The organism is Escherichia sp. E10V10 (assembly GCF_004211985.1).
Taxonomy (GTDB): domain Bacteria; phylum Pseudomonadota; class Gammaproteobacteria; order Enterobacterales; family Enterobacteriaceae; genus Escherichia.
The window spans coordinates 57672-98588 of the sequence record NZ_RHJO01000021.1 but is presented as its reverse complement, the minus strand read 5'-3'; the positions used below and the strand labels follow the sequence as shown (position 1 = coordinate 98588).

Sequence of the window (40917 nt, the reverse complement as noted above, 5' to 3'; positions counted from 1 at the left end):
TGGGTCATTTTGACAACAACAGATCCTCTTCTTGTGCACCTGTATTGCGCGTTACTCAGCACTGATAACCCGACACATGCGGCAACAGATGTCTGTTGTCATTATTGGGGGGAGGGATGTCAGTGCTTCTTAATTCATATTTCTGACGGAGAGATATTCAGGTGGCGGGTATGCCTGAGAGACGCAGACGAATAAAGAGACATTTTTTCTGTCCTGAGTGTGTTCAGGACATGCAGGCTCGACCACTGTATATCATCGTGACCTTCTGGGGGATGCGAACCGGCAGGTTACTGACAGTTGAGGCGGTCAGCCGGGAGTTTCATATACCCCAGAGAACAGCAAAAAATATTCTGTATTACATTGAGCACGAGGGACGAAACCATATCCGCAGCAGGCGCTTCATACAGAACGAACCGACAACGGGACGAAGACGCGCCCTGCGGATCCTGGATATACAGGATCCGCAGGAAATCCCGGCCAGTTCAGGAGCAAAACTGGATGTTCAGTTGGAACCTGTTGCCCCCGCAGCAAAGCAGTCACTCAGGCCACAGACAAAATTTCAGAAACTACGTCAGTGGATGGTATCGAGAAAACAGAATGAACAGGCTCCTCAGGAGCTGACAGAATACGGATGAAACAGATATTTTTGATGAGTCAGTGTCAGTACACCCGCCTCGGGCTTTTTGCAGTGATGGAAAGTGCCGGGCAACATGCTGTTCAGGTTATTTCCGTGGAAACACCGGACCAGATTATGTCGCATATTCTGTCTGACAGACACCTCCCCGGGAAACAGCGTGTCATTGTGGTAGATCTCACCTGCCATGAGTCATCAGTGACTGTGAGGGCGCTGTGGTTTTTGTGGAATCTGTCAGTCCTTTATTCTGAACGCCACGAACTGAGAGGGACTCCATGCATTTTAATTGGCCATCAGGGAGGGCTGAATAATATCAGATATCCTTTTACCTGGATTTCTCCGTCACAAAGCTTTCATCAATTGAAAAATATTTTTCTGCGCATTCTGGCCGTGCCTTCTCGCTATATAATTAGTGGGTATAGATTTCAGCGTTTAAGTGCTAATGAGCAACATGTGATAAATGCACTTCTTGGCGGTGAAACTGTAAGTGATATTGCAAAGCGTATGCAGATACATTACAGCAATGTGTGTTACTACCGACAAAAGGCGATATTTAAAATCGGTCTGAGAAACCGGAATGATATTGCATGGATTATGAACAGGAAGTTTTTGTAAGCGCTGTAACGGTACGTACTGACCGGATACACTTCCGAAATTGATAAGTCTTTCTGCACGTAAACTGTAAACTAACTCCTGCGCGTAGCCGGAAGTAATGCAGGGTGCATTTCATCTGCAACGACTAAAGTCGTTGGATAAATATAATGAAATGCGCGAGGCGTGACCTCGTGAGAATGTCATATGTGAACTCATCTCTGTTATTACAGAAGAATATCAAAACCGTGCGATGGGTGTTACTCATCATAAGAAAGACACTTCATTTATATTTTTAGCGTACTCATCGTGCTTTTCAACGCTTATATATTTTTGAAGGTGAAAATATGTCAACGCTGAAGAATACATTTTTTATCCCTCCGCCTGATACGCCAACGCAGGCAGGGCCTGAAAATATTTTTTATGACTTTAATGATGGTGCACGTGTATTGCTTCCTGAAGGGAAATGGCACGTGCGTCTGCTGGATGCGGATTCAGAAAATATTCTTTTCTGCTGCGATGTGGATAAAGGCTGGGTAACCAGCAGTAAGAAATATTTCGTGCGCTTTCGCATTCAGGTATTCCGTCAGGGGGAAGAAACGCCTCTGCTGGATGAAACCCTGAAATTAAAAGACCGGCCTGTACTGATTTCATTCCCGACCGGTACGCTGGGCGATTTGCTCGGCTGGTTTCCTTATGCGGAACGCTTCAAGTCCCTGCATAAGTGCCGTCTGGAATGCACGATGTCGCAGGACATTATTGATCTGCTGGCGCCTCAGTATCCGCAGATACAGTTTTCCACGCCGGATAAGCCGCGCACGGTGGCGCCTTATGCCACCTATCGCGTGGGGCTTTATTTCGGTGGCGATACAAACAATCAGCCGGTGGATTTTCGCAAGGTCGGTTTCCACCGTTCTGCAGGCTACATTCTGGGCGTTGACCCGCGTGAAGCCCCCGTCCGGCTTGACCTGTCCGCGCCCCGGGTTATCCAGGAGCCTTATGTGTGCATCGCCACACAGTCCACCTGTCAGGCGAAATACTGGAACAACGGCACTGGCTGGAGTGAGGTCATCGCACACCTGAAATCACTGGGTTACCGGGTGCTGTGCATTGACCGGGACGCCCACTATGGCCAGGGCTTTGTCTGGAATCACATCCCGTGGGGCGCAGAGGACTTTACCGGCAAGCTTCCGCTGCAGGAGAGGGTGAACCTGCTGCGGCATGCCAGCTTCTTCATTGGCTTGCCAAGCGGCTTGTCATGGCTGGCCTGGGCTACCCGTATTCCGGTGGTGCTGATAAGTGGCTTCAGCCTGCCCAACAGCGAGTTTTATACCCCATGGCGGGTATTTAACTCCCATGGTTGCTACGGGTGCTGGGACGATACATCGCTGAATTTTGACCACAGGGATTTTCTGTGGTGTCCGAGACATAAAAACACGGACCGGCAATTTGAATGCACCCGACTGATAACAGGCACACAGGTTAATGGCGTTATCAGCAGACTCCATGCCTCCCTGATGAAGCAGGGAGATAAAACCTGTCTTACAAAAGGAACGAATAATGAACAAGGTTTATAACACTGTCTGGAATGAATCCACCGGGATGTGGGTTGTTACCTCAGAACTGACCCGTAAAGGCGGTCGTCGCCCCCGGCAAATCAGGCGTACCGCACTGGCGGGGCTGATTGCTGGCCTGCTTCTGCCATCAGCTCCTGCTCTGGCGGTGGATTATAACAATGAAACACTGGGGAGCGGTGCAACGAGTTCATCTATGTCACTGAATGCCGGTGATACGGCGACAGATACCACTATTAACAGTGGTGGAGGCCAGTATGTTTCCGGTGGCGGTAGTGCCACGAGTACCACTATTAACAGTGGTGGAAGCCAGTATGTTTCCAGTGGCGGTAGTGCCACGAGTACCACCATTAACAGTGGTGGATACCAGGATGTCTACAGCGGCGGCAGTGCCGTCAGCACCACGGTAAACGGCTTCGGGTTTCAGTATATCTACAGCGGCGGCAGTGCGACTGACACCACGCTCAACTCCGGTGGCTATCAGTACATCAACGATGGCGCCAGTGCCACCAGTATTACGGTAAACAGTGGGACTCAGTATATCTACAGCGGCGGTAGTGCGACTGAAACCACGCTCAACTCCGGTGGCTATCAGTATATCTACAGCGGCGGCAGTGCCACCAGTACTACGGTAAACGGCGGGTCTCAGTATATCTACCGCGGCGGTAGTGCGACTGACACCACGCTCAACTCCGGTGGCTATCAGTACATCAACGATGGCGGTAGTGCCACGAGTACCACCATTAACAGTGGTGGAAACCAGTATGTTTCCAGTGGCGGCAGTGCCACCAGTACTACGGTAAACGGCGGGTCTCAGTATATCTACCGCGGCGGTAGTGCGACTGACACCACGCTCAACTCCGGTGGCTATCAGTACATCAACGATGGCGGTAGTGCCACGAGTACCACCATTAACAGTGGTGGAAACCAGTATGTTTCCAGTGGCGGCAGTGCCGTCAGCACCACGGTAAACGGCTTCGGGTTTCAGTATATCTACAGCGGCGGTAGTGCGACTGACACCACGCTCAACTCCGGTGGCTATCAGTACATCAACGATGGCGGTAGTGCTACCAGTACCACGGTAAACAACCTCGGGGTTCAGTATATCTACGGCGGCGCCAGTGTCACGAGCACTACCATTAACAGTGGTGGTAACCTGTCCGTCTCCGGGGGCGGCACTGCCGTTGGCATTACTCAGAACAGTGGTGGGGCTATTTTTACAACCACAGATGCCACTCTGAGTGGTACCAATATTAACGGCAGCTTCAGTATTGCCAACGGAAGTGCCAGTAATATGCTGCTGGAGAATGGTGGAGCTCTGTATGTTAATAGTGGTCACCAGGCAACAAGCACCACGCTCAACGTCGGTGGGTCTCAATTTATCAACTATGGCGGTAGTGCTACCAGTACCACGGTAAACGGCGGATATCAGACGGTATACAGTGGTGGCAGCGCCATAAACACAACCATTAACACTGGCGGGATTCAGAATATCTCAGGCGGCAGCGTTACTGATACCACTCTTAACGATGGCGGAGAGCAGAATGTTGAGAGTGGGGGCGTGGTGGCAAATACCGTTATTAACAGTGGCGGGACTCAGAAGGTCAACAGTGGCGGCAGTGTTACGGATACCACCATCAACAGTGGCGGAGGACAGTATGTTTACGTCAACGGAAATGTCACAAAAACGACCATCACAGACGGCGGTATACTACAGGTGGATGCCGGTGGTTCAGCCTCTCAGGTGACCCAGAACAGCGGTGGCGCAATTGTTACCAATACCAGTGCTGTCCTGAGCGGCACTAACGATAACGGCAGCTTCAGTATCGCTGGCGGCAGTGCAGCCAATATGCTGCTGGAAAATGGTGGATACCTGACGGTGTTTGACGGTCATCAGGCCAGCGATACGATGGTTGGCAGTGACGGTACGCTGGATGTCCGCAGCGGCGGTGTGCTCTACGGCACCACCACCCTGACTGATAAAGGGACGTTGGTCGGTGACGTAGTCACAAACGAAGGCAACCTGTATTACCTCAACAACAGTGCTGCGACCTTCGCAGGCACCCTGACGGGTACCGGCACCCTGACGCAGGAAGGCGGTAGCACCCGTTTCAGCGGCCTGTTGTCTCAGGACGGTGGGATTGTCCTTCAGAGTGGCGGGGCCATGACGATGGATGCCCTTAAGGCGAACGCTAATGTGACGACACAGTCAGGCACCACCCTGACGCTGGATAACGGGACCATCCTGACGGGGAATGTTGCGGGGGACAACACCGGTGCAGGTGATATGGCGGTTAAAGGTGCTTCTGTCTGGCATCTCGATGGTGACTCCACTGTTGGCGCATTAACGCTGGATAACGGGACCGTTGATTTCCGTCCGTCAGCAACCACGCGTCTGACGACAGCCTTCCAGTCGGTGTCGCTGGCGCTTCGGAGCCTGTCTGGTAGCGGGACGTTCCGGATGAACACGGATATCGCATCACATACCGGAGATATGCTGAATGTCGCGGGTAATGCCAGCGGTAACTTTGTGCTGGATATCAAAAACACCGGTCTGGAGCCAGTATCTGCTGGTGCGCCGCTTCAGGTGGTGCAAACAGGTGGCGGTGATGCCGCGTTTACCCTGAAAGGCGGGAAAGTCGATGCCGGTACCTGGGAATACGGCCTGAGCAAGGAAAATACCAACTGGTATCTGAAGGTTGATACTCCGCCTCCGGTTACTCCGCCGACTAACCCAGATGCTGGTAACAACCCGGATGCTGGTAACCCAGGCACAGGTAAACCGGATGCAGGTAATCCAGGTACAGGTAAACCGGATGCAGGTGTGTCGTCTCCGGTGCGTCGCACAACGAAATCGGCCGACGCGGTACTGGGCTTGGCGACAGCACCGGCATACGTCTTCAACAGCGAGCTGGACAATCTGCGTTTCCGTCATGGTGATGTGATGCAGAATACCCGTGCACCAGGGGGCGTATGGGGCCGTTATACCGGGTCAGACAACCGCATCAGCGGCGGGGCCAGCTCGGGCTATACCCTGACTCAGAACGGTTTCGAAACCGGCGCCGATATGGTCTTTGACCTGAGTGACAGCCGTTTAGCTGTGGGTACCTTCTTCTCTTACTCCGACAACAGCATTAAGCATGCCCGTGGTGGAAAGAGTGCGGTAGACAGCACCGGTGGTGGTCTGTACGCGACCTGGTTTGATAATGACGGCTACTACGTGGACGGTGTGCTGAAATACAACCGCTTTAATAATGAGCTGCGTACCTGGATGAGTGACGGCACGGCGGTGAAGGGCGATTACAGCCAGAACGGTTTCGGCGGTAGCCTCGAAGCGGGCAGAACCTTCAGTCTGAATGAGAATGCATGGGCGCAGCCATACGTGCGGACAACTGCATTCAGGGCGGATGAGAAGGATATTCACCTGAATAACGGTATGAAGGCCAAAGTCGGTGCGACCAAATCTCTGCAGGCTGAGGCTGGTGTGAAGCTGGGGATGACCCTTGACGTTGCAGGAAAAGAGGTCAAACCGTACCTGTCGGCGGCGGTGAATCATGAATTTTCGGACAACAACAAAGTCCGTATCAATGACACCTACGACTTCAGGAACGACATCTCCGGGACGACCGGGAAATACGGACTGGGTGTCAGTGCGCAACTGACCCCAAATGCTGGCGTCTGGGCTGAGGCTCGTTATGAAAACGGTAAACATACTGAGTCTCCGGTCACAGGCAGTGTCGGGTTCCGTTTTAATTTCTGAGACGTGTCCTGAACAGAGCAGGGATTAAACCATGCGGTGCGGGCGGAAGTTAAAAGGCTTCCGCCCGCGTTTAAATACTTGCTGCCAGAATTCGTAAAAAAATTTCACGGCCTGTAGCGATGCAAAGTAATATCTGAGGGGATAAAACAAGGGTAAACAGGTTTCCATGTCCATTAGAACTACTGGCTCAAAAAATATTCATCTCTCGATGCAGAATAAATTACCATTTGGGTTGGGTGATACTACGTAAGTGTGAAATTATTTAAAATGTTAATGTTTTTTATCCTTTCGGTGTTTCTATATTTTAATGGTGGTAATTTGTATTTTTTAGAGAAAATCCGAGTAAAAGTCTGTTGTGAATCGAATCCATATTTATAGGCGATGCTCATCACAGACTCATTAGTCTCGACAAGATCTTTAGCTGCAAGACCAAGTTTTTTATCTTTGATATATTTCCCAAGGCTAACTTTTTTATCTGTACAAAAATCCGCTGAAGATGCCACTTAGAGTATCCAGCCCGCGTAGCAACATCGTCTATCTTCAGCGGTTTATGTATGTTTGAATCAATCCATTGAGTTACCTCATCGATAATATCTTCTGTTCTGGAGATAAGACGACGCTAACTATAAGAGGGCTGTGACATATATTGTTCAAAATGCTAATTACTTACTTGTAGATTTCAGCAACCCCGTGCAATCGGTTATTCCCCGCGGTTGACAGAATTTTGAATGATGTTGCTCCTTGATCATCAGCTTTACGAGAAAGCGCATTCGATAATTCATCAAGCGTCAGGGCATTACTGGCTGAGACTACACCAATCTTTTCTTTGCCATCTGCATGACGAATCTCCTCAGCAGCAGATGCAGTATTTACCGAAATGAATCCCATGAATAATGCAGTAATTAGTAGTGCTTTCATATCTGATACCTGTTTTAAACGATGTATTTGGAAGTTGACGAATATCAGAAGGAGCTTCCTCCTTCTTGATCTGTAAATATACAGTTCTAAGCTGTCATAAGACTGACTGTCATATGACAACGTTGTCAGATTTTTGAATTTTTTGAATACAGATTCAGGTCGTTAATAACGCACTCAGGTTCTTCAGTAAGGGGCATATTGTCTATATCGAAAACCCCATCATTTTTTTGGGGGTTATCACTCTGCAGCTCTGCAAACAGAGGGGTGAGATCCTGCTGTGCTTCTCCTTGCTCTGCGACCAGTTCGAACGTTTTATTTTTAGCCGCATCATTGCTCAAGGCCGTTACCAGTACCCGGGCGATTTGTTCCCGGGAGATAACACCATCTTCCGGCGTTCCCGCATGGCGTCTATCCCCCTGAAGCATGACGATTCTGTGCTCATCATCATTGTTGTAATCAAACCAGCCGGGTCTGACGATAGTGTAGATATGCCCACTGGCTCTGACCAGGCGTTCAGAGCGTCTCTTCCAGTCATGAACTTCAGTACGTTGATTCCAGCTACTGAGCCGCTCAGTAACGCCAATCGTTGTCATCAGGGCGATGCGAACAGGTGTATCCCTGAATATTCGCAAAATGTTACGTACACCGCCGTAATCTATCGCTCTGGCACCAATACGTCCCTGACCATCGGAGCCGAGTGTAAAAATGATGGCATCAATATCTTTCGGTAAATCGGTGAGTGTTTCAGGTATTGAAACATCGCCATAGAAAATATCTGTTCCACGAGGGAGTAACTTGATTTTCCGCCGATTCCTGACCAGAGCCACGGGCTGATGGCCCATTGCAATAGCAGTATTCACAACATGAATACCAATGCTTCCTGTTGCACCAGCAACGAGTATTTTCATGATAAACCTTCTGATAATTCAGCCTTATATTTGATACAGCCAGAATATCAATTATCATTATTGCCAGTAACGAGGCTAAAATGATTGTGTCTATGAACACCCTTCATGAATGCGCTTTGAAGGGAATGCTTCTACAAGGAAATCGTCAATGCTTAAAGAAAACTTCAACGAACTGCAAATCTTTCTTGTGGTGGCAAGAGAGCGAAGTTTTACCAAAGCAGCGAGCAAACTCGGCGTCTCTCAGTCTGCACTTAGCCATGCAATGAAGGCACTGGAGGAAAGGTTAAATATCCGTCTCTTAACCCGAACTACCCGTAGCGTGGCCCCCACGGAAGCAGGGGAGAGAATAATTGCCTGTCTTGAGCCACGTATAGATGAGCTTGAGCGCGAACTGGAATCACTTATCCAACTGAATGGCACGCCCTCCGGGAATATTCGTTTATCAGCCGGGGAACATGCTGCGCGCAGTCTGGTCTGGCCGAAGCTAAAACCGTTCCTCAGGGAATATCCCGAAATCAATGTCGAACTGGTGGTGGATAACGGTTTTGTCGATATTGTTGAAGGTCGTTTCGATGCCGGGATCCGGCTGGGTGAGAGTGTGGATAAGGATATGATTGCAGTGCGAATTGGGCCGGATATGCGGATGGCCATGGTGGGATCGCCGGCGTATTTTGCTGCAAACCCTGCGCCTGAAACGCCTCACGAACTACAAAATCATCGCTGCATCAATATGCGTCTGCCAACTGCCGGTGGACTTTATCACTGGGAGTTTGAACGCGAAGGGAAACCGTTTCGGGTCAGAGTTGATGGGCAACTGACGTTTAATTTGCTGCCAGAAAGAATTGATGCCGCATTATCAGGATTTGGTATTGCCTGTGTTCCCGAAGACGTGATTCAGGATTATGTAAAGTCAGGCGAGCTTATTCAGGTTTTACAGGAGTGGTGTCCAACTTTTCCCGGATATTACCTTTACTATCCCAGCCGTAAGCAGCATCCGCCTGCTTTTGCGCTGTTGATTGATGCACTTCGCTATTCAGAGTAAAGGGCCCGCTTTTTGCTGTGGGCCCGTTTAGGTATTAACGGCCTACGCATGCCTGGTATGGCTATTGCAGATTTTTCTCTTTCAAAAACCGACTGACCAAATCAGCGATTTGCACATTATTCAGGTCAGAGAACGGGAAGTGGGTATTACCTTTTATCCCTACTTCAGGCAGATGCGTCACCGTGACATCCCCACCATGCTTGTTAACCACATCACGCCACTTACGCGCCATTGCCAGCCGTACTCGCCAGCTGTCCTGTGCGGGCATGGCTACAGGTTTATCCGGTATGTTATCGCCGTAAATAATCAAAATCGGGATTTTAGTCAGCGCCATAAACTGTTCCATTGGCACTGCTTCACCCTTCAGCGTGTCGAACGCACTTGGCATAGGGGCAGGGAGTTCTTTTTCCGGGAACACAAAACCGCTGCCTGGCTCGAAGGCGACAATGGCTTTGACCTTGTTGTTTTTCATCGCGGTATACCAGCCTGGTCCACCCCCCTGAGAGTGAGTAAAGAGGATTGCCGGGCCTGATTTATCCACTACGGCAGACATCGCATCAGAGATGACATTGACATCAAATGGCCCTGTATTCGGAGTCATCTGGCGGAAATACTGATTTAGTGCCTCTTTGTCGTGGGAAAACTGGACGCCTTTAAAATACTCTGGCCACACGCCAACACGGAACTGGTTAAACCACATCTGCTCATCAGGTTTTGGTGTAACCGTACCTTCTACAGTGGTACGTCCGGCATCACCCCGACGCGGCTGATCGACAATATACGTGGAGAATCCTCGGCGCAGGAATATGTTCTGGAACCCTTCTCGACCATCCGGCGTACTTTCCCAGGTACGGGAAGACTGGCCCGCGCCATGTAGCATAACTATGGGATATTTATGCGGATTCTCCGGTATTTGATAGAACACCGACGCATGATCGCCATGATAAGTTTGACCTGCAGAGTCCAGCGGCTTTTTCGCGTCAAATGTTCCCGGGGCGGTGATGATGGTGCCTCCGGCAGAAAAACTTCCTTGCTCCTGAATGACCAATGGTTCGGCGTATACAGACTGCGCCCCCAGGCCTCCTGCCATCATGCAGATGGCCAGCATTTTTAAGACCGTTTTCAAAATTACATCCTCTGTTATGGTTGCCGTTTAATCATATCTGAGTTGCCAGCGTTAATTATTTCGCCCCCTTGATTGCCTTTATTTGGCGGATTCATAAATGCGGAGGATGAATCACGTATGTGCACTGACCAGGGGGAGAGTCTGCATTACGACCGTCTCTATTTGTTCTCAAGCGCTTTTTGCAGTGCCTCTTCAGCTCTTGTGGCTGCATCATTGTCGCCATGTTCACGCAGAACCTGTGCTAACTGTCGTAACTGCGCTGCCGTCAGACCGACTCGCAGACTTGCTCGCGTGTGTGACAGTAACTGGGCTTCAACGCCTGGCGTAGCGGCTAATGCGCCAACTGTTGCCAGTTCACGGCTTTGCCAGTCGAGGTTATCGCGAGCGAAAATATCGCCGAACAGATGTGTTTGCAGGAATTGATTTATTGTTGGCGCAAAATCAAACAGTGGCCCCTGAACAGGCGCGCCTGAGATTTTCGTCTGGTTTGCGGTACCGACACGGCGAAGCTCATCCCCGACGGGAATCGGGGCGATCGGCGCTTTACCTTCAATGTCTTCGATGCCACGTTGTTTACGTGTTTCGACGACTTTCATCAGCTCATATTCTCCGCCGAGCCATACACCGCAGTCTGGCTTCCGGCGGGGGCGATATGGACAGTGGAATTTTGCTCCGCAGCCCATGATGAAGTTGTGAAGAGAGGCAGTAGTAGCCCAAGATAATGTAACTGTCTGATCATACAACGCGTCCTTATCTACGGTGACAGGAGGGGAGACAATGATTCTATTATTACCATCGCCGCCGATGCTGCTTATCAGGGGGCCAGCGGAGGGCTGCCACGTAACGTAGACAAACCTGCGAATCGTATTGAAGATATCCACGGCATGGCTGATTTTATCAGCCAGTATCCCGGTGTTGATAGCACCCGTATTGGTTTGTTGGGGATTTGCGGGGGAGGAGGGTATTCACTTGCTGCCGCCGAGACGGACAAACGATTCAAATCGATTGCAACCATTAGCATGTTTAATTCAGGACTTGTACGGCGCAATGGTATGCAGGATTCACAGCTGGATACTATTCAACAACGTTTTCAGCAGGCTTCTGATGCACGAGCTCAGGAAGTAGCCGGTGGCGAAGTGCTTTACTCCGGTGATGCCAACCTGACTGATGAACAGATCGCTAAATTACCTTTTGCGTTATATCGCCAGGGCTACGAGTACTACTGGAAAACCCACGCGCATCCAAACTCAACGTTTAAATACACCACAAGCAGTCTGTTAGACTTGATGAACTTTGACGTGACGGACCATATCAACCTGATCAATAAACCACTGCTAATGATTGCCGGTTCAAAAGCGGATACGCTCTATATGACTAAAGATGCGTTCGCTAAAGCTACCGGTACGAAGGACAAAGAACTCTTCCTGATCGATGGTGCTACCCACATTGAGACATATTGGGTGCCTGAATACGTTGACCAGGCGACGCAAAAGTTAGACGTTTTCTTCCATAAGAATATCTAGTTACCCTCCAGGGGCTCCCCAGCCGTACAGGCTGGGGGATATCCATCAGCTGTAGCCACTGTCCACTTGGCGAGGTAGTTAAAAAATCGAAAGAAAGCTCCAGCATCCTGGGGAATCAAGATTCCGACAATAGGGTAGTAATTTGCTGACTCTACGAGGCGAGACGTGGGTGTAAGACGTTGCTTATCCAATCCAATTCGCTATTTAACATAATATACATTATGCGAACCAACATAAACAAAGGAAAAATCCAGTCTTTAGCGGTCATGATTGTCCTGCTCATTAGCCACGATCAAAACCCTCATCTCACTTAATTCCGTATTCTCGGCTTAACCGACCGTGCAACCTCAACACATTGGTTTCAATTGCCGTCACCACATTCTCCGAAAAATCTGCCGGTAATGAAGTCTTCACGTTATCCAGTGCTGCGGGAATCATTCTGGCAAAGTCACTCAGGATTTCATGCATCTGCACTTCCGGGAATTTCAGCGCCTTTGCTGTCGCCAAAAAATGTCGCGGATAAATTTTATCGATTGCCGTTTTTCTGCCTTTGGATGCGTTAAGCCCCATTGCCAGTTTGAGATCGCTGATGTGTATTCCCGCGCCACCCAATACCGGAAATGCTGAAATGATGTCGTAAAATGGCGTGAGTCGATAACTGCCACCGGCCTGGATAAAAACCGAAAAATTTTTCGCATGGCCGTCCGTCGCGCCAATCAACCACTGGAATACCTGGAATTTCATAAAATCATAACGATCGCGAAGCGCCTCGCTGGACCCCATTAAAAACGCCATGATCCGCGCGATGCCTGGGCCTCCGTCAGATTCATATTTCACCGATGAAGGTAAACCGAATGTCTGACACATATCCTCCTGTGGCAAGCGAAGTAAAACCGTTCGTTCAGTATTCCAGCGCCTGTCAAAGCGTTCGACCGCTAACGCGCGCACTCTACCCGCTTTTATGATTTCTGCGTCCGGAACATTCAACCCGAGTTCTTTCGCCAGCAGCAGACAGTAATATTCATTATCCACGCTTTGACTGAGATCGAGCGTCGCGTTGGGCTGCCTGATTTCACCAATCGGTAATTTAATGATATGCGTCGTCGGCGTTATTCCTTTCGGAATGCACCAGTCATTGCCCATTCTGAGCAGCGCGGTCTTCTCCTGCGCGCCAGCAACCGAGATACGAAAGTCATTTTCTTCTCTAATCATGCCTAGCGGAATATCTGCTTTATAAGCCGTTAATACTTCTTCAAGTCTGGCGTCAGTAAGCTTTTCCCATGCCATTATCGGGTGCGTTACGGTTTCATCTTCTGGTAATAACGTCACGGCGCCAACGCTGTCTCGCCCTATTTCTGACAATAAATCAAACGGTTGTCTGGATTTAGCATGATAACGTTTTACGATCCGGTCGCGTACAACCGGGCTATCGGGTAACAAGTTATCGAAGAAGTTAAACACGGCATCAGAGGTGATATTCCCCCTCTGCAATGGCATCGATAGCGACAACGGCCTGGCATAACGGTTGGCTAACCACTCCGGCGCATACCTAAAAGTGTGCGCGCCATTGGCCAACTTCGTTAACTCGCCTACCTGCTGGTTGTTCATCCAAGTGACAAGTTTAGGCATTACCACTCCAGATCTTGCTGTTCTGTTGATTCTGGCGCAGCGTTTTTCGTGTCGCATAGCGTCATTGAGAGTTCAAGTGACTGTAATATCTTAAAAAATGTCGTCAGCGTGGTGTTATCGGGATTATTCTCGAAATTCGAAATCGTCGCCTGCTTGATGCCGATTTTTTTCGCCAGCTCGCTCTGCGTCCAGCCATTTTGCTGACGAACCAGTTTCATTGCATTCGCTAATTGCGTTGGGCTATAGATCATCGGAAAGCTTATCATGCCATACGTCCACAGAAAGTTTATCCGCTTAAGGGGATATTGTCCGTTTTATCCCTTAGTGAGGATAAAGTCAATCTGTAAACGCATTTTATCCGCTATACGGGATAAATGCTGCGATATCCGCGATCGCGGATAAAAGGGAGAATTTAAAAAACGGCGCTGATGCGCCGGTTGAAAAGAAATAGGAATACCGATGCTCAAAAATTAACAGCCACGGTTATCAGGATGTGGCTGTCAATAAAACTATAACCCAGGCGCTTTCCATAACGATGTCGTCAGTCCGTGATCAACCAGCCCCAGTTGATCCTGATATACAGCCTGCCACTTATCGCGTGAATCTTGATAAAGTTCATGCTTTTCCGGGTCTGGTGTATGCGTTCGTTCCCAGCGTACAAGACGTTCTCCAGTTTCTGCCATTGATGAATAAATCCCGGCACCGACGCCAGCTGCAATGGCACATCCTAATGCGGTGGCTTCTTTGACCACCGGAATATTAACGGGTAATCCCGCGACATCAGCGAGAATTTGACTCCATAATTTCCCTTTTGAACCTCCGCCTGCAAAGACCAACGATGTAGGATGAATATTCGAAAAATCAGCAATTTGCTGCAAGTTACACGCGGATACAATCGCCGCATTTTCTTCCAGCGCACGGAACAATGTCGCTTTGTTACATTTATCCGGGTCAATGGACAAGTTAATAAAGGAAGGCGCAGCGTGATACCAGGTTTTAAAGCGCATTCTGTCGGAGAATATCGGCATCACGCCCCACGACCCAGGCGGCACCCGACTGGCCATCTCTTCCAGCAGCGTATAGGTGTCGATACCTAAACGTTCGGCAATCAGTTTTTCTTCGGCACAAAAGGCATCGCGGAACCAGCGCATGGTGAGTCCGGTAAAAAAACTAATAGATTCAGCTTGTACCATGCCAGGAACAACATGGGGATTAACGCGCACGTTCATTTCTGGATCGGTTACCGGCGCGGCTAAGTTTACAACTTGCTGCCAGAATGTGCCGCCAAGAACAGCGGTTTGTGCCGGACGCACAACGCCTAACCCAAGGCAACCGAGTTGCACGTCCCCTCCTCCCACGACCACCGGAGTGCCAGCCTTCAGGCCGCAAAGTTCCGCAGCTTGTGAACTTACCACGCCCAGCAATGTGCCGGTTTCTTTGACAGGAGAAAGAATATCAGCCCGCAGTCCGGCCATATCCAGCAATGCAGGTTTCCAGTCACGGGTGGTGAGATCAAGAAGTCCCGTGGTGCCTGCGTTAGACGGATCGACCGCCAGCTCCCCACTTAACATATAGGCCAGCCAGTCGCTGATCATGGTGATGGTCGACGCTTGTCGGTAGATATCAGAACGATGGTGCGCCAGCCAAAGTAATCTGGGAATGGCGCTTAAAGCCAGCGTTTGTCCGGTCGCGCGATACACTTCGTTTTCGAAGGTATTGTTATGCAGTTCTTTAAGTTCGCTGACTTCCCGCGCCGCTCTGGCATCCACATTGGCGCAGGCCCAGATCGGTGTTCCTTCATTGTTATATAAAACAATGCCTTCGCGCATCGAACATGCCGAAACGGCAGCAATATATTCCGGGGCGATACCTGAATTATGTAACGCCTGGCGCATACATTCGCACGCCAGTTGCCAGTTCTTATTCAGATCAAATTCCATTGAACCGGGAACGTCAGGTACTGCCAGATGCCGCCACTCCGCCTGTCCTACCGCGATTTGATTGCCTTCCAGGTCGAAAATCACAGCCCGAATACTTCCGGTGCCTGCGTCCAGCGCCATCAGGTAATGCTTTGATTCTGAAGGGGTAAAGAGTCGAGCCATTAGATTGTCCTCGGCTTAAGCGTTCTGTCTGTTCCTCTATACGTTCTCCATCGTTCCCGGTAATAAGGTGATGCTAAATTAACCACGTAAAATCGCAGCGGCAGTATCCTGGTCGGTAACCAGCGCGTTGATGTAGCCGCCTTTCATCGCAGCGGCGATCGCTTCGGCTTTATTTTCGCCCCCTGCGACACCTACTCTAATTGGAATGGTTGTCATCGCGGTTAAAGGTAAGCCAATCAGTTCGTTATGTATTTTGATATCCGTGACAACGTCACCTTTAGCGTCAAAAAAGTAACCTAAAATATCGCCAATGGCCCCTTTTCGACCAATCATTAACTGTTCGCCCTGGCTGATATAACCGGAGCGAATAATCGTCGCATCCTCTTTTTGATTCACGGCGCCAATGCCGACAATTGCCACATCCGCAGCTTGCGCGGCTAACAGGACATCTTTGACGCAGTTTTCATTTTTCAGCGTTCGGGCAATTTCAGCCGAAGATGCCCGTAATGGCGCCGGAATGATGTTGACGCTGCACGCTGCGTTAAGTTGCCCGATGCCTGTCATATAAGAGCCGACGCCACCGGAGAGCGTGACCAGGCGGATTTGCTGTGACGAAATAAAACCACTTAAGCGTTGCAGCGTGTTCATCGTTGCCTCGCCAAAGCCAATCGCCAGCATTTGCTGTGGCTGGAGCAATCCCATCAACATATGCGCTGCGCCGATTCCTAAGCGCCCGCCGACATCAGCATCTGCGAGTCCAGGGATCACCCGCACATGCTGTAATGAAAACTGGCGACGTAATTGCGTCTCATATTCCAGGCAGCCTTCAAAGCGAGAATTAATCTGCACGCGAATAATGCCGGACTGATGCCCTTTCTCCAGTAACCGCGACACTTTCAAACGCGTTAGCCCTAGGCGATCGCTAATCTCGCTCTGGGTCAGCCCGTCGTGATAGTAAAACCACGCGATCCGCGCGACCTGTTCTTCTTCGCACATTCCCTGTTCTGAAATTGCCGAATCGTTGATTGTCATAATTCATTCTTCACTTTGAACATATTTAAATCTTTAATGCAATTGTTCAGTTCTTGCGCATTTATATCTGTGATAGCAACCACAGTTTGACTAACGAGCATGAACAAACGCAACCATGAAAATCAAAATAGCATAAATTGTGATCTATTCGTCGGAAATATGTGCAATGTCCACCTAAGGTTATGAACAAATTAAAAGTAGAAACACATTTGTTCAAAACTCACCTGCAAAACTGAATGGGGGAAATATGCAAACGAGTGATACCCGCGCGTTACCGCTACTTTGCGCCCGCTCGGTTTATAAACAGTATTCAGGGGTTAATGTCCTGAAAGGCATCGATTTTACGTTGCATCAAGGTGAGGTCCACGCCCTGCTCGGCGGTAACGGCGCGGGTAAATCGACGCTAATGAAAATCATCGCCGGTATTACCCCCGCTGATAGCGGTACGCTGGAGATTGGGGGCAACAACTACACCAGATTAACGCCAGTTCATGCTCATCAGTTGGGTATTTATCTCGTTCCCCAGGAACCGCTGCTTTTCCCAAGCCTGTCGATAAAAGAAAACATCCTGTTTGGGCTGGCAAAAAAACAGCTCTCCATGCAGAAAATGAAGAACTTGCTGGCGGCGCTGGGCTGCCAGTTTGATCTCCATAGTCTGGCGGGCTCACTGGATGTTGCCGACCGCCAAATGGTGGAAATCCTGCGCGGTCTGATGCGCGATTCGCAAATTCTTATTCTCGATGAACCTACAGCGTCGCTTACCCCTGCGGAAACCGAACGCTTGTTTGGCCGTTTGCAGGAACTACTCGCCACTGGCGTGGGTATTGTTTTTATCTCACATAAGCTGCCGGAAATTCGCCAGATTGCCGATCGTATTAGCGTGATGCGCGACGGAACTATTGCGTTAAGTGGCAAAACCAGCGAGCTGTCTACCGACGACATCATTCAGGCCATTACGCCAGCAACGCGGGAAAAATCTCTCTCAGCCAGTCAAAAGTTATGGCTGGAATTGCCCGGTAATTGCCCACAACATGCAGCCGGAACATCGGTACTGGCGCTGGAAAATCTGACTGGCGAAGGTTTTATGAATGTCAGTTTTACGCTGAATGCCGGAGAAATTCTTGGCCTGGCTGGGCTAGTGGGGGCCGGGCGCACTGAACTGGCAGAAACGTTATATGGTCTGCGGCCTTTGCGTGGCGGGGGCATCATGTTGAATGGTAAAGAGATCAATAAATTATCTACCGGAGAACGTTTGCATCGCGGTCTGGTTTATCTACCAGAAGATCGCCAGTCCTCAGGGTTGAATCTCGATACTTCGCTGGCGTGGAACGTTTGCGCCCTCACCCATAATCAACGCGGATTCTGGGCAAAAAACGCGAAAGATAACGCCACACTGGAGCGATATCGTCGCGCGCTGAATATTAAATTTAACCAACCGGAACAAGCTGCACGAACTTTATCCGGTGGCAACCAGCAAAAAATCCTGATTGCCAAATGTCTGGAAGCTTCGCCGCAAGTATTGATTGTCGATGAGCCGACGCGCGGCGTGGATGTCTCGGCGCGTAATGATATCTACCAGCTGTTGCGCAGCATCGCCGCACAAAATGTGGCCGTGCTGCTTATCTCCTCCGATCTGGAAGAGATCGAACTGATGGCTGACCGCGTGTATGTGATGCATCAGGGTGAAATTACCCACTCGGCACTGACCGGACACGATATTAATGTCGAGACCATTATGCGCGTTGCCTTCGGCGATAGTCAGCGTCAGGAGGCGTCATGCTGAAGTTTATTCAGAACAACCGTGAAATCACGGCACTGCTGGCGGTGGTGCTGCTGTTTTTGTTGCCAGGTTTTCTCGACCGTCAGTATTTAAGTCTGCAAACGCTGACCATGGTTTATAGCAGCGCACAAATCTTGATCCTGCTGGCGATGGGCGCGACGCTGGTGATGCTGACGCGCAATATTGATGTTTCGGTAGGCTCAATTACGGGTATGTGCGCGGTGCTATTGGGGATATTACTGAATGCGGGGTATTCACTGCCTGTTGCTTGTGTCGCGACGTTACTGCTCGGCTTGCTCGCGGGATTTTTCAACGGTGTACTGGTCGCGTGGCTAAAGATCCCTGCCATTGTCGCTACGCTCGGTACATTAGGATTGTACAGGGGCATTATGTTGCTGTGGACTGGCGGAAAATGGATTGAAGGATTACCCGCCGAGCTGAAACAGCTCTCCGCCCCGCTACTGTTTGGCGTTTCCGCGATTGGTTGGTTGACGATAATTCTGGTGGCATTTATGGCCTGGCTGCTGGCGAAGACGGCGTTTGGACGCCGTTTTTATGCCACGGGCGATAATTTGCAGGGCGCTCGTCAACTGGGCGTTCGTACGGAAGCCATTCGGATTGTGGCATTTTCGTTGAACGGCTGCATGGCGGCACTGGCGGGGATTGTGTTTGCTTCGCAGATTGGTTTTATCCCCAACCAGACCGGTACCGGGCTGGAGATGAAAGCGATTGCAGCCTGCGTGCTGGGCGGCATTAGTTTGCTCGGCGGTTCCGGTGCGATCATCGGTGCGGTACTCGGTGCCTGGTTCCTGACGCAGATCGATAGCGTACTGGTGCTGTTGCGCATTCCGGCATGGTGGAATGATTTTATCGCGGGCCTCGTGCTGCTGGCGGTGCTGGTGTTTGATGGACGCCTGCGTTGCGCGCTGGAACGTAATCTGCGGCGGCAAAAATATGCCCGCTTTATGACGCCACCGCCATCCGTTAAACCCGCTCCGTCAGGTAAAAAACGGGAGGCCGCGTAATGCGTATTCGCTACGGTTGGGAACTGGCTCTTGCCGCACTGCTCGTTATTGAGATTGTCGCATTTGGTGCAATTAACCCACGGATGTTAGATCTCAATATGTTGCTGTTCAGCACCAGTGACTTTATCTGCATTGGCATTGTCGCCCTACCGCTGACGATGGTGATTGTCAGTGGCGGGATCGATATTTCGTTTGGTTCGACCATCGGCTTGTGCGCCATTGCATTAGGCGTACTGTTTCAAAGTGGTGTGCCGATGCCGCTGGCGATTCTTCTGACCTTTCTGCTCGGCGCATTGTGCGGGCTGATTAACGCCGGATTAATTATCTATACCAAAGTTAACCCGCTGGTGATTACGCTTGGCACGCTGTATCTGTTTGCCGGAAGCGCTCTGCTGCTTTCCGGGATGGCCGGAGCGACGGGGTACGAAGGTATTGGTGGATTCCCGATGGCGTTTACAGATTTCGCTAACCTGGATGTGCTGGGACTCCCCGTTCCGCTGATTATCTTCCTGATATGTCTCCTCGTTTTCTGGCTGTGGCTGCATAAAACTCATGCCGGACGTAACGTGTTTTTGATTGGGCAAAGCCCGCGCGTGGCGCTTTACAGCGCGATTCCAGTTAACCGCACCTTATGTGCGCTCTATGCCATGACGGGGCTGGCGTCTGCGGTCGCCGCTGTGCTGCTGGTGTCGTATTTTGGTTCAGCACGTTCCGATCTCGGTGCGTCGTTTCTGATGCCCGCCATCACCGCCGTGGTGCTTGGCGGTGCCAATATTTATGGTGGTTCTGGTTCCATTATCGGCACCGCCATTGCGGTTTTATTAGTGGGATATTTGCAACAAGGTTTGCAAATGGCAGGAGTGCCAAATCAGGTGTCCAGCGCCCTTTCCGGTGCACTGCTTATCGTCGTTGTCGTAGGTCGTTCCGTTAGCCTGCATCGCCAGCAAATTAAAGAGTGGCTGGCGCGTCGGGCCAATAACCCATTGCCATAAAGGATATCTTCATGACACTTCATCGCCTTAAGAAAATCGCCTTACTTAGCGCCTTTGGTATTGCCGCAATCTCTATGAATGTGCAGGCCGCAGAGCGTATTGCATTTATTCCCAAACTGGTTGGCGTGGGATTTTTTACCAGCGGTGGCAACGGCGCACAACAAGCGGGTAAAGAGCTGGGCGTTGATGTGACCTACGATGGGCCAACAGAACCCAGTGTTTCTGGTCAGGTACAGTTGATTAATAACTTCGTCAATCAGGGATATAACGCCATTATCGTTTCTGCGGTTTCGCCAGATGGTTTATGCCCGGCACTGAAACGCGCCATGCAACGTGGGGTGAAAGTACTTACCTGGGATTCTGACACCAAACCGGAGTGCCGTTCTTACTACATTAACCAGGGAACGCCCGCCCAGTTGGGAGGTATGTTGGTGGATATGGCGGCGCGCCAGGTGAATAAAGACAAAGCCAAAGTCGCGTTTTTCTATTCCAGCCCCACCGTTACGGACCAAAACCAGTGGGTGAAAGAAGCGAAAGCGAAAATCGCCAAAGAGCATCCTGCCTGGGAAATTGTCACTACGCAGTTTGGCTATAACGATGCCACTAAATCGTTACAAACCGCAGAAGGCATATTAAAAGCGTATAGCGATCTCGACGCCATTATCGCCCCCGACGCCAACGCCCTGCCCGCCGCCGCGCAAGCCGCTGAAAACCTTAAAAATGACAAAGTCGCGATTGTGGGATTCAGTACGCCAAACGTGATGCGTCCGTATGTAGAGCGCGGCACGGTGAAAGAATTTGGCCTGTGGGATGTGGTTCAGCAAGGCAAAATTTCGGTCTATGTCGCGGATGCATTATTGAAAAAAGGATCAATGAAAACGGGCGACAAGCTGGATATTCAGGGCGTAGGTCAGGTTGAAGTCTCGCCAAACAGCGTTCAGGGCTATGACTACGAAGCGGATGGTAATGGCATCGTACTGTTACCAGAGCGCGTGGTTTTCAATAAAGAAAATATCGGCAAATACGATTTCTGATGTGCATTACTTAACCGGAGTAAGTTATGGCAGATTTAGACGATATTAAAGATGGTAAAGATTTTCGCACCGATCAACCGCAACAAAATATCCCTTTTACCCTGAAAGGTTGCGGTGCGCTGGATTGGGGAATGCAGTCTCGGTTATCGCGGATATTTAATCCGAAAACGGGTAAAACCGTGATGCTGGCTTTTGATCATGGTTATTTTCAGGGGCCGACTACCGGACTTGAACGCATCGATATAAATATCGCCCCGCTGTTTGAACATGCCGATGTATTAATGTGTACGCGCGGTATTTTGCGCAGCGTAGTCCCCCCGGCGACCAATAAGCCGGTGGTACTGCGGGCGTCAGGTGCGAACTCTATTCTGGCGGAATTAAGCAATGAAGCCGTGGCGTTATCGATGGATGACGCCGTGCGCCTGAACAGTTGCGCGGTGGCGGCGCAGGTTTATATCGGCAGCGAATATGAACACCAGTCGATCAAAAATATTATTCAGCTGGTCGATGCCGGAATGAAAGTGGGAATGCCGACCATGGCAGTCACTGGCGTGGGCAAAGATATGGTGCGCGATCAGCGTTATTTCTCGCTCGCGACCCGAATCGCCGCTGAAATGGGGGCGCAAATTATCAAAACCTATTATGTCGATAAAGGTTTTGAACGGATTGTTGCCGGATGTCCGGTACCCATTGTTATTGCTGGCGGTAAAAAATTACCAGAGCGCGAGGCGCTGGAAATGTGCTGGCAGGCTATCGATCAGGGCGCATCTGGTGTGGATATGGGGCGAAATATTTTCCAGTCTGACCATCCGGTGGCGATGATGAAAGCCGTACAGGCGGTGGTACACCATAACGAAACGGCTGATCGGGCATATGAACTCTATCTGAGTGAAAAACAGTAACTGCGGATTTAAGGAGAAGAATCATGCACGTCACACTGGTTGAAATTAACGTTCATGAAGACAAGGTTGACGAGTTTATCGAGGTCTTTCGCCAGAACCACCTGGGCTCGGTACAGGAAGAAGGTAATTTGCGCTTCGATGTCTTACAGGACCCGGAAGTGAATTCGCGCTTTTATATTTACGAAGCCTATAAAGATGAAGACGCAGTGGCATTCCATAAAACCACGCCCCACTACAAAACCTGTGTCGCGAAACTGGAACCGCTAATGACCGGGCCGCGTAAAAAACGTGTGTTCAATGGGTTGATGCCGTGAGGCGAATTCATCAGTTTTATCTACAATTGGGGTAACGCGCTGACGGGAGTAAAAAAATGTCTGACTGGAACCCCTCTTTATATCTGCACTTTGCCGCTGAACGATCGCGTCCGGCGGTGGAGCTGCTTGCCAGAGTGCCGTTGGAAAATGTCGAATACGTTGCCGATCTTGGCTGTGGCCCAGGTAACAGCACCGCCCTGCTGCATCAACGTTGGCCTGCGGCGAAGATAACTGGCATCGACTCGTCTCCGGCGATGATTGCCGAAGCGCGCAGTGCTTTGCCGGACTGCCAGTTTGTGGAAGCAGATATCCGCAACTGGCAACCGGAACAGGCACTCGATCTGATTTTTGCTAATGCCTCGCTGCAATGGCTGCCCGACCACTACGAATTGTTCCCTCATTTGGTTTCGTTACTTAATCTTCATGGTGTGTTGGCAGTACAGATGCCAGATAACTGGCTGGAGCCGACCCATGTGCTGATGCGCGAAGTCGCCTGGGAACAAAATTATCCAGATCGCGGGCGTGAGCCGCTGGCTGGCGTTCATGCTTATTACGATATTTTGAGCGAAGCCGGATGCGAGATTGATATCTGGCGAACCACTTACTATCACCAGATGCCGTCGCACCAGGCGATTATCGATTGGGTGACCGCCACTGGATTACGTCCGTGGTTACAGGATCTGACCGAGAGCGAACAGCAGCATTTTCTTACGCGCTACCATCAGATGCTGGAAGAGCAGTATCCACTGCAAGAGAACGGACAGATACTGCTGGCATTCCCGCGACTGTTTATTGTTGCCCGACGTACGGAGTAATTATCACGTCAGCTGGTAATGGCGATCGGGAAGAATTTTCGCTGGAATTTCTGCTTCATCGTTCATCTGTAACAGGTCAATTTCAATAGCGTTGCAGATGGCATCCAGCGGTAAATCGTTGTTTTCTGTACCGAACGGATCTTCAAGTTCTTCCGCCAGACAATCCAGCGAAATAAAAGTGTAGGAAATCAGCACAGAGATAAAAGGCGTCATGTAATGCAGGTCCACGACCAGTGCAAACGGCAGCATGATACAAAACAGATAAACGGTACGATGCAAAATCAGTGTGTAGGCAAAGGGAATTGGCGTATAGGCAATGCGCTCGCAGCCTGCCAGAACCGCTGAAATATCATTAAGCCGATCGTTGAGGCTAATAAACAGGATATCTGAAAGTTGTCCATTGCGTCGCTGAACCGCCAACCACTCCCCCATTATTAACAAAATACGGTTAGCCGGAGTGTTTGAAGCCAGTACACGCTGAAGATCTTCAGTCTTGAGATAATGTGCCAGCACTTCCGCCTGTGGCTGTTTGCGTAATGTCATGCGTAAACAGTGGGCGAAGGCGATTTGCAGTCGGGCAAACACCCTTACGCTTGCCGAATCCGGCAATGTCGTTTTTACCTCACGCAATAATGACCGTGAAGCAATCATCAACTGCCCCCAAAGTTTTCGCGCTTCAACGTAACGGGCGTAACCCGCGTTATTACGAAAACCCAGAAAGATGGCGATGGCGACACCAAGAATGCTGAACGGTGCGAGGGTGAATTTGATGCCCAGATGTGTGTACCAGGGCAGCATGAAAATAACAGCGATAGAAAAGAGAAAATTGAGTAGTAAGCGCGAGGATATCTTGGATAATACTGAACCGTGCCAGACAAAAATACGGCGCAGCCAGTGTTGTTGTGGGCGAACAATCATGGTTATCTTCAGGCGTGGAAAAGTCGCCCTATTAAACGTGATTACGATCACATTCTCAAGACAGTACTTACAAATTACCTACAAGACTACAACATTTACAGGTGCAACATATGGCACCTGGTTATTATAATTAGCATATAGGATGTTGTAACTAAAATAGCTAAATAAGAAACCCGGTCGAAACCGGGTTCAGATAACGAAGCTATTTAGCACAACGGACGTACAGCTTCGCGCATCCCTTTTTCCAGAATGGAATCCAGGTCATTAGCAACCAGTTCGACCAGGCCAGGCACTTGCGTCAGGTCCTGTTCCCAGTGGTCTTTTTCTGCCAGCACAATGGCGACCAGCTCCTGGGTGTCGATGATACGGTCACGATGCTGGCTCCAGAGTTGCTGATAACGTTCCAGCCAGTGGGCATCATCCTGTACCGGATACGCTTCCCCGTTACGTTCTCCACGATAGAATGCAATCAATGCCGCTAGCGCGAAGGTCAGTCGGGCCGGAAGTTTACCGTTCACCTTCTGCCCTGCCAGCAACTGCGGCAGGATGCGGGTGCGGAACTTGGTCATACCGTTGAGCGCGATGGAAAGCAGCTGATGCTTAATGTACGGGTTACGGAAACGCCCGGTGACTGCACTGGCGAAAGATTCCAGTTCATCACGAGGCAAATCCAGTACCGGAATAATTTCTTCGTAGATGGCTTTCTCAACGAATGCGCAAATTTCAGCATCGTTCATCGCTTCGCCTACAGTATCCAGCCCTGCCTGGAACGCAACTGGCACCAACGCCGTATGCGCACCGTTCAGGATTGCAACCTTACGCTCTTTGTATGGTTTAATATCATCTACAATCAATACGTTGAGCGGATATTTGTCCAGACGTAATTCTGAAGCTAAAGATTTCGGCCCCTGAATCACAAACAAGTAAAAGTGTTCAGCGGTATCGAGGAAACCATCGTGATACCCCAGTTCTTCTTCCAGTTTCGCCACTTCATCACGCGGATAACCGGTAACGATACGGTCCACCAGCGTAGAGCAGAAGCTGTTAGCCTGCTCCAGCCATTGAATAAATGCTTCTGGTAGCGCCCACTCCTGCGCGTAGCGCAGAACCAGTTCACGCAGCGCATCGCCATTATAGTCGATCAGTTCACACGGGATGATGATCCAACCTTTATCCAGCGCACCGTTGAAATGGCTAAAACGTTCGAACAACAGGCGAGTCAGTTTTGCCGGATAGCTTACCGCTGGCGCGTCATCAAATTTGTCGCCTGCATGGTAGCTGATACCTGCTTCGGTGGTGTTAGAGAAAACAAAGCGCATTTCCGGGTTGTGCGCCAGTTTCAGGAATTCATCATATTCACTGTAGACGCTGATTTCACGATTAACAGAACGAATCAGACGCGCATCGCTAACCGCTTCGCCCTTCTCATTCAAACCACGAATGATGGTGGTGTACAGACCATCCTGAGTGCTCAGTGACGGCGGGAATGAAGTTTCAATCGGACGAACTACGACCACACCAGAATTCAGATCGGTGTGCTCATTCAGGAGATCAATTTGCCAGTCGACAAAGGCACGCAGGAAGTTACCTTCACCAAACTGAATGATACGTTCTGGATACTGTGCACCGGGAAAATCGCGACGATTTAGTGTTTTCACAATGGGTTCCCTTTTGATTAGTCATACAACCTGTTTGAATTGGTACGACAGGTTAGCAAACTTTGATACGCTGAACCCCTGTTTTGATCAACTCGCGGCGAACAATTCACGTTTTTTGGCGAAAAATGTGCTGTTGGTCAAGGTTCCGGAAAGTGAAAGCTTGTAATCATGATTCCCGGTAAAAATGGGAAATGACAAAATTGGTAGAACAAATCAGATGTTCACCGCCAAAAAATCACAACCTGTCAGACAACTTCCTCGCCATAATGCATAGTGCTGGTACGATTTCGCCCGTCTTTTTTCGAGCGATAAAGACAAGTATCGGCTTCTACCATTAGTTTGCTGAAATCATCTATTAACGTACGAAATGTTGCACTTCCACTTCCGACACCAATGCTAACCGTCAAGTAAAGCGTTTTTTGTTGCCAGATAAACGGTTGCATTTCTACGCCTTTACGGATTTTTTCCGCCATCAGCAGACCATCCACAGGATTCACTGAAGGCACTGCAACAGCAAATTCTTCGCCGCCCATCCGCGCCACCAGCCCTTTATCACCAACTATCTTCTGTATATGCCGGGCAAACACGCTTAAAACTTTATCGCCACATTCATGGCCATAGTTGTCGTTTATGCTTTTGAAATAGTCGATATCAAGCAGCATCACCGTCAGATGTTGTGTCTGTTGTAGTGACGGATTTTTTAATGCCTCAAAAAGACCTGAGCGCGAGTAAACCTGGGTGAGAAAATCAAAATCGGCACGCAGAGAAACTTGCTTAACCAGCGAATTAATTGCCGCCACGCTAAAGGAAACCATGATTGGGCAAATTGCCATGGTAGCAATCCCCAGACGAGCGGAGAACATTTGTGGGATAGAGAACGGCGAACCGACGGCGATATCTATCACCGAATTTGCCACCAGCACGATTTCCACCGCTCCCGTCAAAAAAGTCAGCAAACACGTTACCTGCGGGGTATAGCGTACCGCACACCAGATCAATGCAGGCAATGGGAACGCCAGACTCCCCGCACCGCCAATCACTACCGAGGCAATCACCGATACAATGAGCGCAATAAACGGCATCATCTGTTCTGCTTTAAAGCGTGGCAACGCCCTGGGGATCGCCAGCGTCAACATACACGGAACAATTAACACGCCCGTCGAAAACTGTTCGCTAAACCAGTCAGCAAGTAAGGGCCAGAAATCCAGACTATCAATACTTACTGAACCAACCGCCCCGACAATTGCGCATAATAATGCGGCTATAAGGCAATAATTAAACAAGCGTAAGGCACTTACTGGCTCATACTTATTTTTCCCCAGTCGCTTATCCCTCAGCACTAACCGAGCCACGGTCACAATAAACATCATATTGGACAAGTTGATGACCAGTGAAACTAAACCCCATTCGGTAGTCATCGCATCATAAGCCATCATCGCCACGTAACTGATTGCATAGTAATGCAGCCGATTGAGCCAGACATACCGGGCAAAAACCCCTGCCATCACACCATTCAGCGGCCAGAAGAGAGAGAGTTCATGAACCAGACGTAACTCTGCACCAACAAAATAGAACAGCGTGGTTAGCGCAAAAATCGCGATGCTATTACGTAGCAAATGGCCTTCCAGGAACAAATGGAAAGTTGAGATGGGGTGTACACGCATTAATTATCTGTCCATACAATTGCAGGCTGCAATTATTTTAACGCAATAAGTAAATTCTCATAAAGGATAGCATGTTCACTGGCAGCGGTGACAAATAAAGATATTAATCCGATACGGCTTTGTCGAAATCTGACATTCTCATGGCTGATTCATCTGAATAACCAGCCAGTGGTAGATAACCGTCACAATATAACGTTGTTGTTCCTCACTTAACGAAACACCCTGCGGAATGTTGTGCCACTTAGCCAGACAGCCGCGACAACATGTTGCTGTAGCATGCTGGGCAATAAACACCGGATGCCCGCGCATGGGAGTTTGCTTGCCATCGTTCGCCGGTAAGGCCGGGGCAAGACGTTGAGCGACAAAATCCGCCGCATGTTGTTCGATAACCGGCGCGCCCTTCTCCAGACAATACTGACGCTCCTTCACGCCTAAACGAAAGCGGGAGCGAAATTTTGAACGGGATAAACGCGCGAAGAGTGGATCAAGAGACTGCATTAGTAAACCGAGCGTCCTAATTGTTTCGTCAATTGTTCAAGTACTGCAATACCGGCAAGAGAGTTACCTGCGTCATCCAGTTCCGGACTCCAGACCGCAATGGCCATTTCATGTGGGACGATCGCCACAATACCGCCACCAACGCCAGATTTCGCCGGAAGCCCCACCCGCCAGGCAAACTCGCCCGCGTTCTGGTACATACCACTGGTTGCCATCAGCGCGTTAATTTGTCGCGCCTGCATTGGCGTTACCACCGGCTCATCGATATGAATAGCCTTCCCCTGATTTGCCAGAAAGACAAACGTTCGGGCCAGCTCAACGCAGCTCATTTTTAGTGCACAGTAGTGAAAGTAGTTTTGCAGTACTGTTGTCACATCATGATGGAAATTGCCAAACGACTTCATCAGCCAGGCTATCGCCGCATTTCTCGCAGAATGCTCGAACTCTGAACGCGCTACCACCGTATCGTAGGCAATATCAGACACGCCGCTTAGTCCACGCACCACTTCCAGCATACGTTGCCGTGGGGCGCTTAATCGCCCTTGCAACATGTCGCAGACCACCAGCGCACCGGCATTAATAAAAGGATTACGTGGAATACCCTGTTCCATTTCCAGTTGCACCAGAGAATTGAATGGCGATCCCGACGGATCCTTGCCTACACGTTGCCAAATCTCTTCTTCGGAGTAATGACGCATTGCAACAACGAGACTGAGCACTTTGGAAATAGACTGAATTGAAAAACGCTCTTGCGCGTCTCCGGCCTGAAAAAGCTGCCCGTCAACGGTACAGATAGCAATGCCCAGTCGGGAACCCTCTACCGTTGCCAGTGCCGGAATATAATCCGCGACTTTCCCCTGACCAATTAGCGGACGTACTTGCCGCAAGATGTTTTCTAAAATTGCATTATCCATGGCGACTGCCACTCTCTGCTCCTTGCTCGCAGGTCTGAAAAGACCTGCGAGTATAACAGAGCTAAATATGTGACGTCAGATCCGGTCTTTCCATACCGTCTGGATATTACAGAACTCATGTAACCCAAAATGGGAAAGTTCACGACCAAAGCCGCTCTTCTTCACACCGCCAAACGCTACCCGTGCATCACTGGCGCTGAAACCATTGATAAACACCCCTCCACATTCCAGACGAGCTGCCATTTGTTTCGCCAGTGCTTCATCAGAGGTAATAATGGTTGCAGAAAGTCCAAACTCGCTGTCATTAGCCAGTTTAAGCGCATGTTCAGCATCTTTCGCAATGGTGATTGCCGCGACGGGTCCAAACAATTCTTCACGAAACGCGGTCATTTCTGGCGTGACGTCTGCCAGAACCGTTGCCGGATAGTAGTTTCCTGCGCCTGCTACCTTTTCCCCTCCGAGTAACAGACGGGCGCCCTGTGCCAGTGATTTTTCAACCTGATGATGTAGCTCATCACGCAAATCGAAACGCGCCATCGGTCCGAGGTCGTTATCCTCATGACTCGGATCGCCCATTTTCAACGCCGATACCGCCGCCACAAAACGTTCGGTAAATGCAGAGGCAATCCCCTCCTCGATGATAAAGCGTTTTGCTGCTGCACAAACCTGCCCGGTATTCTGATAACGTCCGGCAACCGCGGCTTTCACGGCCAGGTCCAGATCGGCATCGTTAAGCACAATAAATGGGTCGGAACCGCCCAGTTCAAGCACACATTTTTTCAGCGCCGCCCCAGCCTGCGCGCCAATGGCTGCTCCCGCACGGACACTTCCGGTGACTGTAACCGCAGCAATGCGCGGGTCTTTAATCATCTGGCTTACACCGTCATTGTCGGCATTCAACCAGCCATATACGCCTTGTGGGATACCTGCATCGTTAAAGACCTGAGCAATTAACTGTGCACAGCCCATCACATTTGGCGCATGCTTAAGCAAATAACCGTTACCTGCCAGGATAATGGGAACAGCCCCTCGCATCACCTGCCATAACGGAAAGTTCCACGGCATAATCGCCAGGATCGTCCCCATAGGACGATATTCAATAACCGCTTGCTGATTTTCTACCTGCGTAGGTTCGCTCTTCAGCATTGCCGGACCATGCTCTGCATACCAGTCGCACAAGTTTGCTGATTTCGCCACTTCGGCACGCGCCTGTTTGATCGGTTTCCCCATTTCTCGAGTGATCATTTGCGCCATCTCTTCGCTACGGGCGCGCAAAGCCTTACCGAGATCACGCAGTTTTTCTGCGCGATAATCTACGTTTGTTACGCGCCAGTCGCGAAAGCCTGCCGCCGCGAGCCGAAGTGCGTGTTCAATATCGTCAGCGCCAGCCCACGGCAGTGCAGAAAGTTGTTCGCCATTGGCTGGATTTATTGAAATAGCATGGGTAAGCGGAGTAATGGTCATCCGGGTATCTCCTTCGTGAGTTATGGTGTGAAGATACGCAGATTTACTCTTTCGTTAAAATGAATAATATTAAGTCACTTGTTCACGAATCGAGAATACTATGGATCTGACCCAGCTGGAGATGTTTAACGCCGTTGCCGAGGCTGGCAGCATTACCCAGGCGGCAGCAAAAGTGCATCGTGTGCCATCTAACCTGACTACCCGTATCCGCCAGCTGGAAACAGAACTCGGCGTTGAACTGTTTATTCGCGAGAATCAGCGTTTACGTCTCTCTCCTGCCGGGCATAATTTTTTGCGCTATAGCCAACAAATTCTCGCGTTGGTCGACGAAGCGCGAAATGTTGTTGCTGGCGATGAACCACAAGGCTTGTTTTCTCTCGGTTCGCTGGAAAGCACCGCAGCGGTACGCATCCCAGCTACACTGGCAGAATTTAACCGTCGTTATCCTAAAATTCAGTTTTCCCTTTCCACTGGCCCTTCCGGAACTATGCTGGACGGTGTACTTGAGGGAAAACTGAATGCGGCATTTATTGATGGTCCGATTAACCATACCGCCATTGACGGGATGCCGGTGTACCGCGAGGAGTTGATGATCGTTACGCCGCAAGGACATACTCCCGTTACCCGCGCCAGTCAGGTTAATGGTTGTAATATCTATGCCTTCCGCGCTAACTGCTCGTATCGCCGCCACTTTGAGAGCTGGTTTCATGCCGACGGCGCAGCGCCGGGGACAATTCATGAGATGGAGTCATATCACGGTATGCTGGCCTGTGTAATCGCCGGAGCGGGAATTGCGCTTATTCCTCGTTCCATGCTGGAAAGTATGCCGGGGCATCATCAGGTTGAAGCCTGGCCATTAGGTGAGCAATGGCGTTGGTTAACGACATGGCTGGTCTGGCGTCGTGGCGCGAAGACTCGTCAGCTTGAGGCGTTTATTGAACTGCTTGACACATCGCTGGAACAGCATGAAGCGGCAAAATGAGATGTAGATCACAAAGTCATTGTATTCACATCATTAACCGTTTTAAGATCATTTCATCACCTTTTTGCAACTCACCCGATAATCTGTTATGACAACAAACACTGTTTCCCGCAAAGTGGCGTGGCTACGGGTAGTTACGCTGGCAGTAGCCGCCTTCATCTTCAATACTACCGAATTTGTCCCTGTTGGCTTGCTTTCTGACATTGCGCAAAGTTTTCACATGCAAACTGCTCAAGTCGGCATCATGTTGACCATTTATGCATGGGTAGTAGCGCTAATGTCATTGCCTTTTATGCTAATGACCAGTCAGGTTGAACGCCGCAAATTGCTGATCTGCCTGTTTGTGGTGTTTATTGCCAGCCATGTGCTGTCATTTTTATCGTGGAGCTTTACCGTTCTGGTGATCAGTCGAATCGGCGTTGCTTTCGCACATGCTATTTTCTGGTCGATAACGGCGTCTCTGGCGATTCGCATGGCGCCAGCAGGTAAACGAGCGCAGGCGTTGAGTTTAATTGCTACCGGTACAGCTCTGGCAATGGTATTAGGTTTACCCATTGGTCGAATTGTGGGGCAATATTTCGGCTGGCGAACGACGTTTTTTGCCATTGGTATTGGAGCGCTTATCACCCTGCTATGCCTGATTAAGTTACTTCCATTACTCCCCAGCGAGCATTCCGGGTCGTTGAAAAGTCTTCCGCAACTGTTCCGCCGCCCGGCATTGATGAGCATTTATTTGTTGACGGTAGTGGTGGTTACCGCGCATTACACGGCATACAGCTATATCGAGCCTTTTGTGCAAAACGTAGCTGGGTTCAGCGCCAATTTTGCCACGGCATTGCTGTTAATGCTCGGAGGCGCAGGCATCATTGGTAGCCTGATTTTCGGCAAACTCGGCAATCAGTATGCGTCTACGCTGGTGAGTGCGGCAATTGCGTTATTGCTGGTGTGCCTGGCGCTACTGTTACCTGCGGCGAACAGTGAGATGCACCTCGGCGTACTGAGCGTTTTCTGGGGGATTGCGATGATGATCATCGGCCTTGGGATGCAGGTAAAAGTGCTGGCGCTGGCACCGGATGCTACCGACGTTGCGATGGCGCTATTTTCGGGGATATTTAATATTGGTATCGGTGCCGGGGCGCTGGTGGGTAATCAGGTGAGTCTTCACTGGTCGATGTCGATGATTGGCTATGTTGGCGCGGTGCCTGCTCTCGCTGCGTTAATATGGTCAATTGTCATATTCCGCCGCTGGCCAGTGAAACTCGAAGAACAGACACAATAGTTGAAAGGCCCATTCGGGCCTTTTTTAATGGTACGTTTTAATGATTTCCAGGATGCCGTTAATAATAAACTGCACCCCCATACACACCAGTAAGAAGCCCATCAGGCGGGAGATCGCTTCAATTCCCCCCTTGCCCACCAGCCGCATAATTGCGCCAGAGCTACGTAGGCTTCCCCACAAAATGACCGCAACCAGAAAAAAGATCAGCGGCGGCGCAACCATCAGAACCCAGTCTGCGAAGGTTGAACTCTGACGTACTGTGGACGCCGAACTGATGATCATCGCAATGGTCCCCGGTCCGGCAGTACTTGGCATTGCCAGTGGAACAAAGGCGATGTTGGCACTGGGTTCATCTTCCAGCTCTTCGGATTTGCTTTTTGCCTCCGGTGAGTCAATCGCTTTTTGCTGGGGGAAGAGCATACGGAAACCAATAAAAGCGACAATTAAGCCGCCAGCAATACGCAGACCGGGAATCGAAATCCCGAATGTGTCCATCACCAGTTGTCCGGCATAGTACGCCACCATCAAGATGGCAAAAACATATACCGAGGCCATTAATGACTGACGATTACGTTCGGCGGTGTTCATGTTACCCGCAAGCCCGAGAAACAACGCTACGGTAGTTAACGGGTTCGCTAACGGCAATAACACCACCAGCCCCAGGCCTATCGCTTTAAACAAATCTAACATTGGTGGTTGCCATCCTGTGTCGCTAGTTATCTGCGAAAAGTATAAAGGGTAAACAAGGAGAAAGTTTCACTCTTTAACTAATCTTGCAGCACACTGCGCAATACTTGAACCGATTTAGCAAATCGTGGCATCGAGGGATTCATTCGTTTGACTTATACTTGCCTGGGCAATATTATCCACTGCAACTAATTACTTGCCAGGGCAACCATTGTGAAAAGTACCAGCGACCTGTTCAATGAAATCATCCCATTAGGTCGCTTAATCCATATGGTTAATCAGAAGAAAGACCGTCTGCTTAACGATTATCTGTCACCGCTCGATATCACCGCGGCACAGTTTAAGGTGCTCTGCTCTATCCGCTGCGCAGCGTGCATTACTCCCGTTGAGCTGAAAAAAGTCCTTTCGGTTGACCTTGGCGCGCTGACCCGCATGTTGGATCGCCTGGTTTGCAAAGGCTGGATTGAGCGGTTGCCGAACCCGAATGACAAGCGCGGCGTGTTGGTGAAACTCACCAGCAGTGGCGCGGCAATATGTGAACAATGCCATCAATTAGTTGGCCAGGACCTGCATCAAGAATTAACAAAAAACCTGACGGCGGACGAAGTGGCAACGCTTGAGCATTTGCTTAAGAAAGTCCTGCCGTAAACAAAAAAAGAGGTATGACGATGTCCAGACGCAATACTGACGCTATTACCATTCATAGCATTTTGGACTGGATCGAGGACAACCTGGAATCACCACTGTCACTGGAAAAAGTGTCAGAGCGTTCAGGTTATTCCAAATGGCACCTGCAACGGATGTTTAAAAAAGAAACCGGCCATTCATTAGGTCAATACATCCGCAGCCGTAAGATGACAGAAATCGCGCAAAAGCTGAAAGAAAGCAACGAGCCAATCCTCTATCTGGCAGAACGTTATGGTTTCGAGTCACAGCAAACGCTGACTCGCACCTTCAAAAATTACTTTGATGTTCCGCCACATAAATATCGGATGACCAATATGCAGTGCGAGTCGCGGTATTTGCATCCATTGAATCATTACAACAGTTAATAAAAATGTGACAACGTCACTGAGGCAATCATGAAACCACTTTTATCCGCAATGGTAACCGCGCTTATTCTCTTTTCCGCGCAGAGCTTTGCGGAACAAACCTCGCAACCGGTCGTTACTTCCTGTGGCGATGTGGTGATTGTTCCCCCATCGCAGGAACAGCCACCGTTCGATTTAAATCACATGGGTACAGGCAGTGACAAATCGGATGCGCTGGGCGTGCCCTATTATAACCAACACGCCATGTAGTTTATTCAGGCCCCGGCATATCGGGGCTTGTTAGCCTCTCACCTTCACCGCTTTACGCCACCGCAAACCAAACACATTGATATACAGTCCGGTCATAATGAGCACGGCACCTAAGAATTGCAGACCTGTTAGGCGTTCATCCAGCAGTAACGCTGCACTTGCCAGACCGACTACCGGCACCAGTAATGATAATGGTGCGACACGCCATGTCTCATAGCGTCCAAGCAGCGTACCCCAGATCCCATAACCAACTATCGTCGCCACAAATGCCAGATACATCAACGCCAGAATGGTGGTCATGTCGATAGTGACCAGACTGTGAATCATTGTTTCCGAGCCATCGAGAATGAGCGAGGCGACAAAAAACGGGATTATAGGGATTAATGCGCTCCAGACGACCAGAGACATCACTGCCGGACGGGATGAATGAGACATGATCTTTTTATTGAAGATATTGCCACTCGCCCAACTAAATGCCGCCGCCAGGGTCAAAATAAAACCGAGCATCGCCACATGCTGACCGTTAAAGCTATCTTCGATTAACACCAGTACGCCAAAAATCGCTAACGCAATCCCCGCCAGTTGCTTACCGTGCAGCCGTTCGCCAAAAGTAAAAGCACCGAGCACGATAGTAAAAAACGCCTGAGCCTGTAAGACCAGCGAGGCTAGTCCTGCCGGCATACCGAAGTTAATGGCGCAAAAGAGAAAGGCAAACTGCGCAAAACTGATGGTTAAACCATACCCCAGCAGTAAATTCAGCGGTACTTTTGGCCGCGCCACGAAAAAGATTGCCGGGAAGGCGACCAGCATAAAGCGTAAACCGGCCAGCATCAGCGGTGGCATGTTATGGAGCCCCACTTTGATGACCACAAAATTAAGCCCCCATACAACGACGACTAATAGCGCCAACAACCCATCTTTCCGCGACATTTTCCCGCCTCTGAATTTTCATTTTTTGTCAGCAATCAACTTAGCTGAATTTACTTTTCTTTAACAGTTCATTCGTTAATCACCGTTTACCACGGCATTAATGGCAAATAAGTCGCTATACTTCGGATTTTTGCCATGCTATTTCTTTACATCTCAAAAACAAAACATAACGAAATGCATTGTCGGACAGCCAAATGAACTTATCTCTGAGACGCTCTACTTGCGCCCTTCTCGCCTCGTCGTTGTTATTAACTATCGGACGCGGCGCTACGCTGCCATTTATGACTATTTACTTGAGTCGCCAGTACAGTCTGGGTGTCGATCTCATTGGTTATGCGATGACAATTGCGCTCACTATTGGTGTCGTTTTTAGCCTCGGTTTTGGTATCCTGGCGGATAAGTTCGACAAGAAACGCTATATGTTACTGGCAATTACGGCCTTCGCCAGCGGTTTTATTGCCATTCCCCTGGTGGACAGCGTCACGCTGGTGGTACTTTTTTTCGCACTCATCAACTGTGCCTATTCCGTTTTTGCCACTGTATTGAAAGCCTGGTTTGCCGACAATCTTTCATCCACCAGCAAAACGAAGATCTTCTCGATCAACTACACCATGCTCAACATTGGCTGGACCGTCGGCCCACCACTCGGCACCCTGTTAGTCATGCAGAGCATCAATCTGCCCTTTTGGCTGGCAGCTATCTGCTCAGCGTTTCCCATGGTTTTCATTCAAATTTGGGTAAAGCGTAGCGAGAAAATCATCGCCACAGAAACAGGCAGCGTCTGGTCGCCAAAGGTTTTGTTACGGGATAAAGCGCTGCTGTGGTTCACCTGCTCGGCCTTTCTGGCTTCTTTCGTGAGCGGTGCCTTTGCCTCTTGTATCTCGCAATATGTGATGGTCATAGCGGATAGTGGTTTTGCTGAAAAAGTGGTCGCAGTGGTCCTGCCTGTTAATGCCGCGATGGTGGTTACGTTGCAGTATTCCGTTGGGCGACGAATTAACCCGACCAACATCCGCGCGCTGATGACGGTAGGCACACTCTGTTTTGTCGTCGGTCTGGTCGGTTTTATTTTTTCCGGAAACAGCCTGCTATTGTGGGGAATTTCAGCCGCGGTATTTACTGTTGGTGAAATTATTTATGCTCCCGGTGAGTATATGTTGATTGACCATATTGCGCCGCCTGGAATGAAAGCCAGCTATTTTTCCGCTCAGTCATTAGGCTGGTTGGGTGCAGCGGTAAATCCATTAGTGAGTGGTGTGGTACTGACCACTCTCCCGTCTTCCTCGCTGTTTATCATCCTGGCGGTAGTCATCATTGCCGCATGGGCGCTGATGTTAAAAGGTATTAACGCCAGACCCCAGGGGCAGCCAGCACTCTGTTGACATTCGTGCCGTGCCACTGCTGGCACGGCTTTGCTAATCATTATTCTGAGGCAAAGGCATAGTCTTCATCTTCCCAGCCGGTTATCCCGCCAAGCATAATTTTAACCGGCTTTCCGAGTCGAGCCAGTTTGAGTGCCGCACGGTCTGCACCGTTACAATGTGGCCCCGCACAATACACCACAAATAGCGTACCGTCCGGCCATTCGGCCATTCTCTCTGCGGTCATTTGCTTATGGGGTAGATGGAGAGCGCCTGGGATATGCCGACGCGCGAAGTCCTCTTTACGTCCAACCACATGAAGTAAAACGAAATCATCGCCAATATAAGCCAGAGAGTCATGAACATCGGCACAATCTGTTTCGACACTCAAGCGCGCGAGAAAATGCGCCTCAGCAACTTCCGGCTTCGCTGTGGTAAATTCAGTGACATAACGCATAGTGCTTTTTCCTTTTGGTTTGTCGTGTTAACAATAATGTAACCAATCTACTTTTCACTGACCGCCTCTCGATATGCCAGAAAAGAGCAAAATGATGACAACGTTACAACGTCCGCTGGTCGTTGCACTGGCTTATGACGGGCTATGTACTTTCGAATTTGGCGTAGCCGTTGAAATATTCGGCCTGCCACGACCGGAACTGGGCGATAACTGGTATCGTTTTGCCGTTGCTGCGGTAGAGCCTGGTGCGCTGCAAGCCACCGGGGGGATCCACGTGGTGGCAGATGGAGGGCTGGAATTATTGCCCAACGCCGATATGGTTATTATTCCTGGCTGGCGCGGAATAGATGCAAAAGTGCCAGAGATGCTATGTCAGGCATTGCGCGAGGCACACCAGCGCGGTACTCGCCTGGTATCGATATGCTCTGGCGTGTTTGTCCTTGCCGCTGCGGGCCTTCTTCACCAGCGAAAAGCGACCACCCACTGGCGCTACACTGAACAACTCCGGCACCGTTACCCTTCAATCAGCGTAAGTGACAATGTGTTATATCAGGATGAAGGACAAGTGATGACCTCCGCCGGAAGCGCCGCGGGGATCGATCTGTGTTTACATATCGTGCGCAAAGATTTTGGCCATGAGATTGCTAATAATGTCGCCCGGCGGCTGGTCATACAGCCACATCGCCAGGGGGATCAACCACAAAATCTGACGCGCCCAATGGCCTCACCGCGTGAAAGCCAGACGTTAGGTGCATTATTCGACTTTTTGCAGCAGAATCTGGCACAAACACATACGGTGTCTTCCCTCGCCGAGCGGGTAAATATGAGTCCGCGCACTTTTTTGAGACGTTTTGAGGCGTTAACCGGCATGACGCCCGCCCGCTGGCTGCTCAATTAGCGCTTAATACGAGTACAGGATTATCTGCAAAATTCGGCTTTTAACATCGATAAAATTGCCGAGCTGACGGTTTTTGGCAATTCAGCGTTATTGCGTCATCACTTTCACCAACGTTTTTTATTATCCCCTTCGCAATATCGTAAAAACAGTCGCTCCCCATCACAATAACCGCCTGATTCAGCCTTTGTTTAGGTAATATCTGCTAATATCTTTCTCATTGAGATGAAAATTAAGGTAAGCGAGGAAACGCACTACACAATAAACGGAGGAAAATAATGTTGGGTAATATGAATGTTTTTATAGCTGTTCTGGGAATAATTTTATTTTCTGGCTTTCTGGCCGCATATTTCAGCTACAAATGGGATGACTAATGAACGGAGATAATCCCTCACCTAACCGGCCCCTTGTTACAGTTGCGTGCAAGGGGCCTGATTTTTTGACGGCGAAAAAAAAGACCGCCAGTAAACCGGCGGTGAATGCTTGCATGGATCGATTTGTGTTTTGCTTTTACGCTATCAGGCATTTCTCTGCGCTGGTAACGGTTCTTTGACACAGTAGCATTATTTTTCTCAATGAATGTTAAACAGAGCTTAAACTCGGGCAATCACGTTTTGTTCGTCAATAAACATGCAGCGATTTCTTCCGGTCTGCTTGCCTTCATACATTGCTTTATCTGCTCTTCCTATAACCACATCCAGTGATTCTTCAGGAAATGCGCGGCTTACTCCGGCAGTCACGGTTATGTTGATATGCCCTTCAGAATGCGCAATTGCGTGGTTATCAACTAACTGGCAAATACGGACTCCTGCACGACAGGCATCGTCATCATTAGCCGCTTTGACGATGATGATAAATTCTTCACCCCCATAGCGATAAACCGTTTCGTAATCACGCGTCCACCTGGCTAAGTTAGTTGCCAGAGCGCGCAATACCACATCACCGATTAAATGCCCGTAGGTATCATTAACCAGTTTAAATCGGTCTATATCCAGCAGCATTAAATAAAGATTCAATGGTTCAGCATTACGTAATTGATGCTCAAAGGATTCATCAAGTACCCGACGGCCAGGTAATCCCGTCAATACATCCATATTGCTGCGAATAGTCAGCAAATAAATTTTGTAATCTGTTAATGCTGCGGTAAAAGAAAGCAACCCTTCCTGAAATTCGTCAAAATGAACTTCCTGCCAGCGATTTTCGACAATAGCCAGCATTAATTCCCGGCCACAGTTATGCATATGCTGATGGGTAGAATCGATTATCCGAACGTAGGGTAATTCATCACTATCGAGTGGTCCATGATGATCAAGCCACCGACCAAACTGGCACAGTTCATAAGAATGGTTATCCGTAATTTCTGGCTGACTGGTATCTCTCGCTACCACGCTATGAAACATACTCACCAGCCACTGGTAATGGGCATCGATAGCCTTATTGAGATCTAACAAGATAGCATCGATTTCCGTTGTCTTCTTGATCATTGCCACTCCTTTTTCACAATTCCTTGTGCGTTCTATTGTAACGAGAGAAAAGAAAATTTATGTCAACAATTCCATAGAAAAAACATTAATTAATGGATAAAAATATAACGGCGTGATTTAAAACAAAATAAACAGAAAAAAGTGATTAAATCTGTCAGAACACGTTAAATTCAAGCCAGAAGATATAATACCGATTATGCCAAAGGGAAGAAGGTAATGGCCTGAAAGATTAGGTCTTTTGGCAGTATTATAAATCCAATTATTTCTGCAAATGTACGCAGATCCCGGATAACTAAAAAAGAAATGAACAGCATATTATAATATAGCACCGGACTGGATGTAGCCCGGTGCTATATGGAGGAATTATACGTTCAAGCCGCGATGTTGCAGCATCGGTGTAATCTGTGGTGCCTTACCTCGCCATTGGCGATACAGGTGTTCTAAATCTTCGCTATTACCTTTGGAAAGGATAGCGTCGCGAAAACGTTGCCCATTTTCACGCGTTAAACCGCCTTCCTCGACAAACCATTGATAACCATCGTCTGCCAGCATTTGCGTCCACAGATACGCGTAGTAACCCGCCGCGTATCCGCCACCAAAAATGTGAGCGAAATAACTACTGCGATAACGCGGCGGTACCGCGGGAAGATCCATGTTTTCCGCCGCCAGCGCCCGAAGCTCGAAATCGTCCACGTCCTGGCGTGCTTCATTCTCCTCCAGACAA

Annotated in this window: 37 protein-coding genes and 6 pseudogenes (1 of these 43 cut by a window edge); 22 read left to right on the top strand and 21 right to left on the bottom strand. The window is 49.6% G+C overall.

Annotated features, from left to right (window positions below; genetic code table 11):
- Positions 1–170: 170 nt before the first annotated feature.
- From D9736_RS19860 to D9736_RS19845, 4 genes are all read left to right on the top strand, one after another.
- A complete protein-coding gene (locus D9736_RS19860) occupies positions 171–635 on the top strand; it encodes a CaiF/GrlA family transcriptional regulator (protein ID WP_130258997.1) in 465 nt (154 codons plus the stop codon).
- Entirely contained in the window at positions 632–1249 is a 618-nt protein-coding gene (locus D9736_RS19855) for a LuxR C-terminal-related transcriptional regulator (RefSeq protein ID WP_130258996.1), read from the top strand. Before D9736_RS19860 ends, D9736_RS19855 begins: the two co-directional genes overlap by 4 nt.
- Positions 1250–1572: 323 nt before the next feature.
- Positions 1573–2802, top strand: coding sequence for an autotransporter strand-loop-strand O-heptosyltransferase (locus D9736_RS19850; protein ID WP_130258995.1), 1230 nt, complete (start codon positions 1573–1575; stop codon positions 2800–2802).
- On the top strand, positions 2786–6559 hold the full coding sequence (locus D9736_RS19845) for an autotransporter outer membrane beta-barrel domain-containing protein (RefSeq protein ID WP_130258994.1): 3774 nt from the start codon (positions 2786–2788) through the stop codon (positions 6557–6559). Before D9736_RS19850 ends, D9736_RS19845 begins: the two co-directional genes overlap by 17 nt.
- 242 nt (positions 6560–6801) lie before the next feature.
- Here D9736_RS19845 and D9736_RS19840 read toward each other — a convergent pair.
- The 3 genes and pseudogenes from D9736_RS19840 to D9736_RS19830 form a co-directional block, all read right to left on the bottom strand.
- Positions 6802–7169: pseudogene (locus tag D9736_RS19840) on the bottom strand (helix-turn-helix domain-containing protein).
- 56 nt (positions 7170–7225) lie between these two features.
- Complete coding sequence (locus D9736_RS19835) at positions 7226–7477, bottom strand: DUF1471 domain-containing protein (RefSeq protein WP_130219599.1); 252 nt, start codon at positions 7475–7477, stop codon at positions 7226–7228.
- Between the two features lie 125 nt (positions 7478–7602).
- Entirely contained in the window at positions 7603–8385 is a 783-nt protein-coding gene (locus D9736_RS19830) for an SDR family oxidoreductase (RefSeq protein ID WP_130224914.1), read from the bottom strand.
- 148 nt (positions 8386–8533) lie between these two features.
- Between D9736_RS19830 and D9736_RS19825 the strand changes: the two genes are divergently transcribed.
- Positions 8534–9427, top strand: coding sequence for a LysR family transcriptional regulator (locus D9736_RS19825; protein WP_130258993.1), 894 nt, complete (start codon positions 8534–8536; stop codon positions 9425–9427).
- A gap of 61 nt (positions 9428–9488) precedes the next feature.
- Here the strand turns inward: D9736_RS19825 and D9736_RS19820 are convergent, their stop codons facing one another.
- From D9736_RS19820 to D9736_RS19810, 3 genes and pseudogenes are all read right to left on the bottom strand, one after another.
- Entirely contained in the window at positions 9489–10553 is a 1065-nt protein-coding gene (locus tag D9736_RS19820) for an alpha/beta fold hydrolase (RefSeq protein ID WP_130258992.1), read from the bottom strand.
- A 158-nt stretch (positions 10554–10711) separates the two neighbouring features.
- Positions 10712–11155: pseudogene (locus D9736_RS19815) on the bottom strand (carboxymuconolactone decarboxylase family protein); the annotation flags it as partial.
- 2 nt (positions 11156–11157) lie between these two features.
- Positions 11158–11292, bottom strand: a pseudogene (locus tag D9736_RS19810) (cupin domain-containing protein); the annotation flags it as partial.
- A gap of 49 nt (positions 11293–11341) precedes the next feature.
- On the opposite strand from D9736_RS19810, the pseudogene D9736_RS19805 reads away from it, so the two are divergent.
- Positions 11342–12076 (top strand): annotated as a pseudogene (locus D9736_RS19805) (alpha/beta hydrolase); the annotation flags it as partial.
- A gap of 306 nt (positions 12077–12382) precedes the next feature.
- Here D9736_RS19805 and hipA read toward each other — a convergent pair.
- From hipA to lsrR, 4 genes are all read right to left on the bottom strand, one after another.
- Positions 12383–13705 (bottom strand): type II toxin-antitoxin system serine/threonine protein kinase toxin HipA, encoded by a 1323-nt coding sequence (gene hipA, locus D9736_RS19800; protein ID WP_130258991.1) that lies wholly within the window; start codon positions 13703–13705, stop codon positions 12383–12385.
- Entirely contained in the window at positions 13705–13971 is a 267-nt protein-coding gene (gene hipB / locus D9736_RS19795) for a type II toxin-antitoxin system antitoxin HipB (protein WP_130219125.1), read from the bottom strand. The genes hipA and hipB overlap by 1 nt, the downstream gene beginning before the upstream one ends.
- Positions 13972–14214: 243 nt before the next feature.
- Entirely contained in the window at positions 14215–15807 is a 1593-nt protein-coding gene (gene lsrK, locus D9736_RS19790; protein ID WP_130224828.1) for an autoinducer-2 kinase, read from the bottom strand.
- Between the two features lie 78 nt (positions 15808–15885).
- Entirely contained in the window at positions 15886–16839 is a 954-nt protein-coding gene (gene lsrR / locus D9736_RS19785) for a transcriptional regulator LsrR (protein WP_130258990.1), read from the bottom strand.
- 247 nt (positions 16840–17086) lie between these two features.
- Here lsrR and lsrA point away from each other — a divergent pair, with 247 nt between their 5' ends.
- The 7 genes from lsrA to tam are packed head-to-tail and all read left to right on the top strand — an operon-like array spanning position 17087 to position 23701.
- On the top strand, positions 17087–18622 hold the full coding sequence (gene lsrA / locus D9736_RS19780) for an autoinducer 2 ABC transporter ATP-binding protein LsrA (protein ID WP_130258989.1): 1536 nt from the start codon (positions 17087–17089) through the stop codon (positions 18620–18622).
- Positions 18616–19644, top strand: coding sequence for an autoinducer 2 ABC transporter permease LsrC (lsrC, locus tag D9736_RS19775; protein WP_130258988.1), 1029 nt, complete (start codon positions 18616–18618; stop codon positions 19642–19644). Before lsrA ends, lsrC begins: the two co-directional genes overlap by 7 nt.
- Complete coding sequence (lsrD, locus tag D9736_RS19770; protein ID WP_105288422.1) at positions 19644–20636, top strand: autoinducer 2 ABC transporter permease LsrD; 993 nt, start codon at positions 19644–19646, stop codon at positions 20634–20636. Before lsrC ends, lsrD begins: the two co-directional genes overlap by 1 nt.
- A gap of 11 nt (positions 20637–20647) precedes the next feature.
- Positions 20648–21670 carry an autoinducer 2 ABC transporter substrate-binding protein LsrB gene (lsrB, locus tag D9736_RS19765; protein ID WP_130258987.1) on the top strand — a complete coding sequence of 341 codons (1023 nt, stop codon included), beginning with the start codon at positions 20648–20650 and terminating at the stop codon, positions 21668–21670.
- 26 nt (positions 21671–21696) lie between these two features.
- Positions 21697–22572 (top strand): 3-hydroxy-5-phosphonooxypentane-2,4-dione thiolase, encoded by an 876-nt coding sequence (gene lsrF, locus D9736_RS19760; protein WP_000774178.1) that lies wholly within the window; start codon positions 21697–21699, stop codon positions 22570–22572.
- Between the two features lie 23 nt (positions 22573–22595).
- Positions 22596–22886, top strand: a complete 291-nt coding sequence (gene lsrG / locus D9736_RS19755) for a (4S)-4-hydroxy-5-phosphonooxypentane-2,3-dione isomerase (protein ID WP_130219114.1) — start codon at positions 22596–22598, stop codon at positions 22884–22886.
- 56 nt (positions 22887–22942) lie between these two features.
- A complete protein-coding gene (gene tam / locus D9736_RS19750; RefSeq protein WP_130258986.1) occupies positions 22943–23701 on the top strand; it encodes a trans-aconitate 2-methyltransferase in 759 nt (252 codons plus the stop codon).
- 3 nt (positions 23702–23704) lie between these two features.
- On the opposite strand, the gene D9736_RS19745 is transcribed toward tam, so the two are convergent.
- From D9736_RS19745 to sad, 6 genes are all read right to left on the bottom strand, one after another.
- Positions 23705–24619, bottom strand: coding sequence for a bestrophin family protein (locus D9736_RS19745; RefSeq protein WP_130258985.1), 915 nt, complete (start codon positions 24617–24619; stop codon positions 23705–23707).
- 206 nt (positions 24620–24825) lie between these two features.
- Positions 24826–26277, bottom strand: coding sequence for a tagaturonate reductase (uxaB, locus tag D9736_RS19740; protein ID WP_130258984.1), 1452 nt, complete (start codon positions 26275–26277; stop codon positions 24826–24828).
- A 245-nt stretch (positions 26278–26522) separates the two neighbouring features.
- The gene (locus tag D9736_RS19735) at positions 26523–27941 is read right to left on the bottom strand and encodes a GGDEF domain-containing protein (protein ID WP_130258983.1); all 1419 of its coding nucleotides are present in this window, start codon (positions 27939–27941) and stop codon (positions 26523–26525) included.
- Between the two features lie 138 nt (positions 27942–28079).
- Positions 28080–28439: a DUF4186 domain-containing protein gene (locus tag D9736_RS19730; RefSeq protein WP_130258982.1), complete on the bottom strand. Its 360-nt coding sequence runs from the start codon at positions 28437–28439 to the stop codon at positions 28080–28082.
- Positions 28439–29365: a glutaminase B gene (glsB, locus tag D9736_RS19725; RefSeq protein ID WP_064529958.1), complete on the bottom strand. Its 927-nt coding sequence runs from the start codon at positions 29363–29365 to the stop codon at positions 28439–28441. The genes D9736_RS19730 and glsB overlap by 1 nt, the downstream gene beginning before the upstream one ends.
- Before the next feature lie 63 nt (positions 29366–29428).
- The gene (gene sad, locus D9736_RS19720; protein WP_130258981.1) at positions 29429–30817 is read right to left on the bottom strand and encodes a succinate-semialdehyde dehydrogenase; all 1389 of its coding nucleotides are present in this window, start codon (positions 30815–30817) and stop codon (positions 29429–29431) included.
- 100 nt (positions 30818–30917) lie between these two features.
- On the opposite strand from sad, the gene D9736_RS19715 reads away from it, so the two are divergent.
- Both D9736_RS19715 and ydeA read left to right on the top strand, forming a co-directional pair.
- A complete protein-coding gene (locus tag D9736_RS19715) occupies positions 30918–31799 on the top strand; it encodes a LysR family transcriptional regulator (RefSeq protein WP_130219101.1) in 882 nt (293 codons plus the stop codon).
- 88 nt (positions 31800–31887) lie between these two features.
- Positions 31888–33078, top strand: a complete 1191-nt coding sequence (ydeA, locus tag D9736_RS19710) for an L-arabinose MFS transporter (protein ID WP_130219099.1) — start codon at positions 31888–31890, stop codon at positions 33076–33078.
- A 24-nt stretch (positions 33079–33102) separates the two neighbouring features.
- Here the strand turns inward: ydeA and marC are convergent, their stop codons facing one another.
- A complete protein-coding gene (gene marC, locus D9736_RS19705) occupies positions 33103–33768 on the bottom strand; it encodes an NAAT family transporter MarC (protein WP_130209251.1) in 666 nt (221 codons plus the stop codon).
- Positions 33769–33978: 210 nt separating this feature from the next.
- On the opposite strand from marC, the gene marR reads away from it, so the two are divergent.
- From marR to marB, 3 genes are read left to right on the top strand one after another with little or no spacing between them, the layout of a single operon-like run.
- The gene (gene marR, locus D9736_RS19700) at positions 33979–34413 is read left to right on the top strand and encodes a multiple antibiotic resistance transcriptional regulator MarR (RefSeq protein ID WP_130209253.1); all 435 of its coding nucleotides are present in this window, start codon (positions 33979–33981) and stop codon (positions 34411–34413) included.
- Positions 34414–34433: 20 nt separating this feature from the next.
- The gene (gene marA / locus D9736_RS19695; RefSeq protein WP_130209255.1) at positions 34434–34817 is read left to right on the top strand and encodes an MDR efflux pump AcrAB transcriptional activator MarA; all 384 of its coding nucleotides are present in this window, start codon (positions 34434–34436) and stop codon (positions 34815–34817) included.
- Between the two features lie 30 nt (positions 34818–34847).
- On the top strand, positions 34848–35066 hold the full coding sequence (gene marB, locus D9736_RS19690) for a multiple antibiotic resistance protein MarB (RefSeq protein WP_130209257.1): 219 nt from the start codon (positions 34848–34850) through the stop codon (positions 35064–35066).
- A gap of 30 nt (positions 35067–35096) precedes the next feature.
- Here the strand turns inward: marB and eamA are convergent, their stop codons facing one another.
- A complete protein-coding gene (gene eamA / locus D9736_RS19685) occupies positions 35097–35996 on the bottom strand; it encodes an O-acetylserine/cysteine exporter (protein WP_130219097.1) in 900 nt (299 codons plus the stop codon).
- Between the two features lie 194 nt (positions 35997–36190).
- On the opposite strand from eamA, the gene ydeE reads away from it, so the two are divergent.
- Positions 36191–37378, top strand: coding sequence for an efflux MFS transporter YdeE (ydeE, locus tag D9736_RS19680; protein ID WP_130258980.1), 1188 nt, complete (start codon positions 36191–36193; stop codon positions 37376–37378).
- Positions 37379–37418: 40 nt separating this feature from the next.
- Here ydeE and D9736_RS19675 read toward each other — a convergent pair whose 3' ends face one another.
- On the bottom strand, positions 37419–37814 hold the full coding sequence (locus D9736_RS19675; protein ID WP_130258979.1) for a rhodanese-like domain-containing protein: 396 nt from the start codon (positions 37812–37814) through the stop codon (positions 37419–37421).
- A 94-nt stretch (positions 37815–37908) separates the two neighbouring features.
- Here D9736_RS19675 and ftrA point away from each other — a divergent pair.
- The 3 genes and pseudogenes from ftrA (at position 37909) to D9736_RS23660 (ending at position 39188) form a co-directional block, all read left to right on the top strand.
- Positions 37909–38880 (top strand): annotated as a pseudogene (ftrA, locus tag D9736_RS19670) (transcriptional regulator FtrA).
- Between the two features lie 107 nt (positions 38881–38987).
- Positions 38988–39083 (top strand): protein MgtS, encoded by a 96-nt coding sequence (gene mgtS, locus D9736_RS19665; protein ID WP_064529968.1) that lies wholly within the window; start codon positions 38988–38990, stop codon positions 39081–39083.
- Positions 39083–39188: pseudogene (locus D9736_RS23660) on the top strand (hypothetical protein). Before mgtS ends, D9736_RS23660 begins: the two are co-directional and overlap by 1 nt.
- 114 nt (positions 39189–39302) lie before the next feature.
- On the opposite strand, the gene D9736_RS19660 reads toward D9736_RS23660, so the two are convergent.
- The gene (locus D9736_RS19660; RefSeq protein ID WP_130258978.1) at positions 39303–40193 is read right to left on the bottom strand and encodes a diguanylate cyclase; all 891 of its coding nucleotides are present in this window, start codon (positions 40191–40193) and stop codon (positions 39303–39305) included.
- Positions 40194–40556: 363 nt separating this feature from the next.
- Positions 40557–40917 carry the end of a peptidyl-dipeptidase Dcp gene (gene dcp / locus D9736_RS19655; RefSeq protein ID WP_130258977.1) on the bottom strand. The gene runs 1685 nt beyond the window's last position, so the window shows 361 of its 2046 coding nt (coding positions 1686–2046); its start codon lies off the right edge, out of view; its stop codon occupies positions 40557–40559.

Coding starts and splice junctions, on each gene's coding strand:
- D9736_RS19675 (WP_130258979.1), bottom strand. CDS start 37,814: ATGCGTTATGTCACTGAATTTACCACAGCGAAGCCGGAAGTTGCTGAG.
- D9736_RS19660 (WP_130258978.1), bottom strand. CDS start 40,193: ATGATCAAGAAGACAACGGAAATCGATGCTATCTTGTTAGATCTCAAT.
- eamA (WP_130219097.1), bottom strand. CDS start 35,996: ATGTCGCGGAAAGATGGGTTGTTGGCGCTATTAGTCGTCGTTGTATGG.
- lsrK (WP_130224828.1), bottom strand. CDS start 15,807: ATGGCTCGACTCTTTACCCCTTCAGAATCAAAGCATTACCTGATGGCG.
- D9736_RS19855 (WP_130258996.1), top strand. CDS start 632: ATGAAACAGATATTTTTGATGAGTCAGTGTCAGTACACCCGCCTCGGG.
- marB (WP_130209257.1), top strand. CDS start 34,848: ATGAAACCACTTTTATCCGCAATGGTAACCGCGCTTATTCTCTTTTCC.
- D9736_RS19860 (WP_130258997.1), top strand. CDS start 171: ATGCCTGAGAGACGCAGACGAATAAAGAGACATTTTTTCTGTCCTGAG.
- lsrA (WP_130258989.1), top strand. CDS start 17,087: ATGCAAACGAGTGATACCCGCGCGTTACCGCTACTTTGCGCCCGCTCG.
- lsrG (WP_130219114.1), top strand. CDS start 22,596: ATGCACGTCACACTGGTTGAAATTAACGTTCATGAAGACAAGGTTGAC.
- lsrC (WP_130258988.1), top strand. CDS start 18,616: ATGCTGAAGTTTATTCAGAACAACCGTGAAATCACGGCACTGCTGGCG.
- hipA (WP_130258991.1), bottom strand. CDS start 13,705: ATGCCTAAACTTGTCACTTGGATGAACAACCAGCAGGTAGGCGAGTTA.
- D9736_RS19845 (WP_130258994.1), top strand. CDS start 2,786: ATGAACAAGGTTTATAACACTGTCTGGAATGAATCCACCGGGATGTGG.
- mgtS (WP_064529968.1), top strand. CDS start 38,988: ATGTTGGGTAATATGAATGTTTTTATAGCTGTTCTGGGAATAATTTTA.
- lsrD (WP_105288422.1), top strand. CDS start 19,644: ATGCGTATTCGCTACGGTTGGGAACTGGCTCTTGCCGCACTGCTCGTT.
- ydeA (WP_130219099.1), top strand. CDS start 31,888: ATGACAACAAACACTGTTTCCCGCAAAGTGGCGTGGCTACGGGTAGTT.
- marA (WP_130209255.1), top strand. CDS start 34,434: ATGTCCAGACGCAATACTGACGCTATTACCATTCATAGCATTTTGGAC.
- D9736_RS19735 (WP_130258983.1), bottom strand. CDS start 27,941: ATGCGTGTACACCCCATCTCAACTTTCCATTTGTTCCTGGAAGGCCAT.
- marC (WP_130209251.1), bottom strand. CDS start 33,768: ATGTTAGATTTGTTTAAAGCGATAGGCCTGGGGCTGGTGGTGTTATTG.
- lsrB (WP_130258987.1), top strand. CDS start 20,648: ATGACACTTCATCGCCTTAAGAAAATCGCCTTACTTAGCGCCTTTGGT.
- tam (WP_130258986.1), top strand. CDS start 22,943: ATGTCTGACTGGAACCCCTCTTTATATCTGCACTTTGCCGCTGAACGA.
- lsrF (WP_000774178.1), top strand. CDS start 21,697: ATGGCAGATTTAGACGATATTAAAGATGGTAAAGATTTTCGCACCGAT.
- D9736_RS19850 (WP_130258995.1), top strand. CDS start 1,573: ATGTCAACGCTGAAGAATACATTTTTTATCCCTCCGCCTGATACGCCA.
- hipB (WP_130219125.1), bottom strand. CDS start 13,971: ATGATAAGCTTTCCGATGATCTATAGCCCAACGCAATTAGCGAATGCA.
- D9736_RS19730 (WP_130258982.1), bottom strand. CDS start 28,439: ATGCAGTCTCTTGATCCACTCTTCGCGCGTTTATCCCGTTCAAAATTT.
- D9736_RS19715 (WP_130219101.1), top strand. CDS start 30,918: ATGGATCTGACCCAGCTGGAGATGTTTAACGCCGTTGCCGAGGCTGGC.
- sad (WP_130258981.1), bottom strand. CDS start 30,817: ATGACCATTACTCCGCTTACCCATGCTATTTCAATAAATCCAGCCAAT.
- D9736_RS19825 (WP_130258993.1), top strand. CDS start 8,534: ATGCTTAAAGAAAACTTCAACGAACTGCAAATCTTTCTTGTGGTGGCA.
- ydeE (WP_130258980.1), top strand. CDS start 36,191: ATGAACTTATCTCTGAGACGCTCTACTTGCGCCCTTCTCGCCTCGTCG.
- D9736_RS19745 (WP_130258985.1), bottom strand. CDS start 24,619: ATGATTGTTCGCCCACAACAACACTGGCTGCGCCGTATTTTTGTCTGG.
- D9736_RS19835 (WP_130219599.1), bottom strand. CDS start 7,477: ATGAAAGCACTACTAATTACTGCATTATTCATGGGATTCATTTCGGTA.
- lsrR (WP_130258990.1), bottom strand. CDS start 16,839: ATGACAATCAACGATTCGGCAATTTCAGAACAGGGAATGTGCGAAGAA.
- D9736_RS19830 (WP_130224914.1), bottom strand. CDS start 8,385: ATGAAAATACTCGTTGCTGGTGCAACAGGAAGCATTGGTATTCATGTT.